Source organism: Mesorhizobium sophorae (genome assembly GCF_002270415.1).
Lineage (GTDB): Bacteria > Pseudomonadota > Alphaproteobacteria > Rhizobiales > Rhizobiaceae > Mesorhizobium > Mesorhizobium sophorae.
Map to the genome: position 1 here is coordinate 1131702 of NZ_NNRI01000007.1, position 55592 is coordinate 1187293.

The 55592-nt window shown below is 63.8% G+C and carries 54 protein-coding genes; 23 read left to right on the top strand and 31 right to left on the bottom strand.

The features are described 5' to 3' along the window. Positions 1-269: 269 nt before the first annotated feature. From CGZ66_RS09885 to CGZ66_RS09925, 7 genes are all read right to left on the bottom strand, one after another. Entirely contained in the window at positions 270-1910 is a 1641-nt protein-coding gene (locus CGZ66_RS09885) for an ABC transporter substrate-binding protein (RefSeq protein ID WP_095083857.1), read from the bottom strand. A gap of 352 nt (positions 1911-2262) precedes the next feature. Continuing rightward, a complete protein-coding gene (locus CGZ66_RS09890) occupies positions 2263-3222 on the bottom strand; it encodes an alpha/beta hydrolase (protein WP_167392049.1) in 960 nt (319 codons plus the stop codon). Next, positions 3219-3899: an isochorismatase family protein gene (locus CGZ66_RS09895; RefSeq protein WP_095083858.1), complete on the bottom strand. Its 681-nt coding sequence runs from the start codon at positions 3897-3899 to the stop codon at positions 3219-3221. Before CGZ66_RS09895 ends, CGZ66_RS09890 begins: the two co-directional genes overlap by 4 nt. A 262-nt stretch (positions 3900-4161) precedes the next feature. After that, entirely contained in the window at positions 4162-5466 is a 1305-nt protein-coding gene (locus tag CGZ66_RS09905; protein ID WP_095083860.1) for a M24 family metallopeptidase, read from the bottom strand. A gap of 163 nt (positions 5467-5629) precedes the next feature. Further along, positions 5630-6601, bottom strand: a complete 972-nt coding sequence (locus tag CGZ66_RS09910; RefSeq protein ID WP_095083861.1) for a GlxA family transcriptional regulator — start codon at positions 6599-6601, stop codon at positions 5630-5632. A gap of 278 nt (positions 6602-6879) precedes the next feature. Further along, a complete protein-coding gene (locus CGZ66_RS09920) occupies positions 6880-8064 on the bottom strand; it encodes a trans-sulfuration enzyme family protein (RefSeq protein ID WP_095083862.1) in 1185 nt (394 codons plus the stop codon). Then, complete coding sequence (locus CGZ66_RS09925) at positions 8061-9500, bottom strand: pyridoxal-phosphate dependent enzyme (RefSeq protein ID WP_095083863.1); 1440 nt, start codon at positions 9498-9500, stop codon at positions 8061-8063. The genes CGZ66_RS09920 and CGZ66_RS09925 overlap by 4 nt, the downstream gene beginning before the upstream one ends. Positions 9501-9798: 298 nt before the next feature. Between CGZ66_RS09925 and CGZ66_RS09930 the strand changes: the two genes are divergently transcribed. Continuing rightward, positions 9799-10131: a hypothetical protein gene (locus CGZ66_RS09930; RefSeq protein ID WP_095083864.1), complete on the top strand. Its 333-nt coding sequence runs from the start codon at positions 9799-9801 to the stop codon at positions 10129-10131. Then, on the top strand, positions 10128-10775 hold the full coding sequence (locus tag CGZ66_RS09935) for a cysteine hydrolase family protein (protein ID WP_095083865.1): 648 nt from the start codon (positions 10128-10130) through the stop codon (positions 10773-10775). Before CGZ66_RS09930 ends, CGZ66_RS09935 begins: the two co-directional genes overlap by 4 nt. 8 nt (positions 10776-10783) lie before the next feature. On the opposite strand, the gene CGZ66_RS09940 is transcribed toward CGZ66_RS09935, so the two are convergent. Beyond that, positions 10784-11131: a winged helix-turn-helix transcriptional regulator gene (locus CGZ66_RS09940; RefSeq protein WP_095084375.1), complete on the bottom strand. Its 348-nt coding sequence runs from the start codon at positions 11129-11131 to the stop codon at positions 10784-10786. A 123-nt stretch (positions 11132-11254) separates the two neighbouring features. Between CGZ66_RS09940 and CGZ66_RS09945 the strand changes: the two genes are divergently transcribed. Beyond that, entirely contained in the window at positions 11255-12025 is a 771-nt protein-coding gene (locus CGZ66_RS09945) for a type 1 glutamine amidotransferase domain-containing protein (RefSeq protein WP_095083866.1), read from the top strand. A 4-nt stretch (positions 12026-12029) separates the two neighbouring features. Here CGZ66_RS09945 and CGZ66_RS09950 read toward each other — a convergent pair whose 3' ends face one another. Both CGZ66_RS09950 and CGZ66_RS09955 read right to left on the bottom strand, forming a co-directional pair. Then, positions 12030-13364, bottom strand: a complete 1335-nt coding sequence (locus CGZ66_RS09950) for an FAD/NAD(P)-binding protein (protein ID WP_095083867.1) — start codon at positions 13362-13364, stop codon at positions 12030-12032. 28 nt (positions 13365-13392) lie between these two features. Continuing rightward, a complete protein-coding gene (locus CGZ66_RS09955; protein WP_095083868.1) occupies positions 13393-13842 on the bottom strand; it encodes an RrF2 family transcriptional regulator in 450 nt (149 codons plus the stop codon). A 945-nt stretch (positions 13843-14787) separates the two neighbouring features. On the opposite strand from CGZ66_RS09955, the gene CGZ66_RS09960 reads away from it, so the two are divergent. Further along, complete coding sequence (locus tag CGZ66_RS09960) at positions 14788-14976, top strand: hypothetical protein (RefSeq protein ID WP_095084376.1); 189 nt, start codon at positions 14788-14790, stop codon at positions 14974-14976. An 8-nt stretch (positions 14977-14984) separates the two neighbouring features. Here CGZ66_RS09960 and CGZ66_RS39840 read toward each other — a convergent pair whose 3' ends face one another. Continuing rightward, the gene (locus CGZ66_RS39840) at positions 14985-15170 is read right to left on the bottom strand and encodes a hypothetical protein (protein WP_095083869.1); all 186 of its coding nucleotides are present in this window, start codon (positions 15168-15170) and stop codon (positions 14985-14987) included. A 309-nt stretch (positions 15171-15479) separates the two neighbouring features. Between CGZ66_RS39840 and CGZ66_RS09970 the strand changes: the two genes are divergently transcribed. The 4 genes from CGZ66_RS09970 (at position 15480) to CGZ66_RS09990 (ending at position 18817) form a co-directional block, all read left to right on the top strand. Further along, the gene (locus tag CGZ66_RS09970; RefSeq protein ID WP_095083870.1) at positions 15480-15839 is read left to right on the top strand and encodes a septal ring lytic transglycosylase RlpA family protein; all 360 of its coding nucleotides are present in this window, start codon (positions 15480-15482) and stop codon (positions 15837-15839) included. A gap of 313 nt (positions 15840-16152) precedes the next feature. Then, positions 16153-17430 carry a polyhydroxyalkanoate depolymerase gene (locus tag CGZ66_RS09975; protein WP_095083871.1) on the top strand — a complete coding sequence of 426 codons (1278 nt, stop codon included), beginning with the start codon at positions 16153-16155 and terminating at the stop codon, positions 17428-17430. A gap of 197 nt (positions 17431-17627) precedes the next feature. Next, positions 17628-18245 carry a transglutaminase-like cysteine peptidase gene (locus CGZ66_RS09980; RefSeq protein ID WP_095083872.1) on the top strand — a complete coding sequence of 206 codons (618 nt, stop codon included), beginning with the start codon at positions 17628-17630 and terminating at the stop codon, positions 18243-18245. Between the two features lie 335 nt (positions 18246-18580). Then, positions 18581-18817 carry a hypothetical protein gene (locus CGZ66_RS09990; RefSeq protein WP_095083873.1) on the top strand — a complete coding sequence of 79 codons (237 nt, stop codon included), beginning with the start codon at positions 18581-18583 and terminating at the stop codon, positions 18815-18817. 85 nt (positions 18818-18902) lie between these two features. On the opposite strand, the gene CGZ66_RS09995 is transcribed toward CGZ66_RS09990, so the two are convergent. Genes CGZ66_RS09995 through CGZ66_RS10010 form a run of 4 tightly spaced genes read right to left on the bottom strand, consistent with a single transcriptional unit; the run spans position 18903 to position 21657 of the window. After that, the gene (locus CGZ66_RS09995; protein ID WP_095084378.1) at positions 18903-19265 is read right to left on the bottom strand and encodes a helix-turn-helix domain-containing protein; all 363 of its coding nucleotides are present in this window, start codon (positions 19263-19265) and stop codon (positions 18903-18905) included. A 10-nt stretch (positions 19266-19275) separates the two neighbouring features. Next, entirely contained in the window at positions 19276-19821 is a 546-nt protein-coding gene (locus CGZ66_RS10000) for a Smr/MutS family protein (protein WP_095083874.1), read from the bottom strand. Continuing rightward, positions 19818-20924 (bottom strand): murein transglycosylase A, encoded by a 1107-nt coding sequence (gene mltA / locus CGZ66_RS10005; protein WP_095083875.1) that lies wholly within the window; start codon positions 20922-20924, stop codon positions 19818-19820. The genes CGZ66_RS10000 and mltA overlap by 4 nt, the downstream gene beginning before the upstream one ends. A 25-nt stretch (positions 20925-20949) precedes the next feature. Next, on the bottom strand, positions 20950-21657 hold the full coding sequence (locus CGZ66_RS10010; protein WP_095083876.1) for a Tim44/TimA family putative adaptor protein: 708 nt from the start codon (positions 21655-21657) through the stop codon (positions 20950-20952). 199 nt (positions 21658-21856) lie between these two features. Here CGZ66_RS10010 and CGZ66_RS10015 point away from each other — a divergent pair, with 199 nt between their 5' ends. Both CGZ66_RS10015 and secB read left to right on the top strand, forming a co-directional pair. After that, positions 21857-22357 (top strand): FxsA family protein, encoded by a 501-nt coding sequence (locus tag CGZ66_RS10015; protein WP_095083877.1) that lies wholly within the window; start codon positions 21857-21859, stop codon positions 22355-22357. Positions 22358-22551: 194 nt separating this feature from the next. After that, complete coding sequence (secB, locus tag CGZ66_RS10020; RefSeq protein ID WP_095083878.1) at positions 22552-23052, top strand: protein-export chaperone SecB; 501 nt, start codon at positions 22552-22554, stop codon at positions 23050-23052. Positions 23053-23139: 87 nt separating this feature from the next. Here secB and dnaQ read toward each other — a convergent pair whose 3' ends face one another. From dnaQ to CGZ66_RS10050, 5 genes are all read right to left on the bottom strand, one after another. Beyond that, positions 23140-23844 carry a DNA polymerase III subunit epsilon gene (gene dnaQ / locus CGZ66_RS10025; RefSeq protein WP_095083879.1) on the bottom strand — a complete coding sequence of 235 codons (705 nt, stop codon included), beginning with the start codon at positions 23842-23844 and terminating at the stop codon, positions 23140-23142. A 75-nt stretch (positions 23845-23919) separates the two neighbouring features. After that, complete coding sequence (gene coaE / locus CGZ66_RS10030; protein ID WP_095083880.1) at positions 23920-24525, bottom strand: dephospho-CoA kinase; 606 nt, start codon at positions 24523-24525, stop codon at positions 23920-23922. Beyond that, entirely contained in the window at positions 24522-25364 is an 843-nt protein-coding gene (locus tag CGZ66_RS10035; protein ID WP_095083881.1) for a shikimate dehydrogenase, read from the bottom strand. The genes coaE and CGZ66_RS10035 overlap by 4 nt, the downstream gene beginning before the upstream one ends. Then, positions 25357-25956 carry a Maf-like protein gene (locus CGZ66_RS10040; protein WP_095083882.1) on the bottom strand — a complete coding sequence of 200 codons (600 nt, stop codon included), beginning with the start codon at positions 25954-25956 and terminating at the stop codon, positions 25357-25359. The genes CGZ66_RS10035 and CGZ66_RS10040 overlap by 8 nt, the downstream gene beginning before the upstream one ends. A 299-nt stretch (positions 25957-26255) precedes the next feature. Further along, positions 26256-27077 carry a pyruvate, water dikinase regulatory protein gene (locus tag CGZ66_RS10050; RefSeq protein ID WP_095083883.1) on the bottom strand — a complete coding sequence of 274 codons (822 nt, stop codon included), beginning with the start codon at positions 27075-27077 and terminating at the stop codon, positions 26256-26258. Positions 27078-27481: 404 nt separating this feature from the next. Here CGZ66_RS10050 and hemE point away from each other — a divergent pair, with 404 nt between their 5' ends. The 3 genes from hemE to rho all read left to right on the top strand — a co-directional run bounded on the left by hemE (position 27482) and on the right by rho (position 30488). Further along, a complete protein-coding gene (gene hemE, locus CGZ66_RS10055) occupies positions 27482-28513 on the top strand; it encodes a uroporphyrinogen decarboxylase (RefSeq protein ID WP_095083884.1) in 1032 nt (343 codons plus the stop codon). Between the two features lie 56 nt (positions 28514-28569). After that, entirely contained in the window at positions 28570-29058 is a 489-nt protein-coding gene (gene hemJ, locus CGZ66_RS10060) for a protoporphyrinogen oxidase HemJ (protein WP_425352282.1), read from the top strand. Between the two features lie 164 nt (positions 29059-29222). Next, positions 29223-30488, top strand: coding sequence for a transcription termination factor Rho (rho, locus tag CGZ66_RS10065; protein WP_095083886.1), 1266 nt, complete (start codon positions 29223-29225; stop codon positions 30486-30488). A gap of 157 nt (positions 30489-30645) precedes the next feature. Here the strand turns inward: rho and CGZ66_RS10070 are convergent, their stop codons facing one another. After that, positions 30646-32664 (bottom strand): thioredoxin domain-containing protein, encoded by a 2019-nt coding sequence (locus CGZ66_RS10070; protein ID WP_095083887.1) that lies wholly within the window; start codon positions 32662-32664, stop codon positions 30646-30648. A gap of 60 nt (positions 32665-32724) precedes the next feature. Between CGZ66_RS10070 and mnmE the strand changes: the two genes are divergently transcribed. The 5 genes from mnmE to CGZ66_RS10095 all read left to right on the top strand — a co-directional run bounded on the left by mnmE (position 32725) and on the right by CGZ66_RS10095 (position 38609). After that, on the top strand, positions 32725-34056 hold the full coding sequence (gene mnmE, locus CGZ66_RS10075) for a tRNA uridine-5-carboxymethylaminomethyl(34) synthesis GTPase MnmE (RefSeq protein ID WP_095083888.1): 1332 nt from the start codon (positions 32725-32727) through the stop codon (positions 34054-34056). Positions 34057-34301: 245 nt separating this feature from the next. After that, positions 34302-36182, top strand: a complete 1881-nt coding sequence (mnmG, locus tag CGZ66_RS10080; RefSeq protein ID WP_095083889.1) for a tRNA uridine-5-carboxymethylaminomethyl(34) synthesis enzyme MnmG — start codon at positions 34302-34304, stop codon at positions 36180-36182. Beyond that, positions 36179-36811 carry a 16S rRNA (guanine(527)-N(7))-methyltransferase RsmG gene (gene rsmG, locus CGZ66_RS10085; protein WP_095083890.1) on the top strand — a complete coding sequence of 211 codons (633 nt, stop codon included), beginning with the start codon at positions 36179-36181 and terminating at the stop codon, positions 36809-36811. The genes mnmG and rsmG overlap by 4 nt, the downstream gene beginning before the upstream one ends. Before the next feature lie 42 nt (positions 36812-36853). Beyond that, positions 36854-37654 (top strand): ParA family protein, encoded by an 801-nt coding sequence (locus CGZ66_RS10090; RefSeq protein ID WP_095084379.1) that lies wholly within the window; start codon positions 36854-36856, stop codon positions 37652-37654. Between the two features lie 67 nt (positions 37655-37721). Next, positions 37722-38609 carry a ParB/RepB/Spo0J family partition protein gene (locus CGZ66_RS10095; RefSeq protein ID WP_095083891.1) on the top strand — a complete coding sequence of 296 codons (888 nt, stop codon included), beginning with the start codon at positions 37722-37724 and terminating at the stop codon, positions 38607-38609. 290 nt (positions 38610-38899) lie between these two features. Here the strand turns inward: CGZ66_RS10095 and holA are convergent, their stop codons facing one another. Further along, positions 38900-39943: a DNA polymerase III subunit delta gene (gene holA, locus CGZ66_RS10100; RefSeq protein WP_095083892.1), complete on the bottom strand. Its 1044-nt coding sequence runs from the start codon at positions 39941-39943 to the stop codon at positions 38900-38902. Positions 39944-40287: 344 nt separating this feature from the next. On the opposite strand from holA, the gene CGZ66_RS10105 reads away from it, so the two are divergent. From CGZ66_RS10105 to lpdA, 4 genes are all read left to right on the top strand, one after another. Continuing rightward, positions 40288-41520, top strand: a complete 1233-nt coding sequence (locus CGZ66_RS10105) for a 3-methyl-2-oxobutanoate dehydrogenase (2-methylpropanoyl-transferring) subunit alpha (protein WP_095083893.1) — start codon at positions 40288-40290, stop codon at positions 41518-41520. A gap of 2 nt (positions 41521-41522) precedes the next feature. Further along, on the top strand, positions 41523-42536 hold the full coding sequence (locus CGZ66_RS10110) for an alpha-ketoacid dehydrogenase subunit beta (protein ID WP_095083894.1): 1014 nt from the start codon (positions 41523-41525) through the stop codon (positions 42534-42536). 1 nt (position 42537) lies between these two features. Then, a complete protein-coding gene (locus CGZ66_RS10115; protein ID WP_095083895.1) occupies positions 42538-43860 on the top strand; it encodes a dihydrolipoamide acetyltransferase family protein in 1323 nt (440 codons plus the stop codon). Between the two features lie 146 nt (positions 43861-44006). Then, positions 44007-45398, top strand: coding sequence for a dihydrolipoyl dehydrogenase (gene lpdA, locus CGZ66_RS10120; protein ID WP_095083896.1), 1392 nt, complete (start codon positions 44007-44009; stop codon positions 45396-45398). A gap of 119 nt (positions 45399-45517) precedes the next feature. On the opposite strand, the gene CGZ66_RS10125 is transcribed toward lpdA, so the two are convergent. Further along, positions 45518-46621, bottom strand: a complete 1104-nt coding sequence (locus CGZ66_RS10125; RefSeq protein WP_095083897.1) for a saccharopine dehydrogenase family protein — start codon at positions 46619-46621, stop codon at positions 45518-45520. A 181-nt stretch (positions 46622-46802) separates the two neighbouring features. Between CGZ66_RS10125 and CGZ66_RS10130 the strand changes: the two genes are divergently transcribed. Next, positions 46803-47231: an Lrp/AsnC family transcriptional regulator gene (locus CGZ66_RS10130; RefSeq protein ID WP_095084380.1), complete on the top strand. Its 429-nt coding sequence runs from the start codon at positions 46803-46805 to the stop codon at positions 47229-47231. A 176-nt stretch (positions 47232-47407) separates the two neighbouring features. Here CGZ66_RS10130 and CGZ66_RS10135 read toward each other — a convergent pair whose 3' ends face one another. The 8 genes from CGZ66_RS10135 to CGZ66_RS10170 form a co-directional block, all read right to left on the bottom strand. After that, positions 47408-47662, bottom strand: a complete 255-nt coding sequence (locus CGZ66_RS10135; RefSeq protein WP_095083898.1) for a DUF1344 domain-containing protein — start codon at positions 47660-47662, stop codon at positions 47408-47410. 182 nt (positions 47663-47844) lie between these two features. After that, positions 47845-50499 (bottom strand): ABC transporter permease, encoded by a 2655-nt coding sequence (locus tag CGZ66_RS10140; protein ID WP_095083899.1) that lies wholly within the window; start codon positions 50497-50499, stop codon positions 47845-47847. Next, entirely contained in the window at positions 50496-51179 is a 684-nt protein-coding gene (locus tag CGZ66_RS10145; RefSeq protein WP_245331050.1) for an ABC transporter ATP-binding protein, read from the bottom strand. Before CGZ66_RS10145 ends, CGZ66_RS10140 begins: the two co-directional genes overlap by 4 nt. Beyond that, a complete protein-coding gene (locus CGZ66_RS10150) occupies positions 51172-51834 on the bottom strand; it encodes an ABC transporter ATP-binding protein (RefSeq protein WP_095083901.1) in 663 nt (220 codons plus the stop codon). The genes CGZ66_RS10145 and CGZ66_RS10150 overlap by 8 nt, the downstream gene beginning before the upstream one ends. 1 nt (position 51835) lies before the next feature. Beyond that, entirely contained in the window at positions 51836-52441 is a 606-nt protein-coding gene (locus CGZ66_RS10155) for a hypothetical protein (protein ID WP_095083902.1), read from the bottom strand. Between the two features lie 113 nt (positions 52442-52554). After that, the gene (locus tag CGZ66_RS10160) at positions 52555-53934 is read right to left on the bottom strand and encodes a sensor histidine kinase (RefSeq protein WP_095083903.1); all 1380 of its coding nucleotides are present in this window, start codon (positions 53932-53934) and stop codon (positions 52555-52557) included. Continuing rightward, a complete protein-coding gene (locus CGZ66_RS10165; RefSeq protein ID WP_095083904.1) occupies positions 53931-54614 on the bottom strand; it encodes a winged helix-turn-helix domain-containing protein in 684 nt (227 codons plus the stop codon). Before CGZ66_RS10165 ends, CGZ66_RS10160 begins: the two co-directional genes overlap by 4 nt. A 180-nt stretch (positions 54615-54794) precedes the next feature. After that, the gene (locus CGZ66_RS10170; protein WP_095083905.1) at positions 54795-55589 is read right to left on the bottom strand and encodes a COG4705 family protein; all 795 of its coding nucleotides are present in this window, start codon (positions 55587-55589) and stop codon (positions 54795-54797) included. Positions 55590-55592: the final 3 nt, after the last annotated feature.

The window sequence follows — 55592 nt, forward strand, 5'->3', positions numbered from 1 at the left end:
TGGCGCCGCCCCTCATCTGGCTGCCGCCATCTTCTCCCCGTATAGGGACGGGGAGAAGGACGCTGTCATTGAGGGTTTCGCCAATTGTCGGCTTTGCTGAAAAAGGCGCCGGCGTTGCGGCCAGCCCCTTTCTCCCCGTCTCTACCCGGGGGGTTGAGGAGTGGTCCGCGTAGCGGACGAAAAGCCAATTGCTTGGCTTTTCGAACGACGAACGCCCGGCTGGGCAATGAGGGGCGGCGCCGGCTTCGGTGATTGTCTCGCCCGAAGCTTCAGCTTTCGATCCACACCTTCTCAAAGTGCTGCTCGAGTGCCTGGTGCTGTTCGCAGCCTTCGATGCCTTTGCGGTAGGTGCGGTAGACCGAGCGCCAGTAGGGTTGGATGATGATGCCGGACTCGCGCAAATTCTGCTCGATCTTGGCCATGATCTCCTTGCGCGCTTTGGCGTCGGGCATCGCCAACGCCTTGTCGAGCAGCATATCGAATTCCGGATTGGCGTAGGCGCTCTCGTTCCAGGCGGCGCCGGATTTATAGGCCAGCGCCAGCACCTGGACGCCGAGCGGGCGGCCGAGCCATTCGGTGCAGGAGAAGGGGTATTTGCTCCAGTCGTTCCAGAAGGTGGCGGCGGGCAGCACGGTGCGCTTGATCTTCAGGCCGGCCTCGCGCATCTGCGCGGCGATGGCGTCACCCGTGCTCTTTTGCCATTCGACATCGACCGAGATGAGGTCGAACTCATGGTCGGCCTTGCCGGCCTCGGCGAGCAGTTTCTTCGACCCCTCCACGTCGCGCTTGGCGAGGCCGATGTCGGCATATTCGGGGTGCATCGGGCCGACATGGTGGTTGTCGGCTGGCTTGCCGCGGCCGTCGAGGCCGAGCTTCAGCACCGCCGAATTGTCGACGGCAAGCTGCGCGGCGCGACGCACCCTGGCGTCGTCATAGGGCGCGTTGCCGACGTTGAAGCGGGCGACGATGGTGGAGCCGGTGGCGATCTCGGAATTCTTCAGCCCCATCTTGTCGGTCTGCGAGACGGCATCGGAGGCGGTCTCGTGGTCGGTGTCGATCTCGCCGGATTCGAAGGCCGACAGCATGGCGTTGGGGTCGGAGCCGTAGTCGACCCATTTGATGCCGTCGAGCCAGAATTCGCCCTTCCACCAGGGCTTGTCCTTGCGCTTCACCTCGGCGCCGGTCTCGGCATCCCAGCTGACCAGCTCGCACGGGCCAGTGGTGATGGAAAGCGCCTTCATGGGGTCGCCGTCGCCCTCATAAGAGCGGTGCATGATCAACGCCGGATAGTCGGCCATGCCGGCGATCAGCGAAATGTCGGGTTTCGGCAAATTGAGTTTGATGGTGAAGTCGTCGACCTTCTGGATGCCGCCATCGACCAGCTTCTTGGTGTCGGCATTGACCAGCGCGCCCATGCGCGCGGCGACCGAATTGCCCGCTACCGAGGCATCGCACCAGCGGGTGAGGTTGTGGATGACATCGTCGGCGTTGAAGGCATCGCCGTTCGACCAAGAAATGCCCTTGCGCACATGCAGCGTCAGCGTCCTGGCGTCGTCGCTCGCCTCCCAGCTTTCGAGCAGCCAGGGCTCGAAGGAAAAGTCGGTGTTCCAGCGCACCAGATATTCGTTGCAGTGGCGGGCGACGTTTGACATTTCGACGCCGTCGAAGGTGCGCGGGTCCTTGAAGCCCTTGACGTTCATGGCGACGCGCAAGGTGCCGCCACGCTTGGGTTCAGCGGCGCGGGCCGAAGTGGGGGCAAGGCCACCCAGCGCCAGCGCGCCGGCGGCGCTGACGCCGAGGCCGGCCATCAAAGCGAGATATTCGCGGCGGCTGATGCCGCCCGTCCTGAAATCGTCGGCGACGGGCTTTGCCCGGGGGTGCAGTTTCCGGTCGGTCAGCATGAATTTCATCGTCGTTCCCTCTTGTTGGGCGCCCCGGCCGGTCGACAGGCGCGGGGGGCGGACGCGACCGCCGGGGCGAGGCGAATGATAAAGCGGGGTGACGTAGCGGAGTGTTCGGTTTTCCGCAGTGATTGTGCGGTGCTCCGCAAGGGGGTACAACCGATCTCCCCCCTTGTGGGGGAGATGTCCGGCAGGACAGAGGGGGGCGTGAAGGAGCGCCAACCTTCGGTGTCTTGGTCATCCGGAATCAATTTGAAGGCACCTCTCGAATTGGCCGAGAGGTCGGCGGGACAGCGCCCCCCTCTGCCCTGCCGGGCATCTCCCCCACAAGGGGGGAGATTGGCGCGTCACGGTCGGCGCTTCAATACGGCCACTCACCCCGGCCCAGTGCGCCAACCGCCGCGATGATCCGCGCAAACGCTTCGGCCGCCGCCGGCACTGTCGTGCGGGCGCGCAGGAAGCTGTGCACGAGGCGGGGCTCCTCGTGCCAGAACGCCTTGCCGCCGGCGGCCAAGATGCGGTCGCGGTAGGTCTCACCATCCGACGACAACGGGTCGCATTCGGCTGACACGATCACCGTTGGCGGCAGGCCGGAGAAATCGCGGCCGCGCAGCGGCGAGAAGGTTGGGTCGTCCGGTGATTGCGCCTTGGTCGAGCGGACGTCCCGGTAGAAGGCGATGTCGTGCAGCGACAGCAGTGGCGCTTCGGCGTGCTCGATGTAGGAGCCCGCACCTTCGTCGCCGCCGAGTTCGGGATAGATCAGCACCTGGCCGATCGCGGCGTGGCGGCGCGTCGCCCGCGCCACCCCTGCTGCGAGGTTGCCGCCGGCACTTTCGCCGCACAGCACGAGCGGCAGGCCGGTGGCCGCTGCCGCCCATTCGAAGGCGGTGACGGCATCGTCGAAGGCGGCGGGATGCACATGCTCCGGCGCCAGGCGGTAGTCGACCGACAGCACGTCGAAGCCGGTGCCGGCGCAGATTTCGGCGCAGATGTCGTCGTGGCTTTCGAGCCCGCCAAGGATGAAGCCGCCGCCATGATAGTAGACCACCATCGCCGCTGCCGCCCTGCCGGCAAGCTGGTAGCGGCGGACCGGGATGTCGCGGCCGGCGGCGGCAATCAGGCCGTCGCTGGCCCTGACTCCCGGCGGGCGGCCCTGATGGAAGGCCCGGCACATCCTGTCGTAGACGGCGCGCTGCTTATCGATCGGCAGGCCGATAATCTCGGGCGGATGCCAGGCGTTGACCGCGTCGATATAGGCCCACAAAGCCGGGTCGAGCCGCGTTTCGTATTTGCCGCGGCTGATGCTCGGTTCGGCCGTCATAGCTCGGCGTAGAGCTCCGCCGCGTTTTCAAAAGTGAAGCGCAGCGGCACCGAGCCTTCGACCTGCCAGGCGGTGACGCTTTCGCCCGCCAGAAGCCGGCAGGCGCCTTCGGTGTCGGTGACGGCGCCGCCATAGAGCCGGTTGGCGAGGTTGAGAATGCCGGTCTGGTGTATGGCGGCACTGCCGCTGCCGCAGGCATCCTTGACCAAAAGCACGCGAAAACCCTTGACGACGGCGTCCTTCACGGTGGCGTCGATGCAGGCCTCGGTCCAGACGCCGGCAACGACCAGCCATTCGATGCCGACCGACTTGAGGTCGCGGGCCGCCGGCCCGGTGCGGAAGGCGCTGGCCTCGGCCTTGACCAGCAAGGCTTCGCCCTTGGCTGGCGCGACTTCACGGCAGATTTCGGTCAGCGGGTCGCTCTTGTCCGAAAAGGCCGACTTGCCATCGGCATCGAGCGGATGAAACGGCCGGTCCTGCTTGTCGAGGTCGACGATGTAGGCCCAGTGGTAGAGCGGCACATGGTTTTGCCGCGCCGCCGCCTGCAGGCGCTGGACATTGGCGAGGATGCCGGCAAAGCCCTCTACCAGATAGCGCGGGTCCTGCCGGTGCTCTTCCTGCAGGTCGATGAACACGGCGGCCACCGTGCCGCGTTTGAGGGCGATGGGGGTTTTCATGCGGATGGATTCTCGAAAGCCAACGCCGTTCCGTTCCGATCGCAAGCCACGGGGGTCGGCCGAAGCCTCCCGACTTCGTCATCCACGGGCGGAGCGGGAGCGAAGCGGACGCGCAGACCCGAGGATCCATGCCGTGACGTTGATCGACGGGTGCAGCGGAGCAGATTCCGGACCGCGGCGATGCTCTGAAGTCGCGGCATGGATCCTAGGGTCTGCGCCGCGTCGCTACGCTCCTTGCTCCGCCCTAGGATGACGAGGGATGTCAAACCTGCTTCTCCAAAAACTCGTCCTCATACGGGAAACGCGACAGGAGTTCGGTGCCAGTGTCGGTGATCAGGATCTCGTCCTCCAGCTTGACGCCCTCGCGGCCGCCCTTCTCGCCGATATAACTTTCCACGCTGACCACCATGCCTGGCACGATATGGCCGTCGCGGCCATAGGTCTCGTAATCCATGGCGTGGGCGATGAACGGCGTTTCGCCATGCATGCCGACGCCGTGCATGACCGAGGTGTAGCGCTGGTCGACGAAGCGGTCGGGGATCTTCCAGGCCTTTTCGGCGATCTCGCGGAAGGCCATGCCGGGCTTGACGATTCCGATGTTGTGCTGAACCTGGTCATGCGCCATGCGGTAGAGCGATTTCTGGTAGGGCGTCGGCTTGCCCGGCCCGCAGCGGAAGGTGCGGGAGAAGTCGGAATAATAGCCGTAGCAGCCGATGGTGTCGGTATCGAGCGCCAACAATTCGCCGGGCCGGATCTTGCGGCCGCTGGCCTCGTTGAACCACGGGTTGGTGCGCTGGCCGGAGGTCAACAGCCGGGTCTCGATGAATTCACCACCCTGGCGGATGACCTCGCCATACATGATGGCGAACAGGTCGTTCTCCGACACACCGGGCTTGATCGCCTCGCGTACGGCATAGACGGCGGCCTCGGCGCCGGCCATCGACACTTGCAGGCATTTGACTTCCTCGGGCGTCTTCACCGCGCGCACGGCGAGGATCTCGCCCTGGCAATCCCGGACCTCGCAGCCGCGCTTTTCCAAGGCGAGGGCCTGCAGATGGCTGCAGCGGTCGAGGCCGAGCTTCATCGAGCCGCCGCCATGCTGCTTCAACAGTTCGGCGATCTCGTCGGCAAAGGGGCCGGCAGTCTCGTCGTCGCGGCCTGACACCGACGACCAGACCAGCTTGGAAGGACGCGCCTCGTCGATCGTGTCGAGCACCATCGAGACATGGTAGCTCTGCGGGTATTCGAACAGCACGATCGGCCCGACGGTGGGGATGAAGAAATAGCGGGTCGAGTTGCGCAGGAAATAGCCGAACATGTTGCGCGAGCCGGTGGCGTAGCGCTGGTTGTAGGGGTCGAACAGCACCACGCCGCCATAGCCGGCCTCGCGCATCCAGCCGCGCAGCTTTGCCAGCCGGCCTTTTCGCAAAGCATCCGCATCGATGAAGGACGGCTCGGTGTCGGACAGCCACATGCCGCCTGCCGGATCGGCCGCCGCGGGGTGGCGCATGCGATCCTTGAAGTCGACGTCCTCGGTACTGTCGGGATCGAATACGACGATGCTCATGGGGGTAAGGCCTTGGCTGGGTTGTAAGGGTTGACCATGGCGCATGAGGGGCGGAAGGATTGTGCGGAAAACCGCAGGGGTTATGCGGGATGCCGCTGGCAGTTAGTGCGGGGCGCTGGAGGGTGGGACGGAACTCGACCTCGCGCCTAGTACCTCCGCCACCCTAATGCCGTCTCGCCAGCTTCGGCGGATGCCCGTGCTCCTCGCGAAACGCCCGGGCAAAGCTCGACATCGAGGCGAAGCCGCAGGCCAGCGCCACGTCGCGCACGGCGAGCGTCGAATGCGCCAGAAGACCGGCGGCGCGCTTCAGCCGCAGCCGCCGGTAGTAGCCGTTGGGCGAGATGGCGAGTTCGGAGCGGAAGGAGCGTTCGAGCTTGTCGGACGACACGCCGAGCCTGGCGGTGAGCTCGGCCATGCCGAGCCGCTCCTCGACCGCATCTTCCATGATGGCGATGGCCGACAGCACCAGCTCGTTCTGGACGCCGGTGCGCAGGCGCAAAGGCATCATCTTGCGATCGATGCTGGAGCGGAGCTGGCTGTGCACGAACCATTCGGCGACGCCGGCGGCAAGCTCGGCGCCATAGTCGCGGGTGATGATCTCCAGCATCATATCGAGGCTGCCGACGCCGCCGGCCGAGGTGAAGCGCTTGCGGTCGATGACATAGAGGTCGCGCCTGAGCTCGATGTTGGGGAACGCCTCGGTGAAGGCGGCCTGGCTGGTCCAGTGCAAGGTGCAGGCATGGCCGTCGAGCAGGCCTGCGCGCGCCAGAAAGAACGCGGCATCCGCCACCGCGCCGATATGGGCGCCGTTGCGCAGGCTTTTGCGGATCCAGCTGGCGGCATCCTCGGCGACGAGGTGGTCGGCATCGCCGCCCGAGCAGACGACGATCCGGTCGACCTTCGGCGCATCCCCGGCATAAAAGCCCGGCTGGATGACGACGCCGTTCGAGGCCTCGACCGGCCCCGGGGTCGCCCCGACGATGATCCAGCGATAGCACTGCCGCTTGGCCAGCACATTGGCAGCGCGCAGTGGCTCGATGACCGAGCTAAACGCCATCATCGGAAAGCCGGGAAACACCAGCACGGCAAAGGTGAGGGGCGTTTCGGCGGGTTTTTGAGGGGCGTGCGCTGCCATGGGGCGCTACAATTCGGGCAGATGGGGTTCGGGGTCAACTGGGTGGTGAACCCATATTGCGAGAGGTTGGCGCCGCCCCTCACCTGCCTGCCGGCATCCTCTCCCCGTATAGTGACGGGGAGAGGGACGCTGTCATCTAAGCTTTCGCCAATCGCCAACGGACGCGGCCAGCTTCTTTCGCCCCGTTTACGGGGAGAAATGCCCGGCAGGGCAATGAGGGGCTGCGCCGACATTGGCAAGTATTCATGCGTGCGAGCCGCGTGGAGAAACCCCGACCCCTAACCCCCCAGCGCCTGGTCGAGATCCGCAATCAGATCATCGCCGTCCTCGATCCCCGCCGACAGCCGCACCAGCGAATCCGAAATGCCGATCTCCGTCCGCTTCTCGGCCGGGATCGAGCCATGCGTCATCAGCGCGGGGTGTTCGATCAGGCTCTCCACCCCGCCGAGGCTTTCGGCCAGCGTGAACAGTTGCGTGCGTTCGAGGAAGCGTTTGGTGCCGGCGAGGTCACGGTCGAGCACGGCTGATATCATGCCGCCGAAGGCATGCATCTGCTGGACGGCGATGGCGTGCTGCGGATGGCTGGCGAGGCCGGGATAGATGACCCGGCGCACGTCCTTGCGGGCCTCCAGCCATTGGGCGATCTTGAGGCCGTTGGCGGAATGCCGCTCCATCCTGAGCGCCAATGTCTTCAGGCCGCGCAGCGCTAGAAAGCTGTCGAATGGACCCGAAATGGCGCCGATGGCGTTCTGCAGGAATTTCAACTGCGCGGCGAGGTCCTTGTTGTCGCCGACCACGGCGACGCCGCCGACCATGTCGGAATGGCCGTTGAGATATTTGGTCGTCGAGTGGACGACGATGTCGATGCCGAGCTCCAGCGGCCGCTGGATGTAGGGGCTGCAGAACGTGTTGTCGGCGACGGTGAGAACCCCCTTGCGTTTGGCAAGGGCGGCGACACCTTCTAGGTCGACGATGCGCAGCAGCGGGTTGGTCGGCGTCTCGACCCAGAGCAGTTTCGTCTCCGGGCGGATCGCCGCCTCGACGGCGGCAAGGTCGGTGAAGTCGACGAAGCTGACCTTGAGATCGGCCGAGCGCTTGCGCACCCGCTCCATCAGCCGGAAGGAGCCGCCATAGATGTCGTCGGTGGCAACGATATGGGCGCCGGAATCGAGCAGCTCGAGCACGGTGGCGATCGACGCCAGGCCCGAGGCGAAGGCAAAAGCTGCCGAGCCGCTTTCGAGGTCGGCCACGGCCCGCTCGAAGGCGAAGCGCGTCGGGTTCTGGCTGCGGGCATATTCGAAACCCTTGTGCACGCCGGGCGACTGCTGGCCATAGGTCGAGGTGGCGTAGATCGGCACCATCACCGCGCCGGTCAGCGGGTCGTGGCTCTGGCCGCCATGGATGGTCCGCGTCGAGAAGGCCAGGCGATTTTTGCCCGATGGTGGTGGTGTGTGGCTGGTCATCGTGCGCGCCTCAAATGGTTGATCAGGTCGATGCGGGTAATCAGGCCGACGAACTCGTCGCCGTCGAAGATGATGGCGACCTCGTTGCGGTCAAACACCGGCAGCAACGCGTCGAGCGTCTGGCTGGCCTGCAGCGTGTGCAGGCTGGAGGTCATCGCCGTGCGCACCGGGCCATTGAAGCGCTCCCAGCGGCCGTCATAGGGGCCGTCGACATGGGCGAGGATATCGCTCTCGTCAACGATGCCGATGAGCTTGCCATTGTCGAGCACCGGCAGCTGCGAGACATCCGAGCGACGCATGCGGCCATAGGCGTTGAGCAGGCTTTCGTCCGGGCCGACATAGACGGTGTCGCCGGTGCGGTGCGTGCGCATGACCAGGTCGCGCAGATCGCCATGCTGCTCGTGCTCGGCCAGGCCCTGTTCGGCCAGCCAGAAATCGTCGAAGACCTTCGACAGATATTTGTTGCCGCTGTCGCAGACGAAGGTGACGACGCGCTTGGCGACCATCTGCTCGCGGCAATAGCGCAGGGCGGCCGACAGCAGCGTGCCCGACGACGAGCCGGCGAGAATGCCTTCCTTCGACAAGAGGTCGCGCACCGCCAGCATGCTCTGCTTGTCCGGGATGGCGTAAGCCTTTTTCACCAGCGACAGGTCGGCATTGGGCGGCACGAAATCCTCGCCGATGCCTTCCACCGTCCAGCTGCCGGCCTCTTCCATCTTGCCGGTCTTGATCAGCGGCGCCAGCACCGAGCCGACCGGATCGGCGAGCACCATTTCGGTCTTCGGCGACACTTTGGCGAAGTAGCGGCCAAGCCCGGTCAGCGTGCCGCCGGAGCCGACGCCGACGACCACCGCATCGACATCGCCGCCGAGCTGCGAAAAAATTTCCGGACCGGTGGTCGTTTCATGCGCCAGCGGGTTGGCAGGGTTGGCGAACTGGTTGGCATAGAAGGCGCCCGGCACTTCGGCGGCGATCTTCTCCGCCATGTCCTGGTAGTATTCGGGGTGGCCCTTGCCGACATCGGAGCGGGTCATGCGCACTTCAGCGCCGAGCGCGCGCAGGTGCTGGATCTTTTCGCGCGACATCTTGTCGGGTACGACCAGCACGATGCGGTAGCCCTTGGGGATGCCGACCTGGGCAAGACCGAGGCCGGTATTGCCGGCGGTTGCCTCGACGATGGTGCCGCCTGGCCTGAGCTTGCCCTGCCTTTCGGCGGCGGCGATCATCGACAGTGCGATGCGGTCCTTGATAGAGCCGCCGGGGTTCTGGCTTTCAAGCTTGATGAACAGGCGGCACTTGCCGGTGTCGAACTTGGTCAGCTCGACCACCGGCGTCTGGCCGATCAGGTCGAGAACCGACGCATAGGGCGGACGCAGGCGGGATGTTGCGCTTTCCGGGGGCGCACTGCCAGCCGCGGCGATCTTCTGCTCGCTCATATCGATGCTCCATGATCAAGCGACCGCCTCGGGGCAGAGCGGCAGCGTATCCTCTTTTCCAGCCCTTTGCAGTCGGAAAGAAGATAGATCGTGCCAATCAACCGGCCAGATGGAGAATGTCATTCCACAATCTGGCGGCGCGGCCCTGACAGGCTGATTTCCTCGGCACGGCCACCGATCGTCTCGACGCACCAACTCGTTCGTTGCGAGCCGCAATTTCCGCATGCTAGCCGGGAGGCATGAGGCGCCCTGATGCGGTCGCGGATGGCGTCGGGGGCCAAACGCAGGGAAACCTTCGATGAAGATCATTGCCTATGACAATTTCAAACCCGGCGTCACCATCGACGATCTGAAACCCTATCTGCGCGACGAGGTCTCGAATGTCTGGCGACTTTGGAAGGCGGGGATCGTTCGCGAAAACTACGCACGAGCCGATGTCGGCGGAGTGATCATCGTCTTCGAGCTCGACAGCGTCGAGGCGGCAAGGCGCTACACAGACGATTTTCCGCTGTCGAAGGCCGGGCTGCTGGAATGGCATTTTCTCGCCTTCGACGCCGCACCCTTGCCGCTCGAATATCTGTTCGACCCCACCATCGACATCGCCCAACCCCGGGACCGGACGGCCGCATGATCCGGTCAAGCGAAGGCATCGAGATCCCGACCAGCCTAGCGCAGTGGTGCGATCCGCACCGCATGGCGCTGGTGATCTACGACATGCAGGTCGGCATCTGTCGCCAGATCACTGGGGCGGCAGCGATCGTCGAGCGTACCGGCATCGCGCTCGAAGCGGCGCGCTCGGCGGGCATGCGAGTGGCGTTCACACGCCATTTGTCGCTGCCGCGCAAATGGATGGGCGCAACCCAGCTGCGCACCGCCATGGCCTGGCAGCGGTGCGATAGCCCAGACATGGTCGAGCCGTGGTTCCCGCGCGATGCCGAAGCCACGCAAATCATCCCCGAACTCGCGCCACGCGCCGACGAGGCGGTGTTCGACAAGCTGACCATGTCGGCCTTCGATTCCACAGCGCTCAGCTTCGCCTTGCACGATTGCGGGGTGCGTGCGATCGCACTCGCCGGAGTGGCGATGGAAATCGGCATCGAGCCGACGGTCCGGCAGGCGGCCGACAATGGTTTCGTGGCGGTGGTGATCGAGGACGCCTGCGGCTTCGGCAACCGGGAAGCGCGCGACCGCTCGATGGCGACGCTGCGCTTTCTTGGCGAAGCCATCATTACCGATGTCGCGGGTTTTTGCGGCGCGCTCGCCACTGGGAGATAGGCGCCTTGTTAGGCCTCGATCTCGGTGCGGAAGCGGACGCCGACAGCGCGTCCGTGCACGTCCCCCCAGTCATAGAGCGCCTGCAAGGTGGCAGCCAGATCGCGGCCGCGGTCGGTCAAGGTGTAGCGCCCCTTGCCATCGGGCGACGCCTCCAGCACGACAAAGCCGATGTCGACGAGATCGGCGAGCCGCTGCGTCAACATCTTGTCGGACAGCGACGGGATCGTACGCCGCAGTTCGGAATAGCGCAGCGGCTGTTGCTTGATCCGCGCCAGGATCACCGTCTTCCATTTGCCGCCGAGCGCATCGAGTGCGAACTCGACCGGGCAGCCGTAAAGTCTACCGCGTTGGGTCATGCACGCATGGTAGGCAAGGCCCGGCAGCGACGGAAGCAGAATTTGCCAGGCCATCTGGCCAGCTAGGCAGCGCAGGGCCGCGTCCGTATCAGTCGGCAGCAGGCCTTCAAAGGGAGAGCGGCGATGAGCGTGCGGGACGCCAATCCGGTCGATGCAAAGAACCCGAAGCGCGTGGCGATCGTCATCGCCAACCCGGCGCTCTCGACCACGACCGGGTGGCCGGTCGGCTTCTGGTGGAGCGAGCTTACCCACCCGTGGCTCGCTTTCACCGAACGCGGTTATTCGGTGGAGATCTTTTCGCCCGATGGCGGCAGATGCGAGGCCGATGCGCTAAGCGACCCGCGCGACCCATCGGGCTATTCGGAGACCGACCTCATCTCGCTCGGCTTCATATCGAGCCCGAAACTCAGTGCCCAAGTCGACAACACGCGACCGGTGGCGGAGATCGAGGTCGAAAGCTTCGACGCGATTGTCGTCGCCGGCGGCCAGGCGCCGATGTTCACTTATGAGCACGCGACAGGCCTGCAACGGACGTTCGTCGCCTTCCATGAGGCCGGCAAGGTTGCCGCCGCGTTGTGCCACGGCACCGCGCTGCTGCGCTATGCCCGGCGCGCGGACGGATCACTGCTCGTGGCCGGCAAGACGGTGACGGGCTTTGCCAATGTCGAGGAGGATTTTGCCGACAAGGCAACCTGGGAGATGGGCGCGCTCGAGCGCGGAAAGCATCTGATGCCGTGGCGCATCGAGGATGAGCTGGAGGCAATCGGCGCCAACTATATCCAGGCCGGACTTTGGCGGCCTTTTGCCGTGCGAGACGGCAATCTGATCACCGGCCAGCAGAATTTTTCAGGCGCCGAGACCGCACGCGCCGTTTGCGAGGCGCTGGGCGGCTAGGCTCCTAGCCCAGCAATCGCTTGCTCAGCCTGGCGCATTGAACGCGGATGTCGGGGATGGCGTCGATCTCGAAGAAGGTGCCCCGCGTCAGTGGGCCGACGGCCAGGATCTTGGCGGACACGCCGCCGTCGCCGGCGATGATCTCGCAATTGGCTGACACGTCGAGGCCGATGCGCAGCGGGTCCGGCCGCGCCAGGCCGCGGTCGACCAGCGAGCGCACGACGCTGTTCGATGAGGTCGAGATGTCCCTGACGATGCCCGAGCAATCGTAGATGCGGGCGACCTCGAAGGTTTCGAGGACCTGCGTGTGGCGCGACTGGACCTGGACCGTGAAGTCGCCGTTCCGGGCGATGTCGGCGACGCGCCCGGCGACCAGGCGGATGCGGCCGGTTTGCACGGCCTCGGTCACGCGGGCATAGACTTCGGGCGCCATACGGTGGCGGTGGATGTCCCACCAGGCCTTGGTGTGTTCGACGAAGCGGCGCTTGGCGGAAGCGGGCCAGTTCTGCCAGATCTTCTGGTTGAACGGCCGCAAGCCGTCAACGACGTCGCGCCAGTCGATGCCGGCCTTCTGGTTCTGCTTGATCAGGTCGCGGAACCAGCCGACGAAATAGGAAAGCTGGGTGCCAAGCGGAATGTCGGCGACGTCGAGCTTGATCGGATTGCCCTTGCGATGCGGCGACGGCAGCAGGCCGCGCCGCGACACGGCAACGATGTCGCCGCTATGACCGCGCTGCTCCAGTGACAGGAAGGCATCGACCATGCTGAGACCGGTGCCGAGCACCATGACGCGGCTGTCGGGGGCAAGTGCCGTGTCGGCTTCGGAGCCCATCCTGATCGCATGCCCCTGCGCCGGCTCCTCGTCATGGCCGGTCGCCAGCACGGCGAGATGGGCGACGACGCTGGTGCCGTTGGCGAGCGCGACCTCGACGCCGGACGTGGTCGGCGTGATCGAGAGGCTCTCCTCACGGATCAGGCGCAACCGGCCGGTTTCGCGTTCTCGCGTTTCCAGCTCGTCGAGCAGTTCCTTGAGGTAACGGGCATAGAGGCTGCGCGGCGCGTAGACCGGCGCCTGGTCCGATGTCGCCAGGCCGCGCTCCAACAGCCAGCGCCAGAAATTGCCGGGATCGTCGGCATAGGCGCTCATGCCGGCGGCACTGACATTCAGCACATGCGCCGACAGCAGCGTGGAATAGGCTATGCCCTGGCCGAAATGCGGGCGCTTTTCGATCAGCGTGACGCGCAGATCGGGATTGGGCGATTTCAAGAGATGCGCGGCCATCACGACGCCGCTGGCGCCGCCGCCGACAATGATGATCGAGTTGGCGCGCCCGGTCATGCACCCGGCCTCGTGCGAAGTGCGCGCGTCAGGCCTGGACCTTCACCACCACCGGCAGGTCGTCGACAGCCATGTCGCGCATCTCGGCGAGGCTGCGCTGATCGAGCACCTCGGCGATCGCCTGCCGGACCTCGAGCATCAGATGTCGGACTTGGCATGTCGCCTCGTTGCAATCTTCACAGCGCTGGTACTGGGTGCGGCTGGCGCAAGGAATCGGCGCCAGCGGGCCGTCGAGCACGCGCACGACGTGGCCGACCTTGATCTCGTCGGCAGGCCGCGCCAGGCGATAGCCGCCCTCCTTGCCCTTGCGGCTCTGGACGAAACCGGCATTGCGCAGCTCGCCCAGGATGGCGTCGAGAAATTTCTTCGGGATGTTGTTGCCGGTGGCGATGTCGTTGACGAAAGCGAGCTGTCCGACCGGCAGTCGCGAGAGGTGTACGAGCGCCTTGAGGCCGTACTTGCCCTTTTTCGTGAGCATGGAATCAAAATTTCTCTGTCATGCGACGGCGCGAAACCATCGGTGGCCAAACGCCCGACCTGCGACCCCGCCGCGTCCAAGCTGCCATGACACATAAATTCTAGTGACATGATGTACAAGCCAACAGCTGTTGATTTTGCTTCGTTTTCAGGCGCGATGGCCATTTTGGCAGGCTTTTGTGCCCGCAGGGACACAGCCGCACGGCTTTGACAGCCCATGTGCGCTGTCAACGATCATCGCGATACGGCGGCCGCTCATCGTCGCCTCCAGTTCCCAATGTCGATAAGATTACTATACTTACTCTCGAACACGCGGAACCGGTTTCTAAATCCATGGCTGTTTGAGGCATGGATTTGCCTGGGGAGGGTCGCGGCGGGAATTCTCGTTCGTTCCCAGCGTCCAAGCTGTCGAGGCGGCCCCCGACTTCGTCATCCACGGGCGGAGCAGGAGCGAAGCTCCGTCGCGCAGACCCGAGGATCCATGCCGTGACATCCGTCGAAGAATGCAACGGAGGAGAATCAACGTCCGTTCTGTCGCCATCCCGTTCTTGTCTTCTGCATCGTAGCGGCGCTCTGACATCACGGCATGGATACCAGGGTCTGCGCTCCGCTTCGCTTCGCGTCGCTCCGCCCAGGGATGGCGAAGCTGGTGGGCTTCACCCAATCTCGAAAGTCAGCCCGCTTGTCCGCTGCGGCACCGCACCACCAATGCATTTATTCTAACAAGCCCGTCCTGGCTGGAAGGATTTAACTCTATAAGAGCTATAGAATTAGATGACTATCGTCGGGCATTCCGGCTTTCTCTTTTTCAGGAGCCCTTCATGTCCACCATTTCGCGACGCATCATCCTGCTTTCGTCGGCAGCCCTTGCCGGTGCCCTTCCTCGGTCCGGCCATGGCCGACGACCTCAAGGCGGGAAGGAATGATCAGAAAAGGGAGAATGACGATGACCCATTCCACCGCCGCGCTGTTCAGCCGTTTCGGCGCCTGGCTGCTGGGCCTGGCGTCCAATGACAAACGGACAAAAGAGGATGGCCCGCGATCGCCGGCGCCGGTGCGCTGGGACGCCGGGCGCGACCGCCTGCCACCGCGTGACGAAAGATTTTACTGGGCCTGGCAATACTGGTCGCAGTGAAGGGCAACTCACCCTGTAGAACGGTTTGCCCATACCAGTCCGGCCATGCCGACCAGCATGGTGACGATGCCGGTATAGAGCCATTGCGACTGGCCGGTCATGAAGCTGCCGCCGACCACGCCGATGCCCTGCAGCGACCACAGCGCTCCGATGGCAAGCACGATCAACGCCAGCAGATTTTTGGTCAGTCTCATTGACGGATCTCCCTTTCGAAGTCGATCGGTTGCGGCGTGGTGAGCGCGATGAAAGAGCCAAAGGAAATGGCCCGAACGCTTCGGCCTCTACTTGGATACTGTCGGTCGATCTTGTCAAACAAGTCGCTGTAGTCGGCACGAAGATCATCGCCAATTGATCATTTGCCTATCGAAAATCCCTAACAGACTGTTACCCGGCGACTCCAAACGTGTGCCACTGCCATGGAACCGCCAGATGATTGCCGCATTTCACGCCTTATTCGACACCTAACGGCTGGGGACTGTCAAAAACGGAGCCATCCCCCAGATATGAATACGACAAAACAGACCGCGCTTGTCGCGGTAACGCTGGTTGCTGGCCTGATGGCCGGCGTATCTTCGGCAGCCGCCGCCGGCCAGTGCGGTCGTGCCTCCTGGTACGCCCTGCACTCCAAAACCGCGTCGGGCGAGCGCATGAACCCGTCGGCGATGACCGCAGCCCATCGTACCTTGCCTTTCGGCACCAAGGTCCGGGTGACCAACCAGAACAACGGCCGCAGCGTCATCGTGCGCATCAACGATCGCGGCCCGTTCATCAGGGGGCGCGTGCTCGACCTGTCGAAGGGTGCCGCCGGCCAGCTCGGCTTCATCGGTTCCGGCCATACCGCCGTCTGCATGGCGCGCGTCTGATATTGCCATTGCCCGGACCATGATCTCTGGACAAAACGGTTTTCCGTTTGTCCGAGAAAACCGCAATCCACTTTTCGGGAATCATGGTCGGGTGTCCGGCGCAGGGCCAGACACATTTCTTACACACTTCGCGCCGCACAGTGAGCCGGCTGCGCCGTTCAGGCCGGATTTTCAAGGCTTTGGACGAAAGAAGCGTTAGTCACGCCACATGACGTATTGCATCGCAGCAATTAGTTGTTAACTTCCCCGCGAGACATTCAAGGCATGACGCTGCTCGTCGTCCCTTCAGTCGCAGGCAGCAGCGGGGTTCTCGATGTTCTACCAGCTCTATGAAATGAACCACGCCGCCATGCAGCCCGCGCGTCTCTATGCCGACGCGGTGCGAATGTTCTACACCAATCCGCTCAATCCGTTTTCGCATACATCATGGGGCCGCTCGGTCGCAGCGACCGCCGAACTGTTCGAGCGCACCACGCGCCGCTACGGCAAGCCGACATTCGGCCTCGACAAGACGGTGGTCGACTGGAAGAGCGTCGAGGTCACCGAGAAGACCGTGTGGTCGCGGCCGTTCTGCAATCTCCTCCGCTTCGAACGCGCCGTGCCCGCCGGGCGCCGGGCGGATCCGAAGCTGTTGATCGTGGCGCCGATGTCGGGCCACTATGCGACGCTGCTGCGTGGCACGGTCGAAGCGATGCTGCCCTATGCCGACGTGCACATCACCGACTGGGTCGACGCCCGTATGGTGCCGCTCGCCGACGGCAGTTTCGATCTCGACGACTACATCGACTACATCATCGACATGCTGCACGCGCTCGGCCCCGACACCCATGTGATGGCGGTGTGCCAGCCTTCCGTGCCGGTGCTTGCGGCCGTGGCGCTGATGGAGACGCGCGGCGACCCTTTCGTGCCCTCGACCATGACCTTGATGGGCGGGCCGATCGACACCCGTTGCAACCCGACCGCGGTCAATCTCCTGGCCGAGGAAAAGGGCATCGACTGGTTCCGCGAGAATGTCGTGATGCGGGCGCCGTGGCCGGTGCCGGGCTTCGGCCGCGAGGTCTATCCCGGCTTCCTGCAGCTGTCCGGCTTCATGAGCATGAATCTCGACCGCCACATCATCGCCCACAAGGACTTCTTCATGCACCTGGTGAAGCATGACGGCGACAATGCCGAGAAGCACCGCGATTTCTACGACGAATATCTGGCTGTGATGGACCTGACGGCGGAGTTCTACCTGCAGACCGTGGACACCGTCTTCGTGCGCCACGCCTTGCCCAAGGGCGAGATGACGCATCGCGGCACCCGGATCGATCCGTCCGATATCCGCAACGTCGCGCTGTTCACGGTCGAAGGCGAGAATGACGACATTTCCGGCCTTGGCCAGACCAAGGCGGCGCACGACCTGTGCCCCAACATCCCCGCCGACAAGAAGGCGCACTACATGCAGCCGGCGGTCGGCCATTACGGCGTGTTCAACGGCTCGCGCTTCCGCTCCGAAATCGTGCCGCGCATCGTCGACTTCATCACCAGCTATGGTCGCCAGAACCGCGTTGCGGTGAAGCCGAAGCTGGTCCGCGTCGCCAAAAGATAGGTTCCCGCAGCGAAAATCCGGGCCAATTGGCCGGCAAAGCTGGCCAGACGGCCAGTGCTGTGCAGCCGATTCTGTTGCACAAGTGCCGCTGTCCTGCCCCTCGGGTAACCATGCTATCAATCCGACCGTCGTCGTAATTGACACGGACTGTAAATCCCCTTTAACCTTTCGTTAATAACTAAGGGTGGACGGGGACAATGATATCCTCATCGATGGCGCGAAGGCTGCGCGTGTACGTAGCGGCCGGGCTGGCAGCAACGGGAGGCTGGGTGGTACCGGCTTTGGCGGCTGGAGCAATGGCAACCGGGGGCCTCACCTCGCAGCCGATCGGCCACTATGATTTCTGCAAGCTCCATCCGGGCGAATGCTCGATCCGCCCGAGCAATCTGGCGCCGGCCGCGATGACCGACGGGCTGATGCGCAAGCTGATTAACGTCACCGCCAGGGTCAACGCCGCCGTCAAGCCGATGAGCGACATGGAAATCTACGGCAAGGACGAGGTCTGGGCCTACCCCGACAAGGGCGTCGGCGACTGCGAGGACTATGTGCTGGAGAAGCGGCGCCAGCTTTCGCGCATGGGCATCACGCTTGCCGACCTTCTGATCACCGTCGTGCGCAAGCCCGACGGCGAGGGCCATGCGGTACTGACGGTGCGCACCGACAAGGGCGACTTTGTGCTCGACAATCTGAACGACAAGGTCAAGTCGTGGGACCAGACCGGCTACCGCTTCCTCAAGCGGCAGGCGATCGACAACACCGGCCGCTGGGTCTCGATCCGCGGCGGCCAGCAGGTCCTGGTCGGTTCGGTTCAGTAGAACACGCGTCTTCAGCTCCCTTCGGCAGATACCGAAACTCGGCGCCGCCCCTCATTGTCCTGCCGGACATTTCTCCCCGTGTAGTGACGGGGAGAAAGGCCATGTAATCAATATTTTCGCCAATTGTCGTCGTCGCGAGACGGGCGCCAACGTCGCAGCGATCACCCTTCTCCCCGTCGCTATACGGCGAGAAGGTGCCGGCAGGCGGATGAGGGACAGCGCGGCGTTGCAGGCCCTGCACTTCACGCTTCCAACAATTCCGCATTCTCCATGAACCATTCCCTCCCGGCCGACGACACATGGCCGTGGATAGAAACCAACCATGGAGACTTCCGATGACTGCACTTTTGCGAAATACCCTTCTCGCCGCCGTCGCGGTATCGGCGCTGGCCGGATCCGCTTTGGCAGATCAGACCATTCCAGGCTGCGCCAAGACATTGACCAACGACCTGTGGGCGGGGCGCTGCTGCAGCAATGGCGACTCGAACTGTCTGGGCGGTGGAAACGGTGGTCGAGGCCACAATGACAATGGCGGCCGGGGAGATAAGGGCGGCGCGGCGGGCAAGAAATGATCTCGACGCAGCGGACCGCCGGCGGGCAGCTCTTCAGGCAGAAGCGGACGCGGGTGTAAAACTCGCGGCTCCGGCCTCGCTACGGTTACCGGCCCAGTGCCGCGCGGATCGAGGCGGTAATGCGGCGCAGTTCCGCCTCGTCGAGTTTCTCGATGTTCTCGGCCAAGAGATTGGCAAGCTCGGTGGCTGCGGGACTGAGGCCCGACGTGTCGAGCTTCACGCGCGGATGCGAGGCTTCGGCCAGCCGCGCCAGCTCCTCGGCATCGTCCCAGATGACGTTGAAATAGCCGATGACCTTCTGGATCAGCGTCCAGGTCGGCGCACCGCGCCTGCCATGCTCCAGCGCCGACAGATAGGCGGCGCTGACGCCGATCGCCGCCGCCATGTCCTTCTGGCTGACACCGCGCTCGCTTCGGAGCGCCCTCAGCTTCTCGCCGAACGGCGTCATGCCCGCGTCTTCATGCGCGCTGCCGCCGCAGCCGGATATAAAGCGCGCCAGAGCCGCCATGATTGCGGGCGGCATGGTCGTGGCTGGAGACCAGCGGCCGGAAGGCGGGCGTCGACAGCCAGGCGGGCACGGCGCGCCGCAGCACCCCGTCGCCGCCGGAGGACGAACCCTTGCCTGTGATGACCAGCACGTAGCGAATGCCGCCGGCATGCGCCCGGTGCAGGAACGAGAAAAGCAGCGAATAGGCCTCGTCCTGGGTCAGGCCGTGCAGATCGACCCGGCCTTCGATCGGCAGCCGCCCCTTCGACAGCTTGTCCAGCGTCGGTTCGTCAAGTGCGTGCGCGACATGCTGGGTCTTTGGCTTTGCAGCGCCTGCCTGGTTGGCAACAGGCTGGGCCGGCTGCGTCTGCATCGGCTTGGCCTCGGCCGGGATATCGGGGATGTCGACGGCCATCCTGCCCTTGAGCGGCTTGGCCGTGCGCGCCACCAGGTTCCACAGCACCCGGTCGTCCTCGCTGAGCTTGGCTTCGCTCGGTCTGGCTGGCCGCCGGCTCATCGATTCGCACCCGGAACAAGCGCACGCGGGATCAGCGCATGAAAATCGGCCGCGTTGCGCACCACGCCGGCGATCTCGCCTGCCGCATCGCCCGAGCCGGCGAACAGGTCGCCGCGCGCCGGCCCGGTGATGGCGGAGCCGGTGTCCTGCGCGATCATCAGGCGCCGGAACGGTTTTGCGTCGAAAGCTGTCAGCGACGGCGCATCGATGTGGAACGGCGTGCCGAATGTGTGCAGCAGGCGATCGACGGCGATGGAGCGGCCCGGCGTCAGCGGCACCTTGGCGGCGGCGATCGGGCCAAGGGCGGCGTCCTCGACATCGGCCTCGCGGAAGAAGATGTAGGAGCGGTTTTGCCAAAGGATCTCGTCGACGCGATCCGGGTGCGCCTTGAACCAAGCGCGGATCGACTGCATCGTCACCTTTTCCAGCGGGATCTCGCCAATTTCGCTGAGGATTTTACCGGGCCCTGTGAAGCGTTGGCCGGATTTGGCGGCGTAGGTGACGCGGCGGAGCCGGCCATCGGTCATGTTCAGTCTGGCCGCGCCCTGCACATGGATGAAGAAGGCATCGACCTTGTCGGCCAGCCAGGCGATTTCCAGTCCCTTGCCGTCAAGCGCGCCACATTCGATGGCACCGCGGTCGGGATATTCGACCGGTCCTTGCGGCGTCTGGCGGGCAAAGGCGAGGTAAGGGTCCAGTCCGGGCGGCCGATTGGCGTCGTCGATATCGACGAGATCGGCCGGACGCGACAGCAGCGGCACGCAAAATCGCTTCGTCCGGATCAGCGACGCCTCGACTTCGGGCTCGTAGAAGCCGGTGACGAGGCCGGCGGCGCCGTTCTCGGCGCGGATATTCATCGGGATAAAATGACGCTCGAAAAAGGCCCGGGCCTGCGACCGATTCGCCGGCGAAACAATGCGGGCCTCGGCGTAGGCCTCGGCAAAGGCGTTGAAGTCGACACCAAGCGAACCGCTGCGATAGGGCTTGGTCAGGACGTGGAAGGCGGAACGGCGAAAGGCCGCGAAGGCAGAGAGATGGTCGTCCTCATCCCAGCCGGGCAAGGCGCCGAAGGATTTTCCGACAAAAAGAGGCGATAGCGACACCGGAGCCTCGCCACTTCTACCGGATTCAGTCTTCTTCCTCGGTGGCGACGAGCTTCCAGTTCGGATCGCGCGAGCGCGTGTCGCGGGCAAACGTCCAGACGTCCTTGACCTCGGCGACGGTTTCGGGGTCGCCATCGATGACAGCGCCGGCCTTGTCGCGGGTCGCCGAAATCAGCTCGCTAATGATGCGCAGCGTGACATGCGCCTCGCCACCCTTCATCTCGGCCGAGACGATGTCGGCCTTGTCGATGCCGACGAAGGAGGACTGGATCTTTTCCGATTTGGCCTCGCGCTCGCCGATCGCGGCGACAAAGCCATCATAGACTTCGCGCGACAACAGGTTCTTCAGCGTTTTGCGGTCGCCGTCGGCATAGGCCATGACGATCATTTCATAGGCCATCTTGGCGCCGTCGACGAAGCTCTTCGGCTCGAAGGACGGATCGTTGTCCTTGATCGTGCGCAATCCCTTGTTGAGGTCGGTGTCGGGCTTGGCGAAGGCGTCAATAGACGCATAGGTCTCGGCCGCCGGCTCGCCCGGCAAGCGTTTGCGCGGCAGCGAGACGACATTTTCGGGTTTCTGGGCGGCATCCTTGTCGCCGCTGCGGGCCGCCGTATAGGGGTCGAAGGGCGGCCGTTCGCTGCCGGTGCGTCGGCCCAGCACATTGCGCAGCTGGAAAAAGATGACCACTGCCGCAATCAGGAAGAAAATCGTGCCGAAGTCGAAGAATCCCATATCTTCCGCCAATCAATCCCTGCCTTGTAGCCGGACCGCCGGCCCCAAGGGCTACGGTCGCATAGCGTTCAACATTCAAAGCATATAGAACGCAAGGCGCAATCATTCAAATCAAAGGCAGGCATACCTATCTAACAGGCCCAGTGCCAGCGGCGATTGATCGCCAACGGCCAAAACGATCGAAAAGGGTTGGCAAGACTTGCGCATTTCGTTCCTTCCCCTTTTTGTCCTGGCGCTGCCGCTGCTGGAAATCGCCGGCTTCGTGATTGTCGGACGCCAGGTGGGCGCCCTGGCGACGGTCGGACTGGTGCTGGCGTCGAGCATCGCCGGCGCCTTGCTGCTCCGGCACCAGGGTTTCAGCGTCATGACGCGGATCCGGGCCGAGATGGACGCCGGCCGAGATCCGAGCCGGCAGCTCGCGCATGGCGCGATGATCGTGCTGGCGGCGATCCTTTTGATCATCCCCGGCTTCATCACCGACATCATCGGCCTGCTGCTGTTCCTGCCGCCGGTCCGCGATCTCGCCTGGCGGGCGTTGAAGGGCCGCGTCGTGCTGGCCACCAATTTCAGCACCGGCGGGTTCCGCGGCCGGCAGCGCGACAAGACCATCGACCTCGACGATGGCGATTATTCGCGCAGCGACGACTATGCGCGCGGACCGGACCACAACTCTCCCTGGCGCCGCCTCAAGGACGAATAGGCCTGAGCAAGGCGACGTGCGTTTGAAGCGCACCTGAAATTTTGCTTTGATGCATGTCGTCGTCCCAAAACCGCTGCGCACTTTTGGGCGACATGCATAAGGTGGCAAACCTTGTCTTGTCATGCCGACCATGGTAGCGAACGCCCGATTTCAATTCGGTCAGCGATGCTGCCCAGGCAAGAGGACAAAGGCTTATGGCAAGCAAAGATGACGCGGCGCCCGGCGCAGCCAACGGAAACGGCAATGCGGCACAGCCGTCGCTCAACGTCCTGGCGCAGTATGTGAAGGATCTGTCGTTCGAAAGCCCCGGCGCGCCGAATTCGCTGCGCGGCCGCGACAAGGCGCCCGGCATCGCCATCAACGTCAATGTCAACGCCAACCCACTCTCCGACAAGCAGTTCGACGTCAATTTGACGCTGAACGCCAAGGCCTCCTTCGACCAGGAAGTGCTGTTCAATGTCGAGCTGATCTATGGCGGCGTGTTCGCGATCAGCGGCTTCCCGCAGGAACACATGCTGCCGATCCTGTTCATCGAATGCCCCCGCCTGCTGTTCCCCTTCGCCCGGCAGATCATCGCCGAAGCGACGCGCAACGGCGGTTTCCCTCCGCTGATGCTCGACCCGATCGATTTCGCGCAGATGTTCCAGCAGAAACTGGCGGAAGACCAGGCCGCGTCGAACGTCAAGGTGAGCTGAGGCTTGCCTTTGTTTGGATTGTGAAGAACCCGGCCTCGCGCCGGGTTTTTTGTTTGGAGATGCCGGCGGATCGCGTACGGAACGACCTTAGTTCCCAAGAACCTTCAACCACAGCGCCTTTTCGCCGAGTGTGGCGACCATGCCTGCGTGCGCGGCGCGCTCGGCTTCGGTCAGGCGCGGCGCCAAGGGGGCCGGGCGTTGGCTGATGGTGATTTCAATTTGGCGGACATTCTCGTTACCCCGAGCCGGCGCGGTGGCGCTGTCGAGGATGAGGGCAGCCTGCTTGCCGCCGATCAGCTCGATATAGACTTCGGCCAGCAGTTCGGAATCGAGCAAGGCGCCGTGCTTGGTGCGCCTTGTGTTGTCGATGCCGTAGCGCCGGCAGAGCGCGTCGAGCGAATTGGGGCCCATCGGGTGCTTGCGGCGCGCCAGCGCCAGCGTGTCGACGACACGGCCATTGTCGATGACCGGGTGGCCCAGCCGGCCGAATTCAACATTGAGGAAACCGACGTCGAACGTGGCGTTGTGGGCGACCAGCTTGGCGCCGTCGATGAAGGCCAGCCACTCCTCGGCAATCTCGGCAAAGGTCGGCTTGCCCGCGAGGTCCGCGGCGCTGATGCCGTGGACCGCCTGCGCTTCGGCGTGGATCGGCCGCCCTTGAGGGTTGATGTAGTGGTGGAAGGTCTTGCCGGTCGGGAAGCGGTTGACCAGCTCGATGCCGCCAAGCTCGATGACGCGGTCGTCGCGCGAATCGAGGCCGGTGGTTTCCGTATCGAAGATGATCTCACGCATCGAATCAGTCGCTCCAGGCGAGCAGAATCATAAGACCGGAACAAAATGGCAATGGGCAATGCTGACGGCCTGGCTTCAGGAGATGGGATTCCTTGACTTATCCCCGGTCAGATCCGCAACGATAGCTTTGACCGCCGCGCGGGCGGCGTCCATCCCTTGTCCAGTGTCGATGATGAAATCGGCCTGACGACGCTTATCCGCATCCGGCACCTGCTTGGCCAGGATCGATGCCAGTTTTTCCTCGGTCATGCCCGGTCGCGCCAGCACGCGCTGGCGCTGCACTTCGGCCGCGGCGGTGACGACGACGACCTTGTCGACGCGGTTGCGGCCGCCGGTTTCGAACAGCAGCGGAATGTCGAGCACCGCAAGCGGCGCTCCGGCGGCCCGGTTGCGCGCCAGGAAGGCATCGGCATCGGCGCGCACCAGCGGGTGGATGATGGCTTCCAGCCGCTTCAGCGCGCTGGCGTCGCCAAGCACGCGTGCGCCCAGCTTTGCGCGATCGACCACGCCGGCGTCCGTCGTGCCGGGAAAGGCCGCTTCGACCAAGGGCGCGGCCTTGCCGGCATAGAGGCGATGCACCGCCTCGTCGGAATCATGAACCGGCACGCCGGCCTCGGCAAACATCCTGGCCGTCGTCGACTTGCCCATGCCGATCGAGCCGGTGAGACCGAGCACGATCATAGTTTCGGCACCAGGTCGGCGACGATGAGCGCGCGCAATCCGGCCGTAACCTGCGGCCTCACGCCGAACCAGCGCTCGAAGCCGGGCACGGCCTGGTTGAGCAGCATGCCGAGACCGTCGACCGTCTTCAGCTTCCTTGCGCGGGCAGCGGCAAGCAGCGGCGTCTCCAGCGGCACATAGACGATGTCGTTGACGATGGCGTGGTCCGGCAGCAAGGCGGGATCGGCGGCAAGGGTCTCATTGCCGTGCATGCCGAGCGCCGTGGTGTTGACCAGCAGGCCGGCATCGGCGAGCAGTTCGCCGGTCGCCGCCATGCCATGCGCCGAAACGCCGGCGCCGAAGCGATCGCGCAATTCCTCCGCCCGGGCCAACGTGCGGTTGACGATGCGGATGTCGGCGACACCGCGTTGTTTCAGTGCATGGATGATGGCGCGCGACGCGCCGCCGGCGCCAAGCACGACCGCCGGGCCGTTGCTCGCCCAGCCCGGCGCGTGATCGTCGAGGTTGGCGGCAAAGCCGTGACCGTCGGTGTTGCCGCCCCACAAGATGCCGTCCTCGAACCACAGCGTGTTGACGGCGCCGATCTCTTCGGCCGCCTCATCACGCCGGTCGACCAGCGCGAAGGCAGCCTCCTTGTGCGGAATGGTGACATTGCCGCCGCGATAACCGTCCGCCTGGAGCGTCGCCAGGAATTGAGCAAAGTCCTCCGGCGCCACGTCGATGGCCTGGTAGCTGCCGTCGATGCCATGTTGGGCCAGCCAGTGGCCATGGATCTTCGGCGAGCGCGAATGCCTGATCGGATGGCCAGTGACGAAGGCCTTTTTGATCGGCTCAGCCATCGATCACTCCAAGGGCACGAAGTTCGGCCAGCAGCGGCAGCAGCGGCAGGCCGACAATGGTGAAATGGTCACCCTCGATTTTCTCGAAGAGCTCGATGCCTTCGCCCTCGACCTGGTAGGCGCCGACGCTGGCCAGCGCCTTGGCGCCGACACGAGCCAGATGGCGCCCGATGAAGGCTGGGTCGAGCTTGCGCATGGTCATGCTGGCGATGCCGACATGCCGCCACAGCACCTGACCATCGCGGACCAGCACGGCGGCGCTGTTGAGCTGATGGGTCTTGCCCGACAGCGCCAGCAGGTGACGGCGCGCGCCTTCCATGTCGGCCGGCTTGTGGTACACCTCGTCGCCGAGCGACAGCGTCTGGTCGCAGCCGAGCACCAGGGCGCCCGGCCTGCGCTCGCTGACCTCGGTCGCCTTGGCCTCGGCCAGCACCAGGGCGACATCTTCGGGCGAGACACCGCTGTCCTGCAAGGGCGCCTCGAGCGCCCGCTCGTCGACATCGGCCGCAACTGCCTCGACGTCGACGCCGGCATTGACGAGCATCGCCTTGCGGAACGGACTGCTAGACGCGAGGATGATTTTTTCGGTCATTTTGCACTCGGGCGCAGAGACAGGCGCGGTTGGAGTATGAGCATCTCTAGTCGGTAAAGTGGGCGCTGCCCCTCATTGTCCTGCCGGACATTTCTTCCCGCATAGTGACGGGGAGAAAGGGGCACCTTCAGCGCCGACGCTGTTTCCGGCTACGCTGGCGATTGGCGAAACCATCGATGGCAGCGCCCCTCTCCCCGTCACTATACGGGGAGAGGATGCCGGCAGGCAGGTGAGGGGCAGCACCGACTTTCGGCTAGATTTCGCCTGGAGAAGACTCGGAAAACTCACTTTTCGCTCATTTATCTCGACTTGCCGCGCAGGGCAACGATCGCCGCCGCCGTTTCCTCGATCGAGCGGCGGCTGACATCGATCATCGGCCAGCCATGGCGCGTGCAGATCTGGCGGGCGTAGGCGAGCTCCTCGGTGATGGCGGCTCGGTCGACATAGTCGCTCGCCTCATAGGTGCTGCTGTTTCCGAGGATTCGGTTTTGCCGGACATGCGAGATGCGCTCTGCTGTGGCGATCAACCCGACGATCAGCGGGGTCTTCGCGTTGACCAGGCTCTCCGGCACCGGCACACCGAGCACGATCGGGATGTTGGCGGTCTTGATGCCGCGGTTGGCGAGATAGATGCTGGTCGGCGTCTTCGACGTGCGCGAGATGCCTATCAGCACGATGTCGGCATCGTCCATATTGGCCGGCAGCTGGCCGTCATCATGCTCCATGGTGAAATTGAGCGCGTCGATGCGGCGGAAATATTCGGCGTCGAGAACATGCTGGGCACCGACGCGGCGACCGGCCGGCGTGCCGAGATAGGACTGGAACACGGTCAGCACCGGCTCCAGCACCGACACGCAGGGCAGGCCCATGGTCGCGCAGCGCTCGTCGATGCCGCGCGCCAGCTTCTGGTCGACGACCGTGTAGAGGATGATGCCCGGCTCTTCCTCGATGTCCTCGAACACCTTGGCCACCTGCTTTTCGGTGCGGATGAGCGGGTAGATATGCTCGATGGCCCGCGCATCCTTGTATTGCGCGGAAGCCGCCCGGCCTGCGGCTAGCAGCGTTTCGCCGGTCGCGTCGGAAATCAGGTGCAGGTGGAAGAAGCTCTGGGGTTTGTTCACAAGGGGTCACTCCAGGCTGTGGGCGGCTGTGGATAAAGCGGGATGGAAAGACGGGCCGGTCACGGGTGACTGTATCAGATGGCAGTTTGTCCACAATTCGTCGCACTGTCAGCTTCGCCGGACGGCTGGGGACAAGTTTGGGGACGGCGTCTTTTGTCTCTCGCCTGTCCACAGGGACGGCTTTTCCCTGCGGTTCCTAACGCCTTGACTCCAGTCATGGATTCCGGACTTTCCCCAGAACCCTACAGTTTGTAGAGGTAAGCGCGCGACAATATGCTGGCTGGTGTTTTTGTGGGCAAAGCGGGACAGGTGACAACCACCACAACCAACAGACTCTTAGAATCAGAAGAATCTTAGATATAAGAATCTTTGATTATAGAGAGGCTTGGAGAAGCGAGCGCTCGATGCCCCAGAAACGGATCATGCTGGACGTCCTGAAGGGCAATACGGTGTTTCCGCCTCCCCTCTGGATGATGCGTCAGGCCGGGCGTTATCTGCCGGAATATCGCGAGACACGCCGGCGGGCCGGTTCGTTCCTCGACCTTTGCTACGATCCCGACCTTGCCGTCGAAGTGACCTTGCAGCCGATCGAGCGCTTCGGCTTCGATGCCTCGATCCTGTTCTCGGATATCCTCGTCGTTCCGCACGCGCTTGGCCGCGACGTACGCTTCGAAGAGGGGCGCGGCCCCCTGCTGACGCCGATCACGGCGCCAGAGATTGCAGCTCTGGAAAGCAAAACGTTTCACGTGAATCTCGAACCGGTCTACGAGACGGTCCGCCGGCTGCGGTCAAAACTGCCCGATGAGACAACGCTGATCGGCTTCTGCGGCGCGCCTTGGACGGTGGCGACCTATATGATTGCCGGCCATGGCACGCCCGACCAGGGGCCGGCGCGGCTGTTTGCCTATCGCGAGCCGGAAGCCTTTCAACATTTGCTGAAAGTGCTTGCCGATCATTCGGCCGCCTATCTTATCCGCCAGATCGAGGCCGGTGCGGATGTGGTGCAGATCTTCGATTCCTGGTCGGGCGTTCTCGATGATGCATCGTTCGACCTGTTCTGCGTTCAGCCGGTGGCCGAGATCGTTGGCCGGGTCCGGGCGGTTCATCCCGATGTTCCAATCATTGGTTTTCCCAAGGGGGCCGGTGCGCGGTACCGGACCTATCGCCAGAAGACCGGAGTAACGGCCCTGGGGATCGACTGGACGGTGCCCCTGGTGGCGGCGAAGGATTTGCAGCGCTTGGGTGCGGTCCAAGGCAATCTCGATCCCTTGCGGCTCGTTGCTGGCGGCAAAGCCCTATCCGATGGTGTCGAGGCCATCCTTAAAACGCTGGGCGACGGGCCGCTGATTTTCAACCTCGGTCACGGCATCACGCCGGAGACGCCGATAGCGCATGTCGAGACAATGGTGAAACTGGTGAGGAGCGCGACCCGCTGATGACTCATTCAAACAGCACTGGCAGCACCAACAGCACCGGCCAGGCAATGATGCAGATGGTGATCGGCATTGCCGTGCTGGTCGTTCTCACGGCACTTCTGTTTTTCGTCGCGCCCGACAGCTTCTATCTATGGGCGAAAGCGATCCACATCCTTGCCGTCATCTCCTGGATGGCGGGCATGCTCTATCTGCCGCGGCTGCTGGTCTATCACGTGGATGCCGAGAAGGGCTCGGTGCAGTCAGAGACCTTCAAGGTGATGGAGCGCCGCCTGCTGCGCGGCATCATCAATCCGGCAATGATCGCCACCTGGGTTTTCGGTCTGTGGCTCGCCTGGAAAGGCTTTGGTTTCCACGGCGGCTGGCTGCACGCCAAGATCGGTGCCGTGCTTCTATTGTCCGCCGTTCATGGCTATCTGGCCGGCGCGGTGCGCAAATTTGCCGAGGACCGCAACGAAAAACCGGCGCGGCACTGGCGGATGATCAACGAGATCCCCACATTACTGATGATCGCAATCGTGATCCTGGTTGTCGTCAAGCCGTTTTAGCTCTTAGCAGGGCCCATAAAACGCAGCTTGCTCTTTCACCCAAGCGACGATAAAAGACGGGTCTTCCTTCCCGTCATGCGCCGCCCTTTATTGCTTTCGGCCGCGCCCGGCATTTGTCGCATCCCGCCGATATATTTTCCCCAAAGCAGATTCAGAGTCCGTCTATGCAAGAAATGAAACTCGCAGAGTTCAAGAACAAGAAGCCACCAGAGCTGATCGCTTATGCCGAATCGCTCGAGGTCGAGAACGCCAGCGTCATGCGCAAGCAGGAGCTGATGTTCGCTATCCTGAAGAAACTGGCCGCCCAGGAGATCGAGATCATCGGTGACGGTGTTGTCGAGGTGCTGCAGGACGGTTTCGGTTTCCTGCGCTCCGCCAATGCCAACTATCTGCCCGGTCCCGACGACATTTACATCTCGCCCTCGCAGATCCGCCGCTTTTCGCTGAAGACTGGCGATACGGTCGAAGGGCCGATCCGCAGCCCGAAAGAGGGCGAACGCTATTTCGCCCTGCTCAAGGTCAACACCATCAATTTCGACGATCCCGAAAAGATCCGTCACAAGATCCACTTCGACAATCTGACGCCGCTCTATCCGACCAAGCGGCTGAAGATGGAGATCGACAATTCGACCAGCAAGGACATCTCGCCGCGCGTGATCGACCTGGTGGCGCCCATCGGCAAGGGACAGCGCGCGTTGATCAACGCGCAGCCGCGTACCGGCAAGACGGTTCTGATGCAGAATATCGCCCACTCGATTACTGCCAATCATCCGGAATGTTATCTGATCGTCCTGCTGATCGACGAGCGGCCGGAGGAAGTCACCGACATGCAGCGTTCGGTGAAGGGCGAGGTTATCTCCTCGACCTTCGACGAGCCGGCGGTGCGTCACGTCCAGGTCGCCGAAATGGTGATCGAGAAAGCCAAGCGCCTGGTCGAGCATGGCCGCGACGTCGTCATCCTGCTCGATTCGATTACCCGCCTCGGCCGCGCCTACAACACGGTTGTGCCGTCATCCGGCAAGGTGCTGACCGGCGGTGTCGACGCCAATGCCTTGCAGCGGCCGAAGCGCTTCTTCGGTGCCGCCCGCAATATCGAGGAAGGCGGCTCGCTGACCATCATCGCGACTGCGCTGATCGACACCGGCAGCCGCATGGACGAAGTCATCTTCGAAGAGTTCAAGGGCACCGGCAACTGCGAAATCCAGCTCGATCGCAAGGTTGCGGACAAGCGCATCTATCCGGCCATGGACATCTTGAAGTCCGGTACCCGCAAGGAGGACCTTCTGGTCTCCAAGCAGGACCTGCAGAAGATCTTCGTGCTGCGCCGCATCCTTGCGCCGATGGGCACCACGGACGCGATTGAGTTCCTGATCGACAAGCTCAAGCAGACCAAGACCAATGCGGATTTCTTCGATTCGATGAACACGTAACGGTTTGGCCGAAACATCCGGCCTATGCATCAAACCCCATTCCGGCATACCGGGATGGGGTTTTTCATTGTCCGGGATCAGGTCGCATCCACGATACGGAGTGGCCGTATGTAGCAGCGGACTCCCTCTTCTGCGCGGAAGGCGAGGTTTCCTGATCCTATTGGCGACGCAAGAGGTGTGCGAGCTCTTTGGGCTTCGTCACAACGGGAAGGCAGACTTGACCGGTGCAGAGCCAGGCACCCGGCCTGTGGGTCGGCGGCAGGAATCCACCGGGCAGCACGGGTCGATTCGCTTCCGAACCGATAGAAACGATAATGTCGACCCGACGCGGATCGGGGTTTCGATTCGCAACCGGAACAAGTTCAGGATTGGTCGGATCATCAATTAGCACCAGCTTAAGCGGCTCGATCGCCAGCGCGCAGGCGTTGACGATGCCAGCCTGGCCATAGGCCTGCTGCGCGGCTCGGCCGGCGGCATGCTCGGCGACGTTCCAGGCTTTCTCGTGCAGGTCGAGGTCGCCGGTGACGGAGGCGAGCCGCACCAGCGCTTCGATAATCTGTCCGGTGGCGGAAGGAATGGCCTCGTCGACGTCGCCCCTTATGCGGATCGGCACGTCAGTGCTGTCGGAAGCGGTCAGATAGTAGCCAGTCCTGTCTGCATCGGCGTGCCAGTGGTCGAGTTGCTCGATGAACCCATTGGCCTGCTCGACATAGCTCCAGTCGCCGGTGGCTTCGAATAGCGCGATCGCCGCATTGGCCATGGCGGCGTAGTCGCTGGATAGCGCCGGAAACAATTTCCTCGCGCCCAGCATCGAGTGCGGCAAGCGGTTGTCGCGGCTGGCGGCGTTGATATGGGCAAAGGCCTTTGCCGCCGCGTCGACCCAGTCACGCCGCGACAACGACCGGCCGGCCTCGGCAAGGGCTGCGATCATCAGGCCATTCCAGTCGGTGAGGGTCTTTGCGTCGAGGCCCGGCCTGACCCGCCCTTCCCTTATGGCGAGAAGTTTCGCTTTGAGCGGCACGAGTTGGTCGCGATCGACCACACTTTGGGCTTGCTGCGAGCTGGTTTGATGGACAACCGGCTTGCCTTCCCAGCCATGTGGGCTTGAGAGCGTGAAGTGTTTGAAAAACCGAGGGGAATCGACGCCAAGCGCGACTTCTATATCTGCCCTGCTCCAGGTGTAGAACAGTCCCTCCTCGCCGTCGCTGTCGGCGTCGAGGCTGGCGGCGAAGGCGCCGCCGTCGACACGCATTTCGCGCAGCAGCCAGTCAATGGTGTCTTCGATTCGTACCCGGAACAAATTATTGCCGCTCACCGCATAGGCCCAGTTGCAGAAGCGGATGAGCTGGGCATTGTCGTAGAGCATCTTTTCGAAATGCGGAACCAGCCATTCCGCGTCGGTCGAATAGCGGCTCAGCCCGCCGCCGATATGGTCGTAGATGCCGCCGCTCAGCATCCGGTCGAGGCTGAGCAGGACATCATCACGATGCGTGGAATTGCCATCGCGCAGCCAGGACAGCCAAAGCGTGAGCATGAATGGCGCATTCGGGAATTTCGGCGCGCCGCGCAAGCCGCCGAGATCGCGGTCGATCATGCCGTCGATGCCCCTGGCGAGGTTTTCCAGGGTGTCGTGATCAAGCACTGTTTTGGCATGCGAACCGGCGAGCCGGGCCTCGACATGCGTCGTCAGGCCGTCGGCGCTCTGGTTCAGGCTCGCCCTTTTCTCCCGCCAGGCCTTGTCCACTGCTTGCATCACCTGGATGAAGCCTGGGCGGCCGTAGCGCGGCTCGCGCGGAAAATAGGTGCCGCCCCAGAACGGCTTGCCGTCCGGCGTCAGGAACATGGTCAATGGCCAGCCGCCTTGCTCGCCCATCGAGGACAGCGCGGCCATGTAGATCTGGTCGATGTCCGGGCGCTCCTCGCGGTCGACCTTGATATTGACGAACAGACGGTTCATGACGGCGGCGACGTCGTCGTTCTCGAAACTCTCGTGCGCCATGACGTGGCACCAGTGGCAGGCGGCATAGCCGACCGAGAGCAGGATTGGCCTGTCCAGCGCCCTCGCCTCTTCAAGCGAAGCCGGCGACCAGGCCCGCCAATGGACTGGATTGCCGCTGTGCTGCTGCAGATAGGGGCTGGCTTCGTCGGCAAGCAGGTTTTGCGGAGGCAATGTCACGATGAGGCTACCCGACAAGGATTGAACGGGGAAGCTAGGGCGGTTCAACAGAGCGGGCAAATGATTTCAAGGGATTCGATCGTTGCGCTGTCGAGCGGCCGCCTGCCAGCAGGTGTCGCCGTCATCCGCATTTCCGGCCCACAGACTCGATTCGTAATCGAAACGATTGCCGGCGGTAGGGTTAAGGACCGGGCTGTGGTTTTGCGCAAGTTCAGAGCGCCGGATGGAAGCGTGCTCGACAACGGCCTGGTTGTCTTCTTTCCCGGCCCCGCGAGCTTTACCGGTGAGGATGTGGCTGAATTCCACGTCCATGGCGGCCGCGCGGTGGTGGCCAGGATGTTGGATGCGATCACCGGCTTCGACGGTGTCCGGCATGCTGATCCCGGCGAATTCACCCGTCGCGCTTTCCTCAATGGCAAGGTCGACCTGGTCGAAACCGAGGCGCTGGCCGATCTCGTCAACGCCGAAACCGAGGCGCAGCGGCGCTTTGCGGTCCAGAATGCGGAAGGTGTTCAGAGCGAGCTCTATTTGAGTTGGCGCCGCCGGCTGATCCACGCCCGCGCCATGATCGAGGCCGAAATTGACTTTGCCGACGAGGATGATGTGCCAGGTTCCGTTTCGGATACGGTCTGGTCTGATGTTCGGGCGATGATCGACGAGATCGACCGGCACGTTGCGGGATTTCGCGCCGCCGAAATTATCCGCGATGGGTTCGAGGTCGTGATTCTCGGTGCGCCCAATGCCGGCAAATCGAGTCTGTTCAACGCCTTGGCGCGGCGCGATGCCGCTATTGTAACGGATGAGCCGGGCACAACCCGCGACCTGCTCGAGGTGGTGTTGGATCTGGAGGGACTGCGCGTCAGGTTGACCGACACCGCCGGGCTGCGCGAGGCGGCTGGGAAGGTCGAGGCGATCGGCATCGAGAAGGCAAGGGCCAAGGCCGATAGCGCCGATCTGTTGTTGCTGTTGCAGGACGTCGCTGAGCCGCAGGCGTTGGCTTCGATCCCGTCGGCGATTCCGGCCTTGCAGGTCGGCACCAAGCGAGACCTTTTGGATAGCCAAGCGGCTGCCAGTGTGGCCAAGCGCTACGATCACGTCATCTCGGTCGTCGATGGGGCCGGCGTTGACGCGTTGTTGGCGGAAATCGGCTGGCGGGCAGCGCGTGCTGCCGGGAGCGCCGGCGATATTCTGCCGTCGCGCCTGCGCCATGTCGAGTTACTGGGCGAAGCAAACCGGCATCTGCACCGGGCGGTTGACGGCCGGGCCATCGGGCAGGAGTTGCGGGCCGAGGAGTTGCGGCTCGCCGCCGACCGGCTCGGCCGAATCGTCGGCGCCATCGACGTGGAGGACATGCTGGACGTGATTTTCGCGCAGTTCTGCATTGGAAAATGACTCACGTGAAACACCGGCAGCGCTCGCTGTGGCGACCTCCTTGATTCACGTGAAACACAGTCGCGGGCGCTGGCAGAGCGAAGCTGTGATTGCCCCTGCTGTTCGGAGCGAGGATTCACGTGAAACATGGCAAAGACTCGCCGCAGGGTTGTTTCACGTGAAACGAGCCGCGGAGTTTTCTTGACAGCATCGCCTTGCGGGGACATGTGTCGCTCAACCTTTTTCTAGTCCAGGACGTTTTGTAAATGACCGATCACTATGATGTGGTTGTGGTGGGCGGCGGCCATGCGGGTTGCGAGGCGGCGAGTGCAGCGGCGCGCGCCGGCGCCAGCACCGCGCTTGTGACGCTGCGTTTCGACACGATTGGCGTGATGTCGTGCAACCCGGCCATCGGCGGTCTCGGCAAGGGCCATCTGGTTCGCGAGATTGATGCCATGGACGGGTTGATGGGTCGGGTGGCTGATGCCGCCGGCATTCAGTTCCGCCTGCTCAACCGTCGCAAGGGGCCAGCGGTCCGCGGGCCACGCACTCAAGCGGATCGCAAACTCTATCGCCTTGCCATGCAAGAAGCGATTCGGCTCCAGAACGATCTCGACGTGATCGAGGGTGAGGTTCTCGACTTCGAGATCGTCGATGGGCGGATTGCGGCTGTTCTGCTGGCCAACGGCCTGCGGCTCGCCTGTGGCGCCGTCGTTTTGACGACCGGGACCTTCCTGCGTGGCCTCATCCACATCGGCGACAAGAAGATCGCCGCCGGCCGCATGAACGAGCAGGCGAGCATCGGCCTGTCGGCGACCATGAGCCGCGTCGGCTTCCAGCTCGGCCGGCTGAAGACCGGCACGCCGCCACGGCTGAACGGGAAGACTATCGATTGGGCGTCGCTGGATCGCCAGGCGGCGGATGAGGATCCGGTGCCGTTCTCGCTGATGACCGATCGCATTGAGACGCCGCAGATCGAGTGCGGCATCACCCGCACGACAGCGGCGACGCATGATTTGATCCGCGCCAATCTTGGCCGGTCGGCGATGTATTCCGGGTCGATCGAAGGTGTCGGGCCGCGCTATTGCCCGTCGATCGAGGACAAGATCGTCAAGTTCGGCGACCGGGACGGGCACCAGATTTTTCTCGAGCCGGAAGGGCTCGACGACGACACCGTCTATCCCAATGGTATCTCGACCTCGTTGCCGCAGGATGTGCAACTGGACATCCTGAAAACCATCCCAGGACTGGAGCGAGCCGTCATGCTGCAGCCTGGCTACGCCATCGAGTATGATCATGTCGATCCGCGCGAGCTGACTACGGGCCTAGAGACCACGCGCGTCAGTGGTCTCTTTCTCGCCGGGCAGATCAACGGCACCACCGGATATGAGGAAGCAGCGGGGCAAGGCCTGCTCGCCGGCCTCAATGCGGCGCGTTGTGCTGCCGGCAGCGAGCAGATCGTGCTCAGCCGCACCGAGGCCTATATCGGCGTAATGGTCGACGATCTGACCAGCCGCGGCATCAGCGAGCCCTACCGGATGTTCACCTCGCGGGCCGAGTTCCGGCTGTCGCTGCGCGCCGACAATGCCGATGAGCGGCTGACGCCCCTCGCCGCGAAGCTGGGGATAGCCTCGGCGCAGCGGATGCAGCGCTACGGCGATATGATGCAGCAGCTCGACGAAGCGCGTCAGCTGGCGGTGTCGCTGACCATGACCCCGAACGAGGCGGCGCGGCATGGGCTTGAGATCAACCGGGATGGCGTGCGCCGCTCCGGCTATGAACTGCTGGCCTACCCCGGTGTCGACGTCGCCTGGCTGGCGCGCGTCGAGCCGAAATTTGCGGCAATTGATGCCAAGACGGCGGAGCGCCTCGAAACGGAAGCGAAATATTCGGTCTATCTCAATCGCCAGAAGAGCGATGTGGCTCAGATCCAGCATGAAGAGAGCCGGATGATCCCGGAGACGGTCGATTTCGCCGGTGTGCCGGGGCTGTCCAACGAGCTGAAGCAGAAGATGCAGGCGCGGCGGCCGCGCTCTATAGCCGATGCCCAGCGCATGGAAGGTATGACGCCGGCGGCGATGGCGATCATTGTCGCGCATGTCCGCCATGAAGAGAGTGCGCAGAGGCCCGAGAGGGACGTTGCGTGAACTCTTTCTCCTGGAAGAGCCTGCAGGACGCGGCCGGTCCGGTTTCACGTGAAACATTCTACCGCCTGGTGACGTTCGAACAGATGTTTCAGAAATGGAACCGCAGCATCAACCTGGTTGCGCAGTCGACGGCAACCGACGTCTGGCAGCGTCACATCCTGGACAGCGCGCAGCTCGGGCGTATCGAGCCGACCGCGAATCGCTGGGTCGATATTGGTTCGGGCGGCGGATTCCCGGGGCTTGTCATGGCCTTCCTGCTTGCCGAGCGCGATGGGGCGAGCATCGATCTGGTTGAAAGCAATCGCAAAAAGGCGTCGTTCCTGCAGACAGTCATCGGCCAGTTCGGTCTGCCGGCGCGGGTGGTGGCGCGCCGCATTGAAGACAGTCATGCGCTGGTCCCGGCGCCGCAGATCGTCACGGCGCGTGCCTTGGCCTCGCTTTCCATCTTGCTGGACCTGTCGGCGCCTTGGCTGACCTCAGGCGCGCGTGGCCTGTTCCACAAAGGCCGGGATTACCGCGCCGAAGTGCAAGAAAGCGTTCACCGATGGGCCTTCGATCTGGTAGAACATCCAAGCGTGACCGACCCACATGGCGTCATCCTCGAACTGTCGAATCTTCGACCTGTCTGATTTGCTCCAGGCGACCCAAAAATGAATTTCTGGCATAGATCCATGATGAAGAATGGCCCCCGAATCATCACCGTAGCCAACCAGAAGGGCGGCGTCGGCAAGACGACCACCGCCATCAATCTGGCTACTGCGCTCGCGGCGATCGGTGAAAAGGTGCTGATCGTCGACCTCGATCCGCAAGGCAATGCCAGCACCGGCCTCGGGATCGACCGCAAGGATCGGACGGTCTCGTCCTATGATGTTTTGACGGGCGAACTGGATCTGGAAGCCGCGGCGATCCCGACTGCGGTGCCCGGCCTGTCGATCGTGCCGTCGACGCTGGACCTGCTCGGCATCGAGATGGAAATCGCCTCGGCGCCGGACCGGGTGCTGCGGCTGCGCAACGCCTTGCGTGCCTCGGCCGACCGTTCGGCCGGTTTCGGCTATGTGCTGATCGACTGCCCGCCTTCGCTCAATCTTTTGACGCTGAATTCGATGGCTGCGGCCGATTCGGTTCTGGTACCGTTGCAGTGCGAATTTTTCGCGCTCGAAGGCCTCAGCCAATTGCTGGAAACCGTCGAGCAGGTGCGTCGTTCTATCAATCCTGATCTCACCATCCAGGGCATTGTGCTGACCATGTATGACGGCCGCAACAATCTCGCTAACCAGGTGGTGCAGGATGTGCGGGCGCATATGGGCGACAAGGTCTACGAGACCATCATACCGCGCAATGTGCGGGTGTCCGAGGCGCCGTCCTACGGCAAGCCGGCGATCCTGTACGATCTGAAATGCTCAGGCAGCCAGGCCTATCTGCAGCTCGCGTCGGAAGTGATCCGCCGTGAGCGCAAATTGCGCGCCGCTTGATCAGCCGAATGCTTAATTAAGAGCCGATTCGATACCGAAACGATCAGGAATGTTAACTGGAAGTGTTATGAGCGAAGACCTTTCGAGAAAAAGACTGGGGCGGGGACTGGCAGCGCTGATCGGCGAGATCGATCGTCCTGCGGCACCCGAAAAGCCGGGGATGAGCGCCGACGGCAAGGTGCCGATCGAGTTCCTGACCCCAAATCCGAAAAATCCGCGCCGGCATTTCGGCGAGGCCGAGCTCACCGACCTCGCCCACTCGATCCGCGAGCATGGCGTCGTACAGCCGGTGGTGGCGCGGCCGTCGCCGACACAGGCCGGCCGCTACGAGATCATCGCCGGCGAGCGGCGCTGGCGTGCGGCGCAACGCGCCGGGCTGAACGAGATCCCGGTCATCATCCGCGAGGTCAATGACCGCACCGCGCTCGAACTGGCGATCATCGAGAACGTCCAGCGCACCGACCTTAACGCGGTCGAGGAAGCGCTTGGCTACCAGCAGCTGATCGACGATCACGGCTACACCCAGGCCGATCTCGGCCAGGTGATCGGCAAGAGCCGAAGCCATGTCGCCAACACGCTCAGGCTCTTAAAACTGCCGGATGTGATCCGCGACATGCTGGTCGACGGCGCGCTGTCGGCGGGCCATGCCCGCACGCTGGTGACCGCGGAGGATCCGGCCGGGCTTGCCAAGCGCATCGTCGAGGAAGGGCTTTCGGTGCGCCAGGCGGAGGCGCTGGCGCAGATGCCGGCCGGCAGCACGACAAAGGAAGCCAAGCCGGCGTCAAGCCAGGAGCAGAAGGACGCCGACACGCTGGCGCTGGAAAAGCTGTTGACCGACACGACCGGGATGATCGTGTCGATCGACCACAAGAGCAAAGGCGGCATGCTTCGTGTCGCGTATCGCTCGCTCGAGCAGCTCGACGAGTTGTGCCGCAGGCTGAAGCAGGAGCGGTAGTTAGCCGGCGAATATCCTGGTGGCGGCTGATTCCCGAGAGCCTACTTATCTCGAATCCGCTCGTCATTCCAAGTGCTTGGCACGCCAGCACCGCCCCTCACCTGCCTGCCGGCATCCTCTCCCCGTAAACGGGGCGAGGGACGCTGTCATCAGCGGTTTCGACAGTCGCCAACGTCGCAGGAAAGCGCCAGCGTTGCAGCCAGCCCCTTTCTCCCCGTTCACGGGAGAAATGCCCGGCAGGACAATGAGGGGTGGCGCTGACCTCGACGGCTGAGCCGTCAGTCCCAAAACTACCGCTGCGCCAGCCGGCTGCTTTCCACCGCAATGCCAAGCAGTGCCTGCCGCGCCAGCGCGACGGAGAGATCCGGGCGCCGCCGCGTCTGCAGCACAGCGGTCTGCAGCCGGGTCAGCGCGCGACCGAGGGCTTCGCTGCTCCAGCGCTCCAGCGCCTTCTCCACCAGCTTGCGCCGCGAGAAAAACACCGGCGGGCGGGCCGCGGCAACGACCGAGGCGGCGTTGCGGCCAGCAGACTCCATCTGGCCACGCATGGCCTGGATCGCCTGCAACTGCCGCATCGTCGAGGACAGCACCAAGAACGGCTGGCCGCCGGACTGGCAATGGCGGGTGAAGGCGGTGTCGAAGTCGCCGACCTTACCTTCGAGCAGTGCGTCGACGGCGTCATCGAAAGAGGCGCCGGACACGTCACCCGACATCGCCCTGACCTCTTCCAGCCCGATCTCCTTCTGGCCATGGGCGTAGAGGATGAGCTTTTCGATCTCGCCGCGCGAGGCCAGCCGGTCGCCGCCGAGATTTCGGCGCAGCGCCTGTCTAGCTTCCAGCGTCATCGACATGCCGGCCTTGCGCAATTCGTCGTCGATGACGGCATCGATGTCGCGGGCCTCGTCGGCATAGCAGGGCAGCGCCATGGCAATGTCCGCCGCCTCGACCACGGCACGCAGCCCCACGCCCTTCTTGAGATCGCCGGCCTCGATCAGGATGATGGCGTCGCGGGGCGGCTCCGCGGTCAGCGCCTTGACGTCATCGGCCAACGCCTTCTGGCCGCTGGCGTTGCGCACCCACAAAAGCCGCCGGTCGGAAAACATCGGCACGGTGCGCGCCTCGTCGAGCAGCCGGCCCTCGTCGCGGTCAACCTCCGAGCCGTCCAGCCTGACCACCGAGAATGGATCGTCGAGCGGCAGGCCAGTCTTCTCGGCAAAGGCCTTGGCGCGCTCGGCGACGAGCCCTCGATCGGGGCCGTAAAGCAGGACGATCGAGATGCGCTGGTCCGGACGGGCCAGCCAGGAATCGACCTCGAAAGCTTTCTTCTGTGCCATGGGGGTGGTTAGCATGATGCAGGGGCGGAGTGAACGGTTTCCAGCTTGGGTTCCTCGCCCCACAAAAGTGGGGAGAGGAACCCAAGTCTTGCCACCAATCACCTTATCTGACCGGAACATTGCCCAATCTTGCCCCTAATTGCGCGCCGCTGCCCAACATCGACAAGAAATTTCGCGGACATATCTTCATGTTGTGCCGGGGAGGCTGGATCTTGGATCGAGGCCCGAAAGGCCTGCCCCGTCGAATTCGCACTGGTCTGGTGGCGCAGATATGCAAATATCCTTGGCCGGGGAAGTTTGGGCCAGGGAAATTTGGGGCCAGGCAACGTTGGAGGACAAAGGTCATGGCCGATGCTGGGATGTTGCGTTTTCACGTTCCGGAACCGGAAGTGCGGCCGGGCGGAACGCCTGACTTCTCCAACGTGCCCATCCCCAAGGCCGGCTCGGTGCCGCGCCCGGACATCGATGTCGATCCCCGCACCATCCGCGATTACGCCTTCTCGATTATCCGCGTGCTGAACCGCAATGGCGAAGCCGTCGGCCCTTGGGCCGGGCTGCTTTCCAGCGGCGAGCTTCTGGCCGGCCTGCGTCACATGATGACGCTGCGGACCTTCGATGCGCGCATGCAGATGGCGCAGCGCCAGGGCAAGACGTCGTTCTACATGCAGCATCTGGGCGAGGAGGCTGTGGCCTGCGCCTTCCGCAAGGCGCTGGCGCCCGGCGACATGAATTTTCCGACCTATCGGCAGGCAGGGCTGCTCATCGCCGACGGCTATCCGATGGTCACGATGATGAACCAGATTTACTCCAACGAAGCCGACCCGCTGAAGGGCCGGCAGTTGCCGATCATGTATTCGTCGAAGGAGCACGGCTTCTTCTCGATCTCCGGAAATCTGGCGACGCAGTATATCCAGGCGGTCGGCTGGGCGATGGCCTCGGCGATCTCGAACGATTCGAAGATCGCCGCCGCCTGGATCGGCGACGGCTCGACGGCAGAATCCGACTTCCATTCGGCGCTGGTGTTCGCCTCCACCTACAAGGCGCCCGTGGTGCTCAATGTTGTCAACAACCAATGGGCGATCTCGACCTTCCAGGGCATCGCCCGCGGCGGCTCGGGCACCTTTGCCGCCCGCGGCCTCGGCTTCGGCATTCCGTCGCTGCGCGTCGACGGCAATGACTATCTTGCCGTCCATGCGGTGGCCAAATGGGCGGCCGAGCGGGCGCGGAGCAATCTCGGGCCGACGCTGGTCGAATATGTCACCTACCGCGCCGGCGCGCATTCGAGCTCGGACGATCCTTCGGCCTACCGGCCAAAGACCGAATCCGACGCCTGGCCGCTCGGCGACCCGATCGTGCGGCTGAAGAACCACCTCATCCAGCTCGGTGTCTGGTCGGACGAGCGACATGCGCAGGCCGAGGCGGAAATCCTCGACACGGTGATCGCGGCGCAGAAGGAAGCCGAGAGCCACGGCACGCTGCATGCCGGCGGCAAGCCGTCGACGCGCGACATGTTCGAGGGGCTCTATGCCGAGATGCCGCCGCATCTGCGGCGCCAGCGCCAGCAGGCGGGGGTCTGACCATGCCAAGACGGACCATGATCGAGGCGATCCGCGACGCCATGGATGTGTCGATGGGACGCGACGACAAAGTCGTCGTGTTCGGCGAGGATGTCGGCTTCTTCGGCGGCGTCTTCCGCTGCACGCAGGGTCTGCAGGCCAAGTACGGCAAGAGCCGCTGCTTCGATGCGCCCATCAACGAATCGGGCATTGTCGGCTCGGCCATCGGCATGGCCGCCTACGGGCTGAAGCCGTGCGTGGAAATTCAGTTTGCCGACTACATGTATCCGGCCTACGACCAGCTGACCCAGGAAGCGGCGCGGCTACGCTACCGCTCGAACGGCGATTTCACCTGCCCGATCGTGGTGCGCATGCCGACCGGCGGCGGCATCTTCGGCGGCCAGACGCACAGCCAGAGCCCGGAAGCGCTGTTCACCCATGTGTCGGGGCTGAAGACAGTGGTGCCATCCAACCCGCATGACGCCAAGGGGCTGCTGATAGCGGCGATCGAGGATCCCGATCCGGTGATCTTCCTCGAGCCGAAGCGGCTCTACAACGGGCCGTTCGACGGCCATCATGACCGGCCGGTGACGCCCTGGTCGAAGCATGAACTGGGTGAGGTCGCCGACGGCCACTACACCGTGCCGCTCGGCAAGGCGGCGATCCGCCGGCCGGGCTCGGCGGTCACGGTGCTTGCTTACGGCACCATGGTCTATGTCGCGCAGGCAGCCGTCGCGGAGACCGGTATCGATGCCGAGATCATCGATCTCCGCACACTTTTGCCGCTCGACCTCGACGCAATCGTCGCTTCGGTCAAGAAGACCGGGCGCTGCGTCATCGTGCATGAGGCGACGCTGACCTCCGGATTCGGCGCCGAGCTGTCGGCGCTGGTGCAGGAAAACTGCTTCTACCATCTGGAGGCGCCGGTGGCGCGGGTCGCCGGCTGGGACACGCCCTACCCGCATGCCCAGGAGTGGGACTATTTCCCCGGTCCGGCGCGCGTCGGCCGGGCGCTGCTGGAAACCATGGGAGCTTAAGATGGGCGAACACATCATCAAGTTGCCCGATGTCGGCGAAGGCGTCGCCGAGGCAGAGCTCGTCGAATGGCACGTCAAGATCGGCGATATCGTGCGCGAGGACACCGTGCTTGCCGCGGTGATGACCGACAAGGCGACGGTCGAGATTCCGTCGCCGGTCGATGGCGAAATCCTTTGGCTGGGCGCCGAGATCGGCGACACGGTGGCGATCGGCTCGCCGATCGTGCGGTTGAAGGTGGCGGGCGAGGGCAATGTGAAGCCGCAGGGCGGTGCGGTTGAAGTGGTGGCTGCTGAGCCACCGGCGAAGCTGCCGACCCCGAAGCCCGAGACTTCCGCGCCAGCCGCGAAGGCGCCGCCAAAGTCAGGCGGGACAGACGTGAAACCTGCACCCGCCGTCTCGAAAAGCCCGCGGCAGCCGTCCGTCTCCGGCGCGCCGCGTCCCGAGGGCGAAAGGCCGCTGGCCTCGCCGGCGGTCCGCCTGCGGGCAAAGGAGGCCGGCATCGATCTCAGGCAAGTTGCCGGGAGCGGTCCGGCCGGCCGCATCGGCCACGAGGACATCGAAGCTTTCCTGGCGCGCGGACCCCAAGTTGCGAAAACATCAGGCCTCGCCCGCAACGACGCGGTCGAGGACATCAAGGTGGTGGGGCTGCGGCGTAAGATCGCCGAGAAGATGACGCTGTCCAAATCGCGCATCCCGCACATCACCTATGTCGAGGAGATCGATGTCACCGCGCTGGAAGAATTGCGCTCGGCGCTGAACAAGGAAAAGCGCGTGGCCAAGGGGGAGCGGCCGAAGCTGACGCTGCTGCCGTTCCTGATGCGGGCGATGGTCAAGGCGATAGCAGACCAGCCGAATCTCAATTCGCTGTTCGACGACGAGGCCGGCACCATCCACCAGCATGGTGGCATCCATATCGGCATTGCCGCGCAGACGCCGTCGGGGCTGGTGGTGCCGGTGGTCAAGCATGCCGAGGCGCGCGACATCTGGGAGTGCGGCGCCGAGGTGATCAGGCTTGCCGAGGCGGCCAAGTCCGGCACCGCGACACGCGACGAGCTGTCCGGCTCGACCATCACCATCACCTCGCTCGGTGCCATGGGCGGCGTGGCGACGACGCCTGTCATCAACCATCCGGAAGTGGCGATCATCGGTGTCAACAAGATGATGGTGCGGCCGGTGTGGGACGGCACCCAGTTCATGCCGCGCAAGATGATGAACCTGTCCTCCAGCTTCGATCATCGGGTGATCGACGGTTGGGACGCCGCCGTCTTCATCCAGCGCATCAAGACGCTGCTGGAAACGCCGGCGCTGATTTTTGTGGATTGAAGGAACGATCGAGATGCCGGCGGGACAGCGCCCCCCTTCTGCCTTGCCAGGCATCTCCCCCACAAGGGGGGAGATCGGACGTGGCGCGAAGGATCTCGACGGAGTGTTCTTTCCGATCCAGCGCGACAACGAGTTAGGATGCCACGATGAAAGAAATCTCCTGCAAGCTGCTCGTCATCGGCGCCGGCCCCGGCGGCTATGTCTGCGCCATCCGTGCCGGCCAGCTCGGCGTCGATACGGTGATCGTCGAGGCTGGCAAGCCGGGCGGTACTTGCCTCAATGTCGGCTGCATCCCCTCCAAGGCGCTGATCCATGCGGCGGAGGAGTTCGAGAAGGTGTCCCACATGGTGGGCGGCAACAGCCCGCTCGGCATCTCTGTCACCGCTCCCGTGCTCGATCTTGCGAGGACCGTCGCCTGGAAGGACGGCATCGTCAGCCGGCTCAACAGTGGCGTCGCCGGCCTGCTCAAGAAGGCCGGGGTGAAGACCGTGCAGGGCTGGGCGACGTTTCGTGACGGCAAGACCGTGGCGGTCGAGACCGAGACCGGCGTGCAGGTGATCCGCGCCGAGACGATCGTCACTGCCACCGGCTCAGCGCCGGTCGAGCTGCCGTTCCTGCCGTTCGGCGACACGGTGATTTCCTCGACCGAGGCGCTGGCCTTGAGCGAAGTCCCGAAGAAGCTCGCCGTCGTAGGTGGTGGCTACATCGGGCTCGAACTCGGCACTGCCTTCGCCAAGATGGGCGCTGAGGTGACCGTGGTCGAGGCCTTGCCGCGTGTGCTGGCGCAGTATGATGCCGAGCTGACGCGGCCGGTGGTCAAGCGGCTCGCCGCGCTCGGCATCGAGGTGATGACAGGCGCCAAGGCCAAGGGGACCAAGGGCGGCGCGCTGCTGGTCGAGACATCGGACGGCAAGAATGCCAAGGTCGCCGCCGACAAGATCCTGGTGACGGTCGGCCGCAAACCGGTGACCGAAGGCTGGGGGCTCGACCAGATCGACCTCGACATGGCGGGAAAGTTCATCCGCATCGACGACCAGTGCCGCACCTCGATGCGCGGCATCTTCGCCATCGGCGACATCACCGGCGAGCCGATGCTGGCGCACCGGGCGATGGCACAAGGCGAGATGGTCGCCGAGATCGTTGCCGGCCACAAGCGCAGCTGGGACAAGCGCTCAATTCCGGCCGTCTGCTTCACCGATCCCGAGCTGGTGACGGCTGGCCTGTCGCCGGAGGAGGCCAAGGCCCATGGTGGCGAGATCAAGATCGGCATGTTCCCGTTTGCCGCCAACGGCCGGGCGATGACGAAGCTCGGCGAAGACGGTTTCGTCCGTGTCGTCGCCCGCGCCGACAATCACCTGGTGCTCGGCATCCAGGCGGTCGGCCAGGGCGCGTCGGAACTGTCGGCGGCCTTCGGGCTGGCGCTGGAAATGGGTGCGCGGCTGGAGGATATCGCCGGCACCATCCATGCCCATCCGACGCAAGGCGAAGGGTTCCAGGAAGCGGCGCTCAAGGCGCTGGGGCACGCGCTGCATATTTGATGCGGCGGCTTTCCTCTCCCCCGGTCGACGGAGGAGAGGAACGGCAGGAACCTCCAGGCTCCCTTCCTCTTCAGCCGACTCCCATCCTGCTCCACAGTGGGAGAAGTAAGGGCAGCTCCTCAGCTCGCCAGCCGGCTCACCATCTCATGTTGCGCATAGGCGCTGCCAAAACGGTTGGCGAGGAAGGCGTCGAGCGCGATGTCTTCCTGCTTGACGAAACCGGTTGCGGGCAAAGTCCCGTCGGCCAGCATGTCGAGCACGGCGCAGATGCCGGAGGCGGTGGTGATCTGGATGGCGCTGCGCACGACGTCGCCGACGCGCTTGGAATAGATCTTGTTGGCGTAGGTCTCCTGCAGCAGGCGGCCGTTCTTGCGGCCCGAGACGGTGACGAAAACGATGACGACATCCTGCAGCGTCGCCGGCAAGGAGCTCTCAAATATGTCCTTCAGCACGTCGCGGCGGTGGCGCAGGCCAAGGTCGTTGAGCAGCGCCTTCATGATCGCGGCATGGCCGGGATAGCGGATGGTGCGGTAGTTCAGCGTGCGCACCTTGCCCTTCAGCGTTTCGGCCAGCGTGCCCAGCCCGCCGGAGGTGTTGAACGCCTCGTAGGTGACACCGTCGAGCGAGAACTCCTCGCGCTCCTCCAGCGGCGGCACTTCGATCAGCTCCCCCTCGACGATCGCCTCGCAAGGTTCGCAATATTCGTTGATGACGCCGTCGGTGCTCCAGGTCAGATTGTAGTTCAAGGCATTCGACGGGTATTGCGGCAGCGCGCCGACGCGCATGCGCACGCTTTCCAGCGAATCGAAGCGGCTGGCGAGATCGTTGGCGACGATCGAGATGAAGCCCGGCGCCAGTCCGCATTGTGGGATGAAGGCGCTCTTGCCCGAAAGCGCCAGCTGCTTGACCCGCCTGGTGCTGACGACGTCCTCGGTGAGGTCGAGATAGTGCACGCCGGCGTTTGCCGCTGCCTCGGCGATGCGCGTGGTCAGGTGGAAGGGGGCGGCGCTGAGCACCGCGAACTTGCCGGCCAAGGCCGCCTCGAGCGCGCCCGATGCCTCGATGTCGAGTTCCAGCGTGGCAACCGTGCCCGGCAGTTCGGCCGCAGCGAGTTGGGCCGCCGAGCGGTCGACGAGGGTGACGTGGTAGTCACCGGTGGCGGCGAGCATTTCGGCAATGGTCGAGCCGATCTTGCCGGCGCCGACAACAACAATTTTCTTCATGAAACGTCCCTCACCCAAAAGCTGAACTTGAGCGCATTGTTTTGCGCATGTCGTTTGTCCCAAAACCGCTGCGCACTCTTGGGAAACATGCATCAGGATCGCAGCTTGCCCGTCGAAAGGAAGCGTGGAATTGTTCGAAACGAAACTCTGATTGTACATTATGCCGAAGGGAATCGTCGAAATGCTCAGTGAAGCCGAACAGGCCCTGCTCTCCCTGCTGCGCGACAATGCGCGCGCTTCGACCGCCGAACTCGCCCGCAAGCTCGGCGTCTCGCGCACGACGGTGCAGAGCCGGATCGAACGGCTGGAGCAGCGCGGCATCATCACCGGCTACGGCGTCCGGCTGGCGCCGGACTACGAGCAGGGGCTGGTGCGGGCGCATGTGCTGCTCACCGTGACGCCCAAGCTCGCCGACAAGGTGGTGCGCGGCCTGCAGGCGCTGGCGCCGGTCAGGACGCTGCATTCGGTCAGTGGCAATTTCGACATGATCGTCATCGTCGATGCGCCATCGATCCGGGACCTCGATATGCTGCTCGACCAGATCGGCGCCATGGACGGGGTTGAACGCACCTTGTCGTCGATCATCCTGTCGACGCGCATCGACCGCTGAGCTGACTCGGTGGAGCCAGGCCTTTCAGGACCCAAGCCGGATCGCCGGCTAACCAAATGCCAGCGGAAAGCTTATCACCACGGCGAGGCCCGGCCGGCAATAGTCAAGGGCGATCGACGCGCCGTGCATGGCGCGCTCGGCGGAGGACCGAGCCGCTCCCGGCCCGGTCCCTGCCTCTATTTGGCCGGCTGGATGCTTGATGCCGCCAGCTTGCCGGCTTTGGTCGAATAGGTCACGACCACCTTCTCGCCAACCTTCAGCGTCTCGGCTTCGATGCCCTCCGGCAAGACGAAGGTCTTGCCGTCGGCGAGCGTGATCGAATCGCCCTTCTTGTCGATGCTGGCGATGGTGCCGGTGGCCGCCTTGGCGAAGGCACCGGTTGACGATACGACGGCGAGTATCATTGCGGCTGCGATAGCTGACTTCTTCATGTTCTCTTTCCCGTTTTGGCCTGGTTGTGGAGCCGGCGGCTATTGGCCTCGGAGCGGCTTCGATATCCGGTCCGCTTGGCTGCCGGATCTGTCTCTCTTCAAGGAGACGGACCGAGCCTATGCCTTGGAGTTGTCGGCTGGATGGCCACAAGTTTACAAATAGGTAAAATCAAACTTCGGCTTCACAAGTCGCGCAGCTGTTCTGCCGTCTGCCCAGTCGATGGCCTGGCGGACAAAACGGCGGCAATTACCGAAGCGGCGACCAGGCCGGACACGACTGCCAGATAGAGCCAGGGGATCGACAACGCTTCGGGCGGTGGATCGAATACGCCAGTCAAGAGCTTGACCAGCATCCATGCCGTCAGCAAGCCAGAGATTAGCCCGAACGTCATGCCGCCGACCAGGATCAGCAGACCTTCGCTCCAGAGGAAGGCCGCGAGCTGGCGCGGTTTGGCGCCAATTGCGGCAAGGATGGCGAAAGGCCGGCGACGCTCGTAGAACCCCAGTGCCAGCATCAGCCCGGCGGCAGCGGCGGCCATCACGACCGCAAAGCCCAGTTCGATTGTCGTCAAACCGCCAAGATCGACCGCGGTCAGGCTCGAGCCGATGAGATGTGCCGCCTGGCCGATATCGGCCACCTTCAGCGACGGATCGAAAGTGAGTACCGACGAGGCCTTCCGCGCCAGCGCGGCCGGATCCGCCCTGGCTCGCATGAGCACGTACTCGGATGCATCGGAGCCTGTCGTGCGGGCCACATAGGCTGAATTGGCGACAAGGAACGAGTCCTTTGGTGCAGTTGGAAATTCGCGGGCGACGCCGATGAACTTGAAGGGTACGGGATGATACTGGTGGTCCCTGGCGTCCATGAGCCGCAGGTTGATCGTATCGCCTTGCTGGAGCTGGAAATCCTGGACGGTCTCTTCCGACACCAGGACACCGTCCGATGTCGCGGCGAGCAGGGCGAGCGTGCCGGCCGCGCTGGCGCCGCTGAAATAGGCATCGGAAAGACCCGTGGCGCGTCCGATGCGGTGGGGATCGATGCCATAGAGGTCCTGCAGGTCTGTGCCGACATAGGCAAAACGATGTTGCATGGGTTCGGCCGCTGCCGCTTCGGGCAACGAGGCGAGAGCCTTCAAGTGAGCTCCGGCCGGTTTGTCCGTTGTGCCAAAGACAGTGACGTCGGAGCCGTTGGTCAGCTCGGCGTCGATACGCGCCTGGGCATTGTAGGTGGTGTTGAAGATAGCGGTCGACGTGGCGAAGGAGATGGACAGCGCCGTCATCGCAATGCCGATCGTCAGCCGCCCCGCTTGCCGCGACAGGGCAGCCGATACAACAGGTGCCAACGCTCCCGATACCGGGGCAACAATCATTCGCAAGAGCGCGCCATTGCGCGCGATGATGGTGGCCGACAGCCTGATCGTCAGCAACGCCATGCCAAGCCAGAACAAGGCCGGGGCGATGAACGCCTTGTAGTCCACCGATGTCGCCGCCACCCCTTCGGGCGCGAGCACGATCTGGTATCCGGTGCTCGCCGATTGCCAGAAGAACAAACCCGCCGCCGCAAGCAGCAGGCCGTCCAGCCACAGGCGCTGCCAGAGAGGCGCGTTCGGCCGGTTCACGGTGCGCCGCGCTGCGGCCACGGTCACCCAGCGCGCGTCCCGCCAGGCCGGATAGAGGAAGGCGATGAGCCCGACCAGCAGCCCGAAGACCGCGACAAGAAGCAGCGTCGGACCGTCAATGCCGACCGTCGCCTTGAGGCCTGGGGCGACGGCGGCAAGGAGCGATGCTGCGGCCATGCCGATCGCGGTGCCAGCGATGGCGGCGACGGCAGCTTCCGTGGCGGACAGAAGCAGGATGGCTTTGATCGTCGCGCCACGAACGCGAAGCATCGCCTGCTCCGCCCGCCGGCGCGCCGCACCGGACGAGGTGACGGCAAAGGTAAGCGCAACCGCCAGCGCGATGCCTGGCAAGCCGAGAAACAGGAACAGGACCGAGGCGTACAGCGCATCCTCGCGGACCGCTCCGAGGCGCGAGCCGAGATTGTCGGCCACCAGGGCCTGACCGGCGACCCTCGCCTCGAGATTGCGCTGGGCGGCAGTGACAAAAGTATAGGCTGAGACGGGATCCGGCGGCAGCGCCGCGTGGGCAAGCCGCGCATGCAGTTGCAGCCGGGTCGTGTCCGGGCGCGCCTTCTGCTGCGGATCGAACATCTGCCGCCAGGCCTCCTGCGGCAGGATGAGGACATTGTCGGGCGGTGCCTGGGGCGCTGCCTGGGGTGGCAGGCCGACGGCCTGAAACAGGGCGTCGGCGTCCGGGAGGTCGACCACGCCGGCAATCCTGACCTCTACCGGCGGCAAACCCATGCGTTGGATCGAGACAGCGTCGCCGGGGCCGACATGGAGGTTGGCGGCGGTCTGCTGGGCAATCAGAACGCCGTCGAGGGTGCCGGAAAGCGAGCGGATTTCCGCCGGAAAATCGCTAAGATACGAGCCGTCAAAAGCAACCGCCTGGCCAGGCCCCGTGGTCTGGGTCGTCCCGCCGGTCTGAGCCTCGAAGCCTGCGACATCGGCGTAGCGGACCTGATGCACGGCCTTCACCGGAGCAGCGTCAGCCAGTGCCTTCCCGACGAGGGCCGGATCGGCACCGGAAATCACTTGCACCTGCCAGTCGATCGGAACCGCCGACACGGCGCGTGCGGTCATCGACGCACCGGCGTTGGCGAGGAAGAGTGCCATCGCCGAAAGCAAGGCGACCGTCAGCGCGATGCCGGCAGCAGCGCCCGCCACGCGCAGGAAACGACGGGCGAGCACACCCCGAATCCACAGCAGGAACATCATGCGGTAACGGCCCCTGGCCGATGCCCGGTGGTGAGCCGGCCGTGGTCCATCGTCCAGCGCGTCGCCATGCGGTTGGCCACGATTTCGTCATGTGTGGCAATCACCAGGGCGATGTCGGTGGCTTCCAGTCGGTCGAGCACGGCGTCCAGGAAGAGCAGTGCCGTTCGGCTGTCCAGCTGCCCGGTCGGCTCATCGGCAAGCAGAAGCTTCGGACCCATGGCCAGAGCGCGTGCCATCGCAATACGCTGGGCCTGGCCCCCGGACAGCTCCTCCGGCAACTTGTCGCCAAGTTCGTCGAGGTCGAACGATTGCAGAAGCGATGCCCCGATGTCGCTGGCGCCGATGTTCTCGCCGGCCAGCAGCATTGGCAGGCCGACATTCTGGACAGCGGTGAGGGCAGGAAACAGACTGGGCGACTGGAATACGAAACCGATATGGCGTGGCCTCAAGGTCTCGAATGCGCCGAGCGCGGGCCATTCGACGGTACCGGCGGTCGGCCTGTCGAGGCCGCCAAGAATGTGCAGTAGGGTCGTCTTGCCACTGCCGGAGGGTCCGACGATGGCGATGCGCGCACCCGGCGCGATCTCGCAGTCGACATCGCGCAGCACGTTGATCCGCCCGGAGTTGCCATCCCGGAAGTCTCGGCCGAGGCCTTTTGCGATGACGAGCCTTTCACCCACGGTCGATCCTCCCATCCTTCAGCCTGATGATGCGATCGGCCCGCTGCGCCAGCGCCTTGCTGTGGGTCGCCAGCAGCGTTGCCAATCCGGCGTCGCGCCGCGCCTCGAAATGAGCGATCAGCCGGGATTCGGTATCACCATCGACCTCCGCGGTCGGCTCGTCGGCAATGAGGATCGGCGGATCGGCGGCCAGCGCCACGGCAAGACCCGCGCGCGCCGTCTCGCCGCCGGACAGCTCGGTGGGAAAAGCGCGCGCGCGATGCGAAAGGCCGACACTTTCCAGCAAGCCGGCGATTCGCTTGTCGTCCGGCTTCCTGGCCAGAAGCATCTGCAATCGAAGGTTCTGCTCGACATTCAAGTGGCCGAACAGGTTTCCCGACTGCAACAGAATGCCGAAACTCGCGGCGCGAACACGCGTGCGATGGGCCTCCGGTCGCCGGGTCAGCCGGACGCCGGCCACCTCGACAAAGCCGCCATCCGGTTCATCGAGGCCGGTTACGCAGGCCAGCAAGGTGGACTTGCCGCTGCCGGAAGGCCCGACTAAGGCGACGATCTCGCCGGCAGCCACGTGGAAACTGACGCCCCGCAATGCGGCCGTCTCGTCATCGCCTATGTGGAAGAACCGATAGATCTCATGCGCGTCCAACGCGTGCATGTCATTTCCACCGGAACGAACTGGACATCAATTGCCACTGATCGACATTGTCGGCGCCCTTGGGTGCATAGAGTTCGAGCGCGACGAGCTTGCCGTCCTTGAAATAGAGGAAGCGCTCGTTCTCAAGGCGAACCTGCCGGTTGGTTACCGCGTTCGGTTCGGAGTTCGAGGTGTAGACGATGCGGATTGCGGCGCCGGCTGGTAGCTTGACCTGCTTGACGGCGCTTACCCGCACAGCGCGTCCTGAGGCCTCAAGTTTCGCGACATAGTCCGCCTTGGCGCTGTCGACGGTCGGCGCGGCGTCCGCCCTGGAAACCGAGACGACAACACCGTCCAGCTTGTCGACGAAGCTGGCGCCATCGGGCCGATCCGACCGTGCCCAGCCCTCCGGCACCTTGATGGCGAACCCTTGCGGCGAGGTGTAGTCGATGAAGACCTGCGTATCGGGAATGTCGCCTGGGGGGTTCTTCTCCGGCTGGACTGGCTTCTCGGCGGCCGAGGCGGGCAGGCTGCCAAGCAGCGGAACCAAGGTGGCTGTCGTGCCCAGGCACGCGGCGACGGCGAGAACTGGCAAGATGCCGATGGGTTTGCGAAAATGGGTTTTCATTTTCCGCAGCCTTTCGATGAACGGTGAGGTCCATTCAGTATGCCGCTGGAAGTTTACGGGCGGGTCGCCGGCCTCATACGCTTTGGTAAGGTTTTGGCTCTGGCTTTCAGGCCCTATGACGCCACCGATCTTATCAGCGGAAAGCTTATCACCACCGCTAGGCCCGGCCGACAATCGTCAAGGGCGATCGATGCGCCATGCAGGTCAGCGATGGCCCTGACAAGGCTGAGGCCGAGGCCGCTGCCCGGTGTCGACCGGCTGTGGTCAAGCCGGTAGAGCCGCTGGAACACCCGTTCGCGTTCGTCCGGAGGAATACCGGGTCCATTGTCGGCGACGCTGGCAAGCACGCGCTCGCCCTGGCGCGTCACCGTCAGTTTGATGGTCGTGCCGGGCGGGCAATGGCGCAGGGCATTCTCCACCAGATTGGCGAACATCTGCGTCAACAGCTCCCGATCGCCATGGATTCGGTCCGCCGTTGCGTTCAGTTGCGTCGACGACAGCACCTTGCCGTCGTCTTCGGCCACATCGATATAGATCTCGGCGATGGTCTGCAGGATCTCGTCGAGATCGACATCGGTAAAGCGCGCCTTGCGCGCGCCGGCCTCGATCTGAGCGATCCGCAGCAGCGCATCGAAGGTCTCGTTGATCTGATAACCCTCGGCGCGCGCATCGGCCAGATCGTCGGAGACGTCTTGACGCCGCGCGGCTCTGTCGGCGGCGCCCTCTAGGATCATCTGCAGCCGGTTGAGCGGCGTCTTCAGATCGTGTGCGATGTTGGCGCTGACCTGTTTCATGCCTTCGACCAATGCCGACAAGCGATCGAGCGCCGCATTGATCTGGCTGGAGACGACGTCGATATCGTCGTCCTTGCCGGTCAGCGGGATACGGGTACCCATTCGGCCATGCGAGACGTCCACCATGGTGGCGGCGATACCGTCGAGCCGACGCTGGACGCGCGAGGCAAGCAGAGCGCCGCCGGCGATCGCCAGCCCGGTGATGATCAGGGTTGCCCAGCCGAAGCTCATTATCGCCACCTTTTCCAGCTCCTCCGTCTCGGAAAGGCTGAAGGCGACCGTCAGATTGTTGCCGCCGATCGAGCCGGAATAGGCACGGTACTCGGCGCCCGGCGGTACGCCGGGCATGTCGGCGTCGAACATCGAGAAACCATCGGGAAGCCCTGCCGCGGTGAAGTTGCCGGCCAAATGATTTCCGGCCGCGTCGGTCAGCGAAAACAGCTGTTGCTTCTTCGGGCTGAGCTGCGAATGGCTTTCGACTGTGGAAATCAGGTCCTCAAGGTCGCTCTCTGTATAGGTCGCCGCAACGACCGAGTAGGTTTCCTTGATGGATTCGTCGAGCCGCTCGGCAAGATCGGCGCTCATCATGCGATAGACGATGGCGCCCGAAAGCACGAAGGCCAGCATGAATAGGAAGGCGAAGGTCAGGGCGAGCCGGAACGGCGTGCTCCGCAGCAGACTTGGCCATGCTCCGGTCATGGCGCGAGCGGTGCATGCAGACTGTAGCCCGTGTTGCGGACCGTGTGGATAAGCTGGGTTTCAAAGGGCCTGTCGATCTTGGCCCGCAGCCGGCTGATATGGGTTTCGACGACGCTGGTCTTGGGGTCGAAATGAAAATCCCAGACGCGTTCCAGAAGCATGGTGCGGGTGATCACGCGTCCTTCGCCGCGCATCAGCACCTCCAGCAGGCTGAACTCCCTTGGCTGCAGCTCGATCGGCTGGCCCTGACGCGTGACGCGGCGCATGATCAGGTCCATTTCGAGGTCGGCAACCCGCAAAATGGTCTTCTGCTCCTGCGCGGCCGGCCGGCGGCCAAGTGCGTTGATGCGGGCGAGAAGCTCGGAAAAGGCAAAGGGCTTGACCAGGTAGTCGTCGCCGCCGGCCTCGAGCCCTTCGACGCGGTCGTCGACGCCGCCGACGGAAGTGAGAAAGATGGCCGGGGTTCGAACTCCGGCGGCGCGGGCCGCCTTGACCATCGACAGGCCGTCGAGACCGGGGATCATCCGATCAGCTATGATCACGTCATAGGCGCCGCTGGTCGCCGCGAAAAGCGCGTCGTGTCCGTTGCGCAGCAGGTCGCAGACATGACCGGCCTCGGTCAAGCCCCGGACGATGTAGTCAGCCGTCCTGTTGTCGTCCTCGACGAGAAGAAGTCGCATGGCTGTTCCGGTCCGTTGCCGAGATCGGCGATAGGCTAGCACCGGCATGGGTCCGTTCCTAGGATGTCACGAGCCGCCACGACGGCAGGATAAAACTAAACTTGTTCGGCAGCGGTCCTTCCTACCCCTTCAGTCCTGCTATGGCGCGCAAACATCGAGGCATGGATCGAAGCGATGGGTCTAGTCCGATTCCAGCAGGATTTCATCGGCCTCATCGGCTGTCCTCTTCAGGGTCATGTAGAGAACAAGGGCAACGATGCAGCCAAGGAAGATCAGGCTGGTGAAGGTGGTGCCGAAACCCAGGCCGCCATATTCGACCGGCTGCGACAGCAGATCGCCGAAGGAGGCGCCAAGCGGCCGTGTCAGGATATAGGCGAGCCAGAAGGCCAGGATGCCGTCGAGATGAAGCAGGTAGTAGGCAAGCGCGATGAGCGCGATGACGCCGCCGAACAGCAGGCCTGATGTCAGGTAGCCCATGTCGAAGCTCTCCGCGACGAGATCGCCGGCGGCGGTGCCGAGCGAAAAGGTGAACAGGATCGCCAGCCAGTAGAAGATCTCGCGCCTGGTGGTGACGATGGTGTGGATCGACAGCGTTCGCTCGCTGGCGTACCAGACAGCGAATGTGGCGGCGAGCACGACGCTGAAAGCGATCGTGGTCGTTTCGAGACGCACGCCGAAATTGTCGACGAGGTTGTCGGTGATCAGCGTGCCGACGACGCTGATCAGCACCACCGCCAACCAGTAGGCCCAGGGCACGTAGCGCTTCTGCGCGAACTGCGCGATAATGGCGACGATCAGGATGCCGGTCATGATCAGCGATGTGACGGTCAGCCCGAGGCCGAGGTTGACGGCGAGATAATCGGCCGCCGTTTCACCCATGGTCACCGCCATCAGCTTGATCAGCCAGAAATCGACGGTGACGTCGGGGACCCTGTTGTAGCTCGGTCCGGCAGGTTGCTTCTTGGTCGAGAGCATGGC

Coding starts and splice junctions, on each gene's coding strand:
- CGZ66_RS09885 (WP_095083857.1), bottom strand. CDS start 1,910: ATGAAATTCATGCTGACCGACCGGAAACTGCACCCCCGGGCAAAGCCC.
- CGZ66_RS09890 (WP_167392049.1), bottom strand. CDS start 3,222: ATGACGGCCGAACCGAGCATCAGCCGCGGCAAATACGAAACGCGGCTC.
- CGZ66_RS09895 (WP_095083858.1), bottom strand. CDS start 3,899: ATGAAAACCCCCATCGCCCTCAAACGCGGCACGGTGGCCGCCGTGTTC.
- CGZ66_RS09905 (WP_095083860.1), bottom strand. CDS start 5,466: ATGAGCATCGTCGTATTCGATCCCGACAGTACCGAGGACGTCGACTTC.
- CGZ66_RS09910 (WP_095083861.1), bottom strand. CDS start 6,601: ATGGCAGCGCACGCCCCTCAAAAACCCGCCGAAACGCCCCTCACCTTT.
- CGZ66_RS09920 (WP_095083862.1), bottom strand. CDS start 8,064: ATGACCAGCCACACACCACCACCATCGGGCAAAAATCGCCTGGCCTTC.
- CGZ66_RS09925 (WP_095083863.1), bottom strand. CDS start 9,500: ATGAGCGAGCAGAAGATCGCCGCGGCTGGCAGTGCGCCCCCGGAAAGC.
- CGZ66_RS09930 (WP_095083864.1), top strand. CDS start 9,799: ATGAAGATCATTGCCTATGACAATTTCAAACCCGGCGTCACCATCGAC.
- CGZ66_RS09935 (WP_095083865.1), top strand. CDS start 10,128: ATGATCCGGTCAAGCGAAGGCATCGAGATCCCGACCAGCCTAGCGCAG.
- CGZ66_RS09940 (WP_095084375.1), bottom strand. CDS start 11,131: ATGACCCAACGCGGTAGACTTTACGGCTGCCCGGTCGAGTTCGCACTC.
- CGZ66_RS09945 (WP_095083866.1), top strand. CDS start 11,255: ATGAGCGTGCGGGACGCCAATCCGGTCGATGCAAAGAACCCGAAGCGC.
- CGZ66_RS09950 (WP_095083867.1), bottom strand. CDS start 13,364: ATGACCGGGCGCGCCAACTCGATCATCATTGTCGGCGGCGGCGCCAGC.
- CGZ66_RS09955 (WP_095083868.1), bottom strand. CDS start 13,842: ATGCTCACGAAAAAGGGCAAGTACGGCCTCAAGGCGCTCGTACACCTC.
- CGZ66_RS09960 (WP_095084376.1), top strand. CDS start 14,788: ATGACCCATTCCACCGCCGCGCTGTTCAGCCGTTTCGGCGCCTGGCTG.
- CGZ66_RS39840 (WP_095083869.1), bottom strand. CDS start 15,170: ATGAGACTGACCAAAAATCTGCTGGCGTTGATCGTGCTTGCCATCGGA.
- CGZ66_RS09970 (WP_095083870.1), top strand. CDS start 15,480: ATGAATACGACAAAACAGACCGCGCTTGTCGCGGTAACGCTGGTTGCT.
- CGZ66_RS09975 (WP_095083871.1), top strand. CDS start 16,153: ATGTTCTACCAGCTCTATGAAATGAACCACGCCGCCATGCAGCCCGCG.
- CGZ66_RS09980 (WP_095083872.1), top strand. CDS start 17,628: ATGATATCCTCATCGATGGCGCGAAGGCTGCGCGTGTACGTAGCGGCC.
- CGZ66_RS09990 (WP_095083873.1), top strand. CDS start 18,581: ATGACTGCACTTTTGCGAAATACCCTTCTCGCCGCCGTCGCGGTATCG.
- CGZ66_RS09995 (WP_095084378.1), bottom strand. CDS start 19,265: ATGACGCCGTTCGGCGAGAAGCTGAGGGCGCTCCGAAGCGAGCGCGGT.
- CGZ66_RS10000 (WP_095083874.1), bottom strand. CDS start 19,821: ATGAGCCGGCGGCCAGCCAGACCGAGCGAAGCCAAGCTCAGCGAGGAC.
- CGZ66_RS10010 (WP_095083876.1), bottom strand. CDS start 21,657: ATGGGATTCTTCGACTTCGGCACGATTTTCTTCCTGATTGCGGCAGTG.
- secB (WP_095083878.1), top strand. CDS start 22,552: ATGGCAAGCAAAGATGACGCGGCGCCCGGCGCAGCCAACGGAAACGGC.
- dnaQ (WP_095083879.1), bottom strand. CDS start 23,844: ATGCGTGAGATCATCTTCGATACGGAAACCACCGGCCTCGATTCGCGC.
- coaE (WP_095083880.1), bottom strand. CDS start 24,525: ATGATCGTGCTCGGTCTCACCGGCTCGATCGGCATGGGCAAGTCGACG.
- CGZ66_RS10035 (WP_095083881.1), bottom strand. CDS start 25,364: ATGGCTGAGCCGATCAAAAAGGCCTTCGTCACTGGCCATCCGATCAGG.
- CGZ66_RS10040 (WP_095083882.1), bottom strand. CDS start 25,956: ATGACCGAAAAAATCATCCTCGCGTCTAGCAGTCCGTTCCGCAAGGCG.
- hemE (WP_095083884.1), top strand. CDS start 27,482: ATGCCCCAGAAACGGATCATGCTGGACGTCCTGAAGGGCAATACGGTG.
- hemJ (WP_425352282.1), top strand. CDS start 28,570: ATGGTGATCGGCATTGCCGTGCTGGTCGTTCTCACGGCACTTCTGTTT.
- rho (WP_095083886.1), top strand. CDS start 29,223: ATGCAAGAAATGAAACTCGCAGAGTTCAAGAACAAGAAGCCACCAGAG.
- mnmE (WP_095083888.1), top strand. CDS start 32,725: ATGATTTCAAGGGATTCGATCGTTGCGCTGTCGAGCGGCCGCCTGCCA.
- mnmG (WP_095083889.1), top strand. CDS start 34,302: ATGACCGATCACTATGATGTGGTTGTGGTGGGCGGCGGCCATGCGGGT.
- CGZ66_RS10090 (WP_095084379.1), top strand. CDS start 36,854: ATGATGAAGAATGGCCCCCGAATCATCACCGTAGCCAACCAGAAGGGC.
- CGZ66_RS10095 (WP_095083891.1), top strand. CDS start 37,722: ATGAGCGAAGACCTTTCGAGAAAAAGACTGGGGCGGGGACTGGCAGCG.
- holA (WP_095083892.1), bottom strand. CDS start 39,943: ATGGCACAGAAGAAAGCTTTCGAGGTCGATTCCTGGCTGGCCCGTCCG.
- CGZ66_RS10105 (WP_095083893.1), top strand. CDS start 40,288: ATGGCCGATGCTGGGATGTTGCGTTTTCACGTTCCGGAACCGGAAGTG.
- CGZ66_RS10110 (WP_095083894.1), top strand. CDS start 41,523: ATGCCAAGACGGACCATGATCGAGGCGATCCGCGACGCCATGGATGTG.
- CGZ66_RS10115 (WP_095083895.1), top strand. CDS start 42,538: ATGGGCGAACACATCATCAAGTTGCCCGATGTCGGCGAAGGCGTCGCC.
- lpdA (WP_095083896.1), top strand. CDS start 44,007: ATGAAAGAAATCTCCTGCAAGCTGCTCGTCATCGGCGCCGGCCCCGGC.
- CGZ66_RS10125 (WP_095083897.1), bottom strand. CDS start 46,621: ATGAAGAAAATTGTTGTTGTCGGCGCCGGCAAGATCGGCTCGACCATT.
- CGZ66_RS10130 (WP_095084380.1), top strand. CDS start 46,803: ATGCTCAGTGAAGCCGAACAGGCCCTGCTCTCCCTGCTGCGCGACAAT.
- CGZ66_RS10135 (WP_095083898.1), bottom strand. CDS start 47,662: ATGAAGAAGTCAGCTATCGCAGCCGCAATGATACTCGCCGTCGTATCG.
- CGZ66_RS10140 (WP_095083899.1), bottom strand. CDS start 50,499: ATGATGTTCCTGCTGTGGATTCGGGGTGTGCTCGCCCGTCGTTTCCTG.
- CGZ66_RS10150 (WP_095083901.1), bottom strand. CDS start 51,834: ATGCACGCGTTGGACGCGCATGAGATCTATCGGTTCTTCCACATAGGC.
- CGZ66_RS10155 (WP_095083902.1), bottom strand. CDS start 52,441: ATGAAAACCCATTTTCGCAAACCCATCGGCATCTTGCCAGTTCTCGCC.
- CGZ66_RS10160 (WP_095083903.1), bottom strand. CDS start 53,934: ATGACCGGAGCATGGCCAAGTCTGCTGCGGAGCACGCCGTTCCGGCTC.
- CGZ66_RS10165 (WP_095083904.1), bottom strand. CDS start 54,614: ATGCGACTTCTTCTCGTCGAGGACGACAACAGGACGGCTGACTACATC.
- CGZ66_RS10170 (WP_095083905.1), bottom strand. CDS start 55,589: ATGCTCTCGACCAAGAAGCAACCTGCCGGACCGAGCTACAACAGGGTC.